Annotated in this window: 44 protein-coding genes; 27 read left to right on the forward strand and 17 right to left on the reverse strand. The window is 68.0% G+C overall.

What is annotated here, in order from left to right; all coding sequences use genetic code 11:
- From QMX81_RS07685 to QMX81_RS07695, 3 genes are all read right to left on the reverse strand, one after another.
- Nucleotides 1-310 (reverse strand): hypothetical protein (locus tag QMX81_RS07685; RefSeq protein WP_282260253.1); only part of this gene is annotated, 310 nt, incomplete at its 3' end.
- 2 nt (nucleotides 311-312) lie between these two features.
- Nucleotides 313-1,116, reverse strand: coding sequence for a DUF2092 domain-containing protein (locus QMX81_RS07690; protein WP_282260255.1), 804 nt, complete (start codon nucleotides 1,114-1,116; stop codon nucleotides 313-315).
- 155 nt (nucleotides 1,117-1,271) lie between these two features.
- Nucleotides 1,272-3,164, reverse strand: coding sequence for a DUF885 domain-containing protein (locus QMX81_RS07695; RefSeq protein WP_282260257.1), 1,893 nt, complete (start codon nucleotides 3,162-3,164; stop codon nucleotides 1,272-1,274).
- Nucleotides 3,165-3,585: 421 nt separating this feature from the next.
- On the opposite strand from QMX81_RS07695, the gene QMX81_RS07700 reads away from it, so the two are divergent.
- Entirely contained in the window at nucleotides 3,586-6,261 is a 2,676-nt protein-coding gene (locus tag QMX81_RS07700) for a TonB-dependent receptor (protein ID WP_282260259.1), read from the forward strand.
- A complete protein-coding gene (locus QMX81_RS07705; RefSeq protein WP_282260262.1) occupies nucleotides 6,258-7,451 on the forward strand; it encodes a histidinol-phosphate transaminase in 1,194 nt (397 codons plus the stop codon). The genes QMX81_RS07700 and QMX81_RS07705 overlap by 4 nt, the downstream gene beginning before the upstream one ends.
- 18 nt (nucleotides 7,452-7,469) lie before the next feature.
- Here QMX81_RS07705 and QMX81_RS07710 read toward each other — a convergent pair whose 3' ends face one another.
- Nucleotides 7,470-9,257: an FAD-binding protein gene (locus tag QMX81_RS07710; RefSeq protein WP_282260264.1), complete on the reverse strand. Its 1,788-nt coding sequence runs from the start codon at nucleotides 9,255-9,257 to the stop codon at nucleotides 7,470-7,472.
- Nucleotides 9,258-9,506: 249 nt separating this feature from the next.
- Here QMX81_RS07710 and QMX81_RS07715 point away from each other — a divergent pair, with 249 nt between their 5' ends.
- Both QMX81_RS07715 and QMX81_RS07720 read left to right on the forward strand, forming a co-directional pair.
- Nucleotides 9,507-14,291, forward strand: a complete 4,785-nt coding sequence (locus tag QMX81_RS07715; protein WP_282260266.1) for an ATP-dependent helicase — start codon at nucleotides 9,507-9,509, stop codon at nucleotides 14,289-14,291.
- Between the two features lie 103 nt (nucleotides 14,292-14,394).
- Nucleotides 14,395-15,966 carry an arylsulfatase gene (locus tag QMX81_RS07720; protein ID WP_282260268.1) on the forward strand — a complete coding sequence of 524 codons (1,572 nt, stop codon included), beginning with the start codon at nucleotides 14,395-14,397 and terminating at the stop codon, nucleotides 15,964-15,966.
- 73 nt (nucleotides 15,967-16,039) lie between these two features.
- On the opposite strand, the gene QMX81_RS07725 is transcribed toward QMX81_RS07720, so the two are convergent.
- Entirely contained in the window at nucleotides 16,040-17,197 is a 1,158-nt protein-coding gene (locus QMX81_RS07725) for an alkene reductase (RefSeq protein WP_282260270.1), read from the reverse strand.
- Nucleotides 17,198-17,344: 147 nt separating this feature from the next.
- Between QMX81_RS07725 and QMX81_RS07730 the strand changes: the two genes are divergently transcribed.
- The 6 genes from QMX81_RS07730 (at nucleotide 17,345) to QMX81_RS07755 (ending at nucleotide 23,539) form a co-directional block, all read left to right on the forward strand.
- Complete coding sequence (locus tag QMX81_RS07730) at nucleotides 17,345-18,274, forward strand: LysR family transcriptional regulator (protein WP_152151371.1); 930 nt, start codon at nucleotides 17,345-17,347, stop codon at nucleotides 18,272-18,274.
- A gap of 71 nt (nucleotides 18,275-18,345) precedes the next feature.
- Nucleotides 18,346-18,762 carry a DUF2231 domain-containing protein gene (locus QMX81_RS07735; protein ID WP_152151373.1) on the forward strand — a complete coding sequence of 139 codons (417 nt, stop codon included), beginning with the start codon at nucleotides 18,346-18,348 and terminating at the stop codon, nucleotides 18,760-18,762.
- Nucleotides 18,759-20,075 (forward strand): sorbosone dehydrogenase family protein, encoded by a 1,317-nt coding sequence (locus QMX81_RS07740; RefSeq protein WP_121036973.1) that lies wholly within the window; start codon nucleotides 18,759-18,761, stop codon nucleotides 20,073-20,075. Before QMX81_RS07735 ends, QMX81_RS07740 begins: the two co-directional genes overlap by 4 nt.
- A gap of 117 nt (nucleotides 20,076-20,192) precedes the next feature.
- Nucleotides 20,193-22,733: a heavy metal translocating P-type ATPase gene (locus QMX81_RS07745; RefSeq protein WP_282260276.1), complete on the forward strand. Its 2,541-nt coding sequence runs from the start codon at nucleotides 20,193-20,195 to the stop codon at nucleotides 22,731-22,733.
- The gene (gene cueR / locus QMX81_RS07750) at nucleotides 22,730-23,230 is read left to right on the forward strand and encodes a Cu(I)-responsive transcriptional regulator (protein ID WP_121036971.1); all 501 of its coding nucleotides are present in this window, start codon (nucleotides 22,730-22,732) and stop codon (nucleotides 23,228-23,230) included. The genes QMX81_RS07745 and cueR overlap by 4 nt, the downstream gene beginning before the upstream one ends.
- Nucleotides 23,231-23,344: 114 nt before the next feature.
- Nucleotides 23,345-23,539: a heavy-metal-associated domain-containing protein gene (locus QMX81_RS07755; RefSeq protein WP_070473916.1), complete on the forward strand. Its 195-nt coding sequence runs from the start codon at nucleotides 23,345-23,347 to the stop codon at nucleotides 23,537-23,539.
- A 114-nt stretch (nucleotides 23,540-23,653) separates the two neighbouring features.
- On the opposite strand, the gene QMX81_RS07760 is transcribed toward QMX81_RS07755, so the two are convergent.
- Together QMX81_RS07760 and QMX81_RS07765 are read right to left on the reverse strand one after the other, a co-directional pair.
- Nucleotides 23,654-24,346 (reverse strand): type 1 glutamine amidotransferase domain-containing protein, encoded by a 693-nt coding sequence (locus tag QMX81_RS07760; protein WP_282260284.1) that lies wholly within the window; start codon nucleotides 24,344-24,346, stop codon nucleotides 23,654-23,656.
- 95 nt (nucleotides 24,347-24,441) lie between these two features.
- Nucleotides 24,442-25,041, reverse strand: a complete 600-nt coding sequence (locus QMX81_RS07765) for a TetR/AcrR family transcriptional regulator (protein ID WP_282260286.1) — start codon at nucleotides 25,039-25,041, stop codon at nucleotides 24,442-24,444.
- 172 nt (nucleotides 25,042-25,213) lie between these two features.
- Between QMX81_RS07765 and QMX81_RS07770 the strand changes: the two genes are divergently transcribed.
- On the forward strand, nucleotides 25,214-25,483 hold the full coding sequence (locus tag QMX81_RS07770) for a hypothetical protein (RefSeq protein WP_282260288.1): 270 nt from the start codon (nucleotides 25,214-25,216) through the stop codon (nucleotides 25,481-25,483).
- 19 nt (nucleotides 25,484-25,502) lie between these two features.
- On the opposite strand, the gene QMX81_RS07775 is transcribed toward QMX81_RS07770, so the two are convergent.
- On the reverse strand, nucleotides 25,503-26,867 hold the full coding sequence (locus QMX81_RS07775; protein WP_282260290.1) for a PLP-dependent aminotransferase family protein: 1,365 nt from the start codon (nucleotides 26,865-26,867) through the stop codon (nucleotides 25,503-25,505).
- A gap of 190 nt (nucleotides 26,868-27,057) precedes the next feature.
- Between QMX81_RS07775 and cyoA the strand changes: the two genes are divergently transcribed.
- The 7 genes from cyoA to QMX81_RS07810 are packed head-to-tail and all read left to right on the forward strand — an operon-like array spanning nucleotide 27,058 to nucleotide 33,510.
- Nucleotides 27,058-28,032, forward strand: a complete 975-nt coding sequence (gene cyoA, locus QMX81_RS07780; RefSeq protein ID WP_121036966.1) for a ubiquinol oxidase subunit II — start codon at nucleotides 27,058-27,060, stop codon at nucleotides 28,030-28,032.
- A gap of 2 nt (nucleotides 28,033-28,034) precedes the next feature.
- Complete coding sequence (cyoB, locus tag QMX81_RS07785) at nucleotides 28,035-30,014, forward strand: cytochrome o ubiquinol oxidase subunit I (protein ID WP_282260294.1); 1,980 nt, start codon at nucleotides 28,035-28,037, stop codon at nucleotides 30,012-30,014.
- Complete coding sequence (gene cyoC / locus QMX81_RS07790) at nucleotides 30,011-30,649, forward strand: cytochrome o ubiquinol oxidase subunit III (protein WP_152151390.1); 639 nt, start codon at nucleotides 30,011-30,013, stop codon at nucleotides 30,647-30,649. Before cyoB ends, cyoC begins: the two co-directional genes overlap by 4 nt.
- Nucleotides 30,646-30,969, forward strand: coding sequence for a cytochrome o ubiquinol oxidase subunit IV (gene cyoD / locus QMX81_RS07795; RefSeq protein WP_121036963.1), 324 nt, complete (start codon nucleotides 30,646-30,648; stop codon nucleotides 30,967-30,969). The genes cyoC and cyoD overlap by 4 nt, the downstream gene beginning before the upstream one ends.
- Complete coding sequence (locus QMX81_RS07800; RefSeq protein WP_282260298.1) at nucleotides 30,966-31,448, forward strand: copper chaperone PCu(A)C; 483 nt, start codon at nucleotides 30,966-30,968, stop codon at nucleotides 31,446-31,448. Before cyoD ends, QMX81_RS07800 begins: the two co-directional genes overlap by 4 nt.
- On the forward strand, nucleotides 31,445-32,026 hold the full coding sequence (locus QMX81_RS07805; RefSeq protein ID WP_282260299.1) for an SCO family protein: 582 nt from the start codon (nucleotides 31,445-31,447) through the stop codon (nucleotides 32,024-32,026). The genes QMX81_RS07800 and QMX81_RS07805 overlap by 4 nt, the downstream gene beginning before the upstream one ends.
- Nucleotides 32,023-33,510, forward strand: a complete 1,488-nt coding sequence (locus QMX81_RS07810; RefSeq protein ID WP_282260301.1) for an MFS transporter — start codon at nucleotides 32,023-32,025, stop codon at nucleotides 33,508-33,510. Before QMX81_RS07805 ends, QMX81_RS07810 begins: the two co-directional genes overlap by 4 nt.
- Before the next feature lie 46 nt (nucleotides 33,511-33,556).
- Here QMX81_RS07810 and QMX81_RS07815 read toward each other — a convergent pair whose 3' ends face one another.
- Both QMX81_RS07815 and QMX81_RS07820 read right to left on the reverse strand, forming a co-directional pair.
- A complete protein-coding gene (locus tag QMX81_RS07815) occupies nucleotides 33,557-34,390 on the reverse strand; it encodes a class I SAM-dependent methyltransferase (protein ID WP_282260303.1) in 834 nt (277 codons plus the stop codon).
- A gap of 84 nt (nucleotides 34,391-34,474) precedes the next feature.
- Entirely contained in the window at nucleotides 34,475-35,821 is a 1,347-nt protein-coding gene (locus QMX81_RS07820; RefSeq protein ID WP_282260305.1) for an Nramp family divalent metal transporter, read from the reverse strand.
- Nucleotides 35,822-35,931: 110 nt separating this feature from the next.
- On the opposite strand from QMX81_RS07820, the gene QMX81_RS07825 reads away from it, so the two are divergent.
- Nucleotides 35,932-36,702 (forward strand): hypothetical protein, encoded by a 771-nt coding sequence (locus QMX81_RS07825; protein WP_282260307.1) that lies wholly within the window; start codon nucleotides 35,932-35,934, stop codon nucleotides 36,700-36,702.
- Nucleotides 36,703-36,754: 52 nt separating this feature from the next.
- Nucleotides 36,755-37,732 carry a zinc-binding dehydrogenase gene (locus tag QMX81_RS07830; RefSeq protein WP_282260310.1) on the forward strand — a complete coding sequence of 326 codons (978 nt, stop codon included), beginning with the start codon at nucleotides 36,755-36,757 and terminating at the stop codon, nucleotides 37,730-37,732.
- 15 nt (nucleotides 37,733-37,747) lie between these two features.
- Here the strand turns inward: QMX81_RS07830 and QMX81_RS07835 are convergent, their stop codons facing one another.
- On the reverse strand, nucleotides 37,748-38,641 hold the full coding sequence (locus QMX81_RS07835) for a LysR family transcriptional regulator (protein WP_152151451.1): 894 nt from the start codon (nucleotides 38,639-38,641) through the stop codon (nucleotides 37,748-37,750).
- A 202-nt stretch (nucleotides 38,642-38,843) separates the two neighbouring features.
- Between QMX81_RS07835 and QMX81_RS07840 the strand changes: the two genes are divergently transcribed.
- From QMX81_RS07840 to QMX81_RS07850, 3 genes are all read left to right on the forward strand, one after another.
- A complete protein-coding gene (locus QMX81_RS07840; protein WP_121036954.1) occupies nucleotides 38,844-39,308 on the forward strand; it encodes a cupin domain-containing protein in 465 nt (154 codons plus the stop codon).
- 78 nt (nucleotides 39,309-39,386) lie between these two features.
- Nucleotides 39,387-40,043, forward strand: a complete 657-nt coding sequence (locus QMX81_RS07845) for an SDR family oxidoreductase (RefSeq protein WP_282260314.1) — start codon at nucleotides 39,387-39,389, stop codon at nucleotides 40,041-40,043.
- A gap of 100 nt (nucleotides 40,044-40,143) precedes the next feature.
- On the forward strand, nucleotides 40,144-41,070 hold the full coding sequence (locus tag QMX81_RS07850; RefSeq protein ID WP_282260316.1) for a M14 family metallocarboxypeptidase: 927 nt from the start codon (nucleotides 40,144-40,146) through the stop codon (nucleotides 41,068-41,070).
- Here the strand turns inward: QMX81_RS07850 and QMX81_RS07855 are convergent.
- A complete protein-coding gene (locus tag QMX81_RS07855; RefSeq protein ID WP_282260318.1) occupies nucleotides 41,043-41,909 on the reverse strand; it encodes a LysR family transcriptional regulator in 867 nt (288 codons plus the stop codon). The two genes, QMX81_RS07850 and QMX81_RS07855, sit on opposite strands and share 28 nt — an antisense overlap.
- Nucleotides 41,910-42,042: 133 nt before the next feature.
- Between QMX81_RS07855 and QMX81_RS07860 the strand changes: the two genes are divergently transcribed.
- Entirely contained in the window at nucleotides 42,043-42,414 is a 372-nt protein-coding gene (locus QMX81_RS07860) for an SMR family transporter (protein WP_121041074.1), read from the forward strand.
- Entirely contained in the window at nucleotides 42,411-42,731 is a 321-nt protein-coding gene (locus QMX81_RS07865; protein ID WP_152151411.1) for a multidrug efflux SMR transporter, read from the forward strand. Before QMX81_RS07860 ends, QMX81_RS07865 begins: the two co-directional genes overlap by 4 nt.
- 6 nt (nucleotides 42,732-42,737) lie before the next feature.
- On the opposite strand, the gene QMX81_RS07870 is transcribed toward QMX81_RS07865, so the two are convergent.
- The gene (locus QMX81_RS07870) at nucleotides 42,738-43,562 is read right to left on the reverse strand and encodes an isocitrate lyase/phosphoenolpyruvate mutase family protein (protein ID WP_282260324.1); all 825 of its coding nucleotides are present in this window, start codon (nucleotides 43,560-43,562) and stop codon (nucleotides 42,738-42,740) included.
- Between the two features lie 99 nt (nucleotides 43,563-43,661).
- Nucleotides 43,662-45,839: a TonB-dependent siderophore receptor gene (locus QMX81_RS07875; RefSeq protein WP_282260326.1), complete on the reverse strand. Its 2,178-nt coding sequence runs from the start codon at nucleotides 45,837-45,839 to the stop codon at nucleotides 43,662-43,664.
- 175 nt (nucleotides 45,840-46,014) lie between these two features.
- Between QMX81_RS07875 and QMX81_RS07880 the strand changes: the two genes are divergently transcribed.
- Nucleotides 46,015-46,215 carry a hypothetical protein gene (locus QMX81_RS07880; RefSeq protein WP_152151417.1) on the forward strand — a complete coding sequence of 67 codons (201 nt, stop codon included), beginning with the start codon at nucleotides 46,015-46,017 and terminating at the stop codon, nucleotides 46,213-46,215.
- A 22-nt stretch (nucleotides 46,216-46,237) separates the two neighbouring features.
- Here the strand turns inward: QMX81_RS07880 and QMX81_RS07885 are convergent, their stop codons facing one another.
- The 3 genes from QMX81_RS07885 to QMX81_RS07895 form a co-directional block, all read right to left on the reverse strand.
- On the reverse strand, nucleotides 46,238-47,386 hold the full coding sequence (locus QMX81_RS07885) for an MFS transporter (RefSeq protein WP_282260329.1): 1,149 nt from the start codon (nucleotides 47,384-47,386) through the stop codon (nucleotides 46,238-46,240).
- An 11-nt stretch (nucleotides 47,387-47,397) separates the two neighbouring features.
- Nucleotides 47,398-48,177 (reverse strand): DeoR/GlpR family DNA-binding transcription regulator, encoded by a 780-nt coding sequence (locus QMX81_RS07890; RefSeq protein ID WP_282260332.1) that lies wholly within the window; start codon nucleotides 48,175-48,177, stop codon nucleotides 47,398-47,400.
- 177 nt (nucleotides 48,178-48,354) lie between these two features.
- Complete coding sequence (locus tag QMX81_RS07895) at nucleotides 48,355-49,263, reverse strand: LysR family transcriptional regulator (RefSeq protein ID WP_282260335.1); 909 nt, start codon at nucleotides 49,261-49,263, stop codon at nucleotides 48,355-48,357.
- A 103-nt stretch (nucleotides 49,264-49,366) separates the two neighbouring features.
- On the opposite strand from QMX81_RS07895, the gene QMX81_RS07900 reads away from it, so the two are divergent.
- Entirely contained in the window at nucleotides 49,367-50,128 is a 762-nt protein-coding gene (locus tag QMX81_RS07900; RefSeq protein ID WP_152151422.1) for an SDR family oxidoreductase, read from the forward strand.
- Nucleotides 50,129-50,245 lie beyond the last annotated feature (117 nt).

The following is a 50,245-nucleotide window of genomic DNA, read 5'->3' on the forward strand; positions in this document are numbered from 1 at the left end:
GCCGGGGGCGGGGCCGCGCCCCCGGCGCGGGGGGGGGCCCGGGCCCGGGGCCAGGATGCGGGCCCGGCGCCGGGCGCGGGCCCGGGCCGGGATGCGGGGCGGGGCCAGGCCCCGGCGGGTGCGGGGTGAATCCACCGCCGCCGTGGGGCATGCCACCCCCGCCGAAGCCGCCGGCATGGGCGATCGAGGGGTGGGCAAAGCCGCGCAGCCCGGGGCGCGCCCCGGCATCGGCAGGCAGCAGTGCGGCGCCGAGCATCAGTGTCATCAGGGCCGGGGCCAGCGCGGCGCGCAGGCAAGCGGAACGGTCCATGCTCAGTTCTCCCCGTCAGTGGTCTGTACGGCCAGCGCGACCGGTACGAACACGATCTTCGTCGCACCCTTGGGATCGAACGCCAGCTCTTTGGCGGTCACCGTGCGCCGCGTATCCCAGTTCAACGTAGCCTGGTAGGTGGGCAACGCGGGATCGCTGTGGCTGGTGATCGCCAGCTGGCGGGGCAGGTGGGTCGTGTCGGAAATCCAGACCTGCCAATCCACCCCGGGTTGCCGGAAGGCGTAGTGCTGGGTGGCCTCGCCCCCGATGCGGGCGCTGCCGATGCGCAGCGCGGACTGCAGCTGATCGGTCGGAAACGCCGGCGTGCCCCACAGGAACAGATCGGCCAGCGGCAACTCGATGCCATAGGTCGTCGCCGATTCGGTCAACAACGCCTGGCTGCTCTTGTTCAGGCCCTCCAGCGTGGCGTAGTACTTCAGCCGCGGCGAGTAGATCGTCAGCGCTTTGCCGTCGTAGAACAGCTGGCGGTGCTGGTCCTCGCTCTGTATCTCCACGAAGAAGTGGTCCGGCCCCAGCACCCGGTACGCCACGGTGCCGGGCAGGGCGATCTTCTGGCCGTCGTCGAGCACATACTCGGTGCTGGTGGTGGCGTTGAGGGTGAAGTGCGGCAGCGCGCGCAGGGCCGCGCCCATGCGCGTGAGCGCCTGTACGGCCTGGGGATCAACGCTTACGGCCTGGGCATCAACGCTGGCCGCTGCGGGCTGCGCCGCAAGCGGAGGAGGAAGCAGGAGCAGCGGTCCGGCCAGGACCAGCGCCAACAGCAGGCCCGATGAGGTGCGCGGCATGACAGTCTCCAGAGTGTCGTCGGTGGGGCGCGCGACGGGCCGACCCTGCTGACACTCTGCGCACCGCCCACGCGGCGGACAACCGGAGTTACACGGTAACGCGCTAGGTATTTATACGCAGGCACCGGCCAGCGGCCGGCGGCTGTGCAGGGGCATCATGGTGTCCGGGGGGAGGCCGGTCCGCCGGCGGCGATCCAGGCGTCCACGGCCTGGCTGACCACTGTCATGGGCATGGCCCCGTTGCCCAGGATCAGGTCGTGGAATGCACGGATGTCGAAGCGGTCGCCCAGCTCCCGGCGTGCCTGCTCGCGCAGTTCCAGCAGCCGCAGTTGGCCCATCTTGTAGGAGGCGGCCTGACCCGGCTGCACCAGGTAGCGGTAGACCTCGATACGCACATCCGCCGGGGTCATGCCGGTCTTGTCCTGCATGTAGGCGATGGCCTGCTCGGGCGTCCATCGTTTGCGATGCAGGCCGGTGTCTACCACCAGCCGCACCGAGCGGAACATCTCGGCCTGCAGGCGGCCCAGATCACCGGCGGGGTCGTCGCGGTACACACCGGTCTCGGCCATCAGCTGCTCGGCGTACAGCGCCCAGCCTTCGCTGAACGCACTCGGGTTGAGGCTGCGGCGCAGCATCGGCAGCTCGGTCAGGGTCTGGCCGATCGAGATCTGGAAATGATGCCCCGGCGCGCCCTCGTGATAGGTGAGGGTGGGAATGCTCCAACGCGTATTGGAGGTGATGTCGCCCAGGTTGATGAAGAACGTGCCCGGCCGCGAGCCGTCCATCGCCGGTGGGTAGTAGTAGCCGCCGGGCGAGGTGGCCTGCATGTGCGCAGGGACCGGCTGCACCAGCAGCTTCTGCGTCGGCAGGTGGCCGAAGTAGGTGGGCAGGATCGGATCGAGAGCGCGCAGGCGCTGTTCGATGTCGCCGATCAGCTGCCTGCGGCCAGCGTCGCTGTCCTCATACAGGTAGCGCGGGTCCTTGCGCAGCTGTTCGATGCGGGCGGCCACGCTGCCCTCGCGCAGGCCCAGCTGCTTCAGGCGGTCATCCATCGCCGTGTCCAGCCGCGCCACTTCGCGCAGGCCGATCTGGTGGATGGCATCGGCATCCAGATCGGTGCTGGTGTACCAGCGCAGGGCGGCATCGTAGTAGGCCTTGCCCTCGGGCAGTGCCCACACGCCGTTGTTGCCGGGATGGGTCGCCAACGTGGCCTGCACGTTGTCGAGCAGGCGTTGATAGCCCGGGTTCACCGCGTCCCGCACCGCGGCGGTGGCCTGCGCGATCAGTTCAGCACGACGGGCCGCCGGGATGGACGGCACCTTGTCCAGCTTGCGCTGCAACGACAGCACCCACAGGCTGTCCTGCGGCGCCGGTTTCAGCAGTACACGGTACTGGTTGGCCGCGCCTTCCAGCGCAACCGCCGGCGGCACCACGCCCTGTTGGGCCTGCATGTCGACGTTGGCGCGGACCTGGTCCAGCTTGGTGCCCATCGCGTGCAGCCGTTCAATATAGCGGCGGGCGCTGGTCTCGTCGGTCACCGCGTGCTGGTTGTCCATGAACTGTGGCAGGTTGACCGGCAGGCTGAACAACTGGTCGATCGCGTAGGTGCTGCCGCCGACCGGCAACCACGCCGCGGCCCATGGCACGGCCATCAGATCGATCTGGGTCTGGTAGAACCAGCGTGCCAGGCCGTCGCTCAGGCGTTGCTGTGGGTCCAGCGGCGCGCCTTTCCAGGCACGGATCTGCGCCAGGTTGTCGACAAGAAAGCGGCGGTTGACCTCGCGCCGGGCCAGCGAGACGTCGGTCAGCTGGCCGGACAGATCACCGCTGGCATCGTCGCTGATGCCGAGCATGGTGCGCAGTTCCGGATCGGCGTTGATCGCAGCCATCGTCTGCGCATCGAGCAGGGCGTTGAACGAGGCGGTGGCCGGTGTGCTCACCGTGGACGGCGCCTGCGCATGTGCATCGGCTCGCGGCAGCAGCAGTGCGCCTGCGATGGCCAGTGCGAGCAGGACAGGGACACGGCGGGCAGGCGAGGTCGTAATCACAGGGCGATCTCCGTTGGCGGCAGGCTGCGGGCAGGCTACGCCTGCACGGGTGCGGCTGCACCTGCGGATCGTCATGTCTGCGCAGGCGGGCAGATGCGGGCAGCGTGCAGGCACTGCCGGCCGCGCACGGTTGGCTATCTGGATATGCCCGGAAGTAAGGACATCGGTGCGGCGCCGTTGGCTGCGCCGAATGAAATCAGTGACTTGCCCCGCACTCGTTACCCACCTGCGCACCGGGGCGCGAATGCACGCGTCCGCACCGATTGACGCTCTGCAACAAGTTTGCAACATGTCCCGCAGGGTCACCTGGGGACGTGTCTTGCCTGCTTCGAATCTGCCACGGCGATGTCGCCGCTGACGTACCGCCTGCGCTGTTCCATCGTCTTCTTCGGGCGTGATGCCCGATCTCTTCGGAGTTGTCATGAATCCTCGCGCCACCGTGCTGCGACGTCGCCGTCTGTCCGTCGCCGTGCTTGCCAGCCTGTTCACCACCGTTCCGGTCCATGCTCAGACCGTGGCAAGTGCGCCGGCGGTCACCCAGCTCGACCAGCTCACCGTCCTCGGCAACCGCACCCAGGCCCGCACCGTGCTCGAATCGCCGGTGCCGATCGATGTGCTGAGCGCGCAGGACATCCGCAGCAGCGGCTACACCGATATCAGCCAGATCCTGCAGTCGCTGTTGCCCTCGTTCAATTTCCCGCACCCGACCACCCCGGATGGCAACACCCACATCCGCTCGGCGACGCTGCGCGGGCTGTCGCCGGACCAGACCCTGGTGCTGGTCAACGGCAAGCGGCGGCATGCCAGTGCGTGGGTCAACACCGGCGGCACGGTGGGCAAGGGCGCGGTCTCGACCGATCTCAATGCGATCCCGGTGAGTGCGATCGAGCGGATCGAAGTGCTGCGTGATGGCGCGTCTGCCCAATACGGTTCCGATGCGATTGCCGGGGTGATCAACATCGTGCTGCGCGAGGATGCGGGCGTTGAAGGGCGGGTCAGCCGCGGCACCACCCGCGACGGCGGTGGTGGCACCACGGCCGTCGCCCTGGACACCGGCGTGGCCTTTGCCGACGGCGGCGGCCTGCACCTGACCTGGGACTATCGTGACCGCAAGGCCGCCAACCGCGCCTTGCCCGATACCCGTCAGCAGTACTTCGGGATCGGCCGCAACGGTGCACCGGTGGCGCCGTCGGGCACCTTCGGCTCCGGTACCGGCCTGGCCCCGATCGGGGGCGCGGCGGCGGGTGCAGTGGCCGACCCACGCGAAGCCAGCATCGACCGCGATGCGCTGTGGCGCTTCGCCGACTCGGCCGACACCGTGGAAAAGACCGTGTTCGGCAACCTGCGCAAGCCGCTCGCCTGGGCGGAAGGATGGGAGGCGTATGCGTTCAGCGGCTACGGGGTAAGCGAGGGCAGTTCCAACGCCTCCCTGCGCCGCGCTGGCCAGGTCGAGAACGTGCGCGCGATCTACCCGGACGGGTTCCTGCCGTGGGTCGATACCCAGAGCACCAACGCCTCGCTCGGCGCAGGCATCAAAGGTCTGCTCGGCGACTGGCACTGGGACCTGAGCAGCGTCTACGGCCGCAACAAGCTGGTCTACCGCACCCGCAACACGCTCAACGCCACGCTGGGTGCGGCCAGCCCCACCGCGTTCTACAACGGTGCGCTGGAGGCCTCGCAGTGGACCACCAATCTGGATGCGAACAACAGCATCGAGCTGGGCTGGCACGCACCGCTGCGGCTGGCGATCGGGGCGGAGTTCCGCCGCGATACCTACGGCATTTCGCCCGGCGAGCTGAACTCCTACGTCTGGGGGCCGGCGCGGGTGCTTGATGGCCCCTCGGCCGGCGCGGTGCCGACGATCGGCTCGCAGGGCTTCGCGGGCATCCAGCCGGCGGACGCCGGCAACCATCACCGTCACAACGTCTCGGCCTACGCCGAAGCGGAAACCGATGTGACGGATCGCTTCCTGGTCTCGCTGGCCGGGCGCTGGGAGGACTACAGCGATTTCGGCAGTACCACCAACGGCAAGCTGGCCCTGCGCTACCAGCTCGACGGCGGGGTGGCGGTGCGCGCCTCGGTCAGTACCGGCTTCCATGCGCCGGCCTTGGCCCAGCAGTACTTCAGTTCGACCAGCAGCCGCACGCTGAACAACGCGGTGACCGGGGTGCCCGAGTACGTGCTGGTGCGCACCGCACCGGTGGATACGGTGGAAGCCCGTGCCCTGGGGGCGCGCTCGCTGGAGCCGGAGCAGGCGACGAATGTCACGGCGGGCCTCACCTGGGGCATCGGCGGGCTGAGCGCGTCGGTGGATGTGTACCGGATCGACATCGACGACCGGATCTTTCTTTCCAGCAACTTCGTCGATGCGGCCGGGTCCACCGCGATCCGTGACTACCTGGCCGCACTGGGCTCACCGGGCGTGACCAGCGTGCGCTACTTCAGTAACGCCGCCGATACCCGCACCACCGGCGTGGACGCTTCCGCGCGCTACCGTTGGGAGCTGGCGGACTATGGCAGGCTCACCGCGACCGTGGCGTACAACCGCAACAAGACCGAGCTGACCCATGTCGCCTCGACCCCGGCGCAGCTGACCGCGCTCGGCGTGCGCACGCCGTTGTTCGATGTCACCGAGCGCACCCGGGTGGAGAAAGGCCAGCCGCGCGACAACCTGACCCTCGCGCTGGGCTGGGATGTCGGCCGCTGGGGCCTCCACCTGGGCACGCACCGCTATGGCGAGATCGAAGGCGTGGCGGCGACCAACCAGAGCGCGGCCAATGTCGCCGCCTTTGCGCAGGGCTCGACCCGTTTCCGCACGCTGCCGACCGAAGCGGGTAGTGCTGGCAATGTCGATGTGATCCAGAAGCTGGAGGCGCGCTGGGTCACCGATCTGGACATTGCCTTCCGTGCGACCGAGACGGTGACGTTGGTGCTGGGCGCCAACAATCTGTTCAATACCTATCCCACCCGCAACATCGCCACCACCCCGCAGGTCTCCGGCGCGGATACCTTTGGCGTGTTCCCGTACAGCGAGCTGTCGCCGTTCGGTTGGAGTGGCACCTACTACTACGCACGCCTGGAGGCCCGTTTCCAATGACCCGTTCCACCACTGCAGGCCACCTGCCTGCCGATCCGCAGCGCCGCTACTGGCTGCGTGCCGGGCTGACCAGTGCCGCAGCGGTCGCGCTGGCGCCGGCCGCTGGATCCGCTGCACCGGCCGCTCCGGCAGGCGTGACGGCCGCCGGGAGCCCCACGGACCTGCTGCGGCTGGACCTCAATGAAAGCAGCTACGGCCCGTCACCTCGGGTCGGGCCCGCGGTACAGCGCGCGCTGGCGGAGGCACCGCGGTATGTCAGCGCCGCGCAGCTGCAGGCGTTGCAGAGCCAGATCGCGACGCTGGAAGGGGTCGCGTCCGAACAGGTCATCGTCGGTGAAGTGCTCGAAGCATTGGGCCAGCATCTTGCGCTGAGCCAGGGCGCGGGTGGGTTCATCTACAGCGTGCCCGGGTATGGCGCCCTGGTGGATGCGGCCAGGCCCTTTGGCGGCCGGGCGGTGGAAGTGCCGTTGAACGCGCGGCTGGAGAATGATCTGCCCGCATTGCTGGCGGCGATCGCGCCGGATACCCGCGCGCTGTTCGTGGTCAATCCGCACAACCCGTCCGGCACGCTGAGCCCCGGGGCCGAGTTCGATCGTTTCGTGAGCGCCGCGCAGGCGCGCACGCTGGTGATCGTCGACGAGGCGTACCTCGACTACCGCGAGGATGCTGCCACGTTGAGCGCGGTGCGCCTGCTGCGGCAGGGCCAGAACGTGGTGGTGTTCCGCACGCTGGGCAAGATCCATGCCCTGGCCGGGCTGCAGGTCGGGTATGCGCTGGTGCCTGCGGCGCTCGCCGGGGCACTGCGCCAGCGCGGCGTCGGCGGCGCGCACGCGCAGAACCAGTTGTCGTTGGCCGCTGCCTCGGCGGCACTCGCCGATCCCGCCCACGTGGCCCAGGTCCGGCGCAGCGTGGCGGCGGAGCGGCGGCACTGGCAGCAGGTGCTGAGCGGGCTGCGCCTGCGCTCGACCGAAGCGGCCGGCAATTTCGTGTTCGTCGATACCGGGCACCCCCATGCAGCCGTCGCCGCCGGGCTCCTGCAACAGGGCGTGCGCATCGCCCGTGTGTTCGCCCCGTATGACACCTGGGTGCGGATCACCGTCGGCACGCCGGCGGAGAACCGGCGTGCGCAGCAGGCATTGCGCAGCGTGCTCGCCCAGCTGGGCAAGGCCCAGGGTGGGGCGGCGGCGTAGACGCTGCCCGACGCGCCGTCAGCCGCCGATGCGCTCGAAGCCATCCGCGCTCCAGTCCTCACTGCCTACACCGTGATGGATCACGAACAGGCCCTGCGGATCGTAGCGGCGCTTGGCGGCCTGCAGCCGGGGGTAGTTCGGCCCCCAGAACGCCTGCTGCCAGTCCTTCTGGAAGTAGTCGCTCTCTGAAACATAGGCCGGGGCCGAGGGCGCCACCACGCTCAGGGCCTGGTAGGCGCGCGCCACGTTCAAGGCGCCCCGGCGTGCCCGGGGCTCATCCACCGTGCGCCCCAGGCCCGGATACACCGGCCCGCTGGCATTGCCGATGATCGCCAGCGCGAAGGCGTCCAGCACGGCCGGATGGGTGGCCGTGTCGCGGCTGGCGGCCAGCGCCGCCGCCGGCGCACCGAACAGGCCCTTGTTGCAGTGCAGGCCGACATCCATGTGATCGGCGGCCGCACAGATCGCGGCGGCCGCCTGCTCACGCTGCGCATCGTCCAACAGCCCCGACGGCAGCCACGCCGATGCGTAGCCATGCAGGAACCAGCCGACCTGGCCCTGGTCGCCCTTCCACAGCATGTGCCGTGAGGAGGCGCCGTCGCGGGTGTCCTCGGCGATGAGGGCAGGGGCGTGCCGGCGGAAGAAGTCCGCGTCCCAGAAGTCTCTGGCCGGCATCGCCAGTGCCTGCAAGGGTTCGGTGATCGTGTACACCGGTCGGGCGCGGACCCAGTCCAGGAACGGCGTCCAGGTCGCTTCGGCCGCGTCGCGCGACAGACCCTGGAACACCATCGAGATCGACAGCCGGCGCGTGTCCTTGAAGGTGAACTGCTCACCCCAGTGCGGGTTGCACAGCGTGTCGCGGTAGAAGCGGAGCATCTCCACCGCCAGTGCCTGCCAGCTGGCGTCGTCGCTGGCCTGGATCTGGCAGGAGACGCCGCCGAAGGTGTCGGGCAGGTCATGGGTCCGCAGCGTCATCCGGGTGACGATGCCGAAACTCGCCGCGCAGCCGCCCTTCAAGGCCCAGAACAGGTCCGGGTCGTTGTCGGCGTTGACGGTGCGGATCTGCCCGTCGGCGGTGACGATCTCGGCTTCGAGCAGGCTGGCCGCGGCCGTGCCATGCGCTTTGGAGAAACTGCCGAAGCCGCCGCCGGTGACCAGGCCGGTCACGCCCACCGAGGTACAGCCGCCGCCCTGGACATAGCGCCCACCGCGGGTGGTGACCGCATCGTAGGCATCGATCCACATCGCCCCGGCGCCTACGTTGACCGCCGGCTGCGGCGCCGTGCCCGCGCGGGCGTTGTGGGCGACGAAAGCATCGTGCAGCTCGACCTGGTTCATCGCGCGGGTCCAGACCAGCAGCGAATCCGGCGCGCAGGAGGTGCCGTGATAGCTGTGCCCGCCGCCTTTGACCACCAGCCGCAGGCGGTGGGTGCGGGCGAAGTTCACCGCCGCGGCCACATCGGCGCTGTTGGCGGCGGCCACCACCTTCGCGCTGGGCACTGACCGCCACGCGCCGAAGTAACCACTGGTCTGGGTGAGCGCGGGCGCATCGCCGAGGAAGAATGGATTCTGCAGCTGCTCCAGCGCGGCGGCGCGGGTGGCGGCGTCAGCGAGGAAGGGGGACTGCGGCACCGACAGCCGACCGCCGACGGCACGCGACAATCGGTCCCACTCGGCGGCAGCGGGCCACCCCGCAGCGCCCGGGCGGACCCTCGCACGCGTCGCTGCGAAGGCAGGGCCGGCCTTGAGCAGCATCGGCAGCAGCGGCAGGGTCAGCCCGGCCTTGAGGCAATCGCGTCGTTTCATGAGGGTCGTTCCTGCGGCAGCAGCGTGGTCGATGCCAGCGAGTGTGTTCCCGCAGAGGCCTGCCGGCCCTGGCCTGGGGCCGGATGTCGGTGATCAAGGGACGAGTGGCGGGGGCTCGGGGGCGGGCGGCGCCAGCCGCAGACACGTCGGTCCCGCGCCGATTGACGCATGCCCGACGCGGCTTACCCTAGGCTGGTTCCATTGCGCTCGCGGCCGTCGCTGGGCGAGTGCCCCACGACATCCGGATCCATGCCCACCTCGAACGACCCCGCCTCCGGCGCACTGGCCACCTTCACCCCGGCCACGCGCGATTGGTTCACGGCAGCCTTCGCTGCGCCCACGCCAGTGCAGGACCATGCCTGGGCGGCGATCAGCGCCGGCCAGCACACCCTGGTCATCGCGCCGACCGGCTCGGGCAAGACCCTGGCCGCGTTCCTGCACGCGATCGACCAGCTGTTCCGCAGCGGTGAGCAGCAGGGCGGTGGGCGGCCGGCGACGGCGACGCCGACGCCCACCAAGCGCGGCACCCGTGTGCTGTATCTCTCGCCGATCAAGGCGCTCGGCGCCGATGTCGAGCGCAACCTGCAGAGGCCCCTGCAGGGGGTGAGTGCCGAACGCGAGCGGCGCGGCGATCCGGCGGTCACCCTGTCCGTCGCGATCCGGACCGGCGACACCACCCCGGCGGAGCGGGCGCGGCTGCTGCGGCGTCCGCCCGACATCCTGATCACCACGCCCGAATCGCTGTTCCTGATGCTCACCTCGCAGGCGCGCGAGACGTTGCGCGAGGTGCATACCGTCATCATCGATGAAATCCATGCGGTGGCCGGCAGCAAGCGCGGCACCCATCTGGCGTTGAGTCTGGAACGGCTGGATGCGCTGCTGCAGGTGCCCGCGCAGCGCATCGGGCTCTCGGCCACGGTGCGCCCGGTGGAGGAGGTCGCGCGGTTCCTCGGCGGCGACCGTCCGGTCAGCGTGGTCCATCCACCGTCGCAGCGGGCGCTGGAGGTCCGGATCGTGGTGCCGGTCGAGGACATGGCCGACATTCCGCCGCATCCCGCGACCGCCGATGCACCCGCGTCCGCCGGCCGGGTCGGCTCGATCTGGCCGCATGTGGAGGCCAGCATCCTGGACCAGGTGCTGGCGCGACGTTCGACGATCGTGTTCGCCAACTCACGGGGCGTGGCCGAAAAGCTGACTGCCCGGTTGAATGAACTGCATGCCGACCGTGTCGCCCGTGGCCAGCTCCCGGCGCTTGCATCGATAGCGGCGGCTGCCCCCGAGCACTACGGGTCGTTCAACGGCGGCACCGCCGGGCGGGCCGCCGGAGCGGACGCGCTGATCGCCCGGTCGCACCATGGTTCGGTCTCCAAGGAACAGCGCCGCGAGATCGAACAGGCGCTCAAGGCCGGCGAGCTGCGCTGTGTCGTGGCCACCTCCAGCCTGGAGCTGGGCATCGACATGGGGCTGGTCGATCTGGTGATCCAGGTCGCCGCGCCGCCTTCGGTCGCCAGCGCGCTGCAGCGGGTGGGGCGGGCCAGCCATCAGGTCGGGGGCATCTCCACCGGCCTGGTCTACCCACGCACACGGCGCGACCTGATCGATGCGTCCGTGGCGGTGGAGCGCATGCTGGCCGGTGAGATCGAAGCGATCGATCCGCCGCGCAACCCGCTGGACGTACTGGCCCAGCAGACAGTGGCCGCGGCGGCGATGGAGACACTGGACGTGGACGCCTGGTATGCGCGCGTACGGCGTGCCGCGCCGTACCGTTCGCTGCCGCGCAGCGCGTTCGATGCCACCCTGGACATGCTGGCCGGGCGTTATCCCTCCGATGATTTCGCCGGCTTCCGCCCGCGGCTGGTCTGGAACCGCGAGACCGGTGCGCTGAGCGCGCGGCCGGGCGCGAAACAGCTGGCGGTCACCAGCGGTGGCACCATCCCGGACCGCGGCATGTTCGGTGTGGTACTTCCGGAAGGCGAGGAGCGTGCCGGGTCGCGCCGGGTCGGTGAGCTCGATGAGGAGATGGTCCACGAATCACGGGTCAACGATGTGATCACCTTGGGCGCCACCTCGTGGCGGATCGAGCAGATCACCCATGACCAGGTCGTGGTGACTCCCGCACCGGGGCGTTCGGCCCGCTTGCCGTTCTGGCGCGGCGAGGGCGTGGGCCGCCCGGCTGAACTGGGCGAGGCGGTGGGTGCCTTCATCGGTGCGCTGGATGCCGGTGTCGCCGAAGCGGGCATGCCGGCCGGGCTGCGGGAACGGCTGCAGGCCTGCGGATTGGCGGACAACGCGATCACCAACATCGCCGGCCTGCTGGCCGAACAGCGTGAGGCCACCGGCGTGCTGCCCACCGACCGCACGCTGGTGCTGGAGCGCTGCCGCGATGAGGCCGGTGACTGGCGGCTGATGCTGCATTCCCCCTATGGGCGGCGCGTACACGATCCCTGGGCGCTGGCGGTGGCCGCACGCATCCGCGAACGCTGGGGCGTGGATCCGGCGGTGGTCGCCAGCGACGACGGCATCATCGCGCGGCTGCCCGACGCGGAGGGGCGCCTGCCGGGCGCGGAGCTGTTCCTGTTCGAGCCCGAGCGGCTGCGCAGCGACGTGACACGCGCCGTGGGCGGCTCGGCCCTGTTCGCCGCGCGCTTCCGCGAATGTGCCGCACGCGCACTGTTATTGCCGCGGCGCACGCCGGGTCGTCGCTCGCCGCTGTGGCAGCAGCGCCTGCGCGCTGGTGAACTGCTGGCCATCGCGCAGGGCTATCCCGAGTTCCCGATCCTGATCGAGACCGCACGTGATTGCCTGCAGGACGTCTACGATCTCGATGCGCTGGGGGCGCTGATGCAACGGCTCACCGACGGCCGCGTGGCAATCGCCGATGTCACCACCGAGGTGCCGTCGCCGTTCGCGGCGAACCTGCTGTTCGGCTACGTCGCCGAGTTCATGTACGGCACCGATGTGCCACTGGCCGAGCGACGCGCGTCGGTGCTGTCACTGGACAGCGGCTTGCTGGGGGATCTGCTCGGCCAGGTCGATCTGGGCGAACTGCTGGATGCGGCCGTGGTGGAGCAGGTGGGCAGCGAGCTGCAGCGCCTGGCGCCCGACCGCCGTGCGCGCGGCAAGGAAGGGGCGGCCGATCTGCTGCGCGAACTGGGCCCGCTCACCGATGAGGCGATGGTGCTGCGGTGGGTCGATGACGATCCTGCCGGGCATCTGCATGATCTCGCTGCGGAGCGGCGTGCGATCCAGGTCCAGATCGCCGGCCGCCTGCACTGGGCGGCCATCGAAGATGCCGCGCGCCTGCGCGATGCGCTGGGGGTCACCCTCCCACGCGGCATCCCCGAGACCTTCCTGCAGGCCTCATCGGACCCGCTGGGCGAGCTGCTGGGCCGGTATGCGCGTACCCATGCGCCGTTCACCACGGCCGAGGTGGCGGCCGCGTTCGGAGTGGGCGTGGCCGTGGCCGATGCGGCACTCACGCAGCTGGAAACGCAGGGCAAGCTGCTCAAGGGTCGTTTCGGTGTGGCGCGTCGCGATGCCGAGGCCGTCGGCGCAGCCGCCGAGCCGGCGCCGCTGGCCCGTCACGAATGGGTGGGTGAGGCGGTGTTCCGTCGGCTGCGGGTGCGCTCGCTGCAGGCGGCACGCGAGGCGACCCGGCCGGTCACGCGCGACGCCTATGCCCTGTTGTTGCTGGAGCGGCATGGGCTGCTGGCCGATGCCGAACAGGCTGCACGTGGCATCACTCACCGCGGGCCGGGTGCGCTGGAGGGCATCGACGGCGTGCTGCGCGTGGTGGACCTGCTGGCTGGTGTGGCGCTGCCGGCCTCGGTGTGGGAACAGCAGATCCTGCCTGCGCGCGTGGTCGATTACGCGCCGGCGATGCTCGATGAGCTGCTCGCTACGGGCACCGTGGTGTGGGCCGGGCACGGGCGGCTTGGCGAGGAGGATGGCCTGGTCTCGCTGCACCTGCAGGAATTCGCGGCAGAAACGCTGCCCGCGCTTGCGGTGGCAACCGCGCTGTCGCCCCTGCAGGACGCGCTGCTGCAGGTGTTGGCCGACGGGGGGGCGTACTTCGCGCGCCAGCTGGCCACCGCGGTGGGCACGCACGGGGCGCGGGCCGGCAACCCGCCCATGGAGATCACCGCCGCGCAGCTGCACGATGCCTTGTGGGGCCTGGCCTGGTCGGGGCACCTGACCACGGATCTGTGGGCGCCGCTGCGCGGCATGGCCGGGGCCCGCGCGCCACGGCCGCGGGTCGCGCGCGCCTCCCGGCGCGGGCGACGCATCCGTGGCATCCCGATGCACGACACGCCCTTGGCCGACGGCGCGCCGGCCGTGATCGCCAGCTTTGCGGCCCCCGCGCTGGCCGGACGCTGGTCGCTGTTGCAGCGTGAGGCGATCAGTGACACGGCGCGCGCGGTGGCGCTGGCCGAGGGGCTGCTGGACCGGCACGGCATCGTGACCCGCGGCGCCGCGATGGCCGAAGGGATCGCCGGCGGCTTCCCGGCGCTGCAACAGGTGTATCGCGGCATGGAGGATGCGGGCCGGGTGCTGCGCGGGCGCTTCGTGGACGGGCTGGGCGGGGCCCAGTTCGCCGATCGCCTGATCGTGGATCGGCTGCGTGGCGTCGCCGAGGCCCTGCGGCCCGGTGCTGGCGAGGTGGCGATCGGGCTGTCCGCAGTGGACCCGGCCAACCCGTTCGGTACCGTGGTGCCCTGGCCGGTGCACGGCTCGGCGGTCCGGCCGGTGCGACGTGCCGGCGCCGTGGTGGTGATCGGCGGTGGGCGTCTGTTGATGTACCTGGCCCAGGGGGGGCGCCAGCTGCTGACGTTCTTCGATGCGGACGATGTGTCCCTGGCCGGCACGACGGCTGCCGCGGCGCAGGCGCTGGTCGGTGCACTGCGGCGGGGGCGGCGGATCTCGTTCACGGTGGAGCTGATCAACGATGCGCCGGCGCGGCGCGATGGGACGATGGACGCACTGCGGGCCGCCGGGTTCTCCAGCGCGCCCAAAGGCATCAGCTGGGAAGGATGAGCAGGGAGAGGCGAAGACTTACTGATGCGATCTAAGTAGAAACACGCTGGCCGCCATCGCGACCCACACCGACTATTGAGCACCACCGTCGTCGGAGAAGTGCATGGCCAGCTCATCCGCAAAGAACAAGCCCGGTTCATCCGCAAAGAAGCCCAACATCCTCGTCATCTGGGGAGACGACATCGGCATCTCCAACCTGAGCTGCTACTCGCGCGGGTTGATGGGCTACCAGACCCCGAACATCGACCGGCTGGCCAATGAGGGCATGCTGTTCACCGACTCGTACGGTGAGCAGTCCTGTACCGCCGGCCGGTCCTCCTTCATCACCGGGCAGAGCGTGCTGCGTACCGGTCTGTCGAAGGTGGGCATTCCGGGCGCGCCGGTCGGCATGAACGAGAAGATCGTCACCATTGCCGCGCTGCTGAAGAACGAGGGCTATACCACCGGGCAGTTCGGCAAGAACCACCTTGGCGATCTGAACCACATGCTGCCCACCAACCATGGGTTCGATGAGTTCTACGGCAACCTCTACCACCTCAATGCCGAAGAAGAGCCGGAGATGTACGACTACTTCCCCAAGGACGAGTTCGGGGATTTCATCGAGACCATCAAGCCGCGCGGGGTGATCCACAGTTTCGCCACCGACAAAGATGACAGCACCGACCAGAAGCGCTGGGGCAAGGTAGGCAAGCAGAAGATCGAGGATACCGGCCCGCTGGACCGCAAGCGCATGCTGACCTGCGATGACGACTTCGCCGAGCGCGCCAAGGGCTTCATCAAGAAGGCGAACGACGACGACACGCCGTTCTTCGTCTGGGTCAACTTCACCCACATGCACCTGTATACGCACACCAAGGAAGAGAGCAAGGGCCAGGCCGGGCGTTGGCAGTCGCCGTACCACGACACCATGGTCGACCACGACAAGAACGTGGGCTCGCTGCTCGATTACCTCGACGAACTGGGCATCGCCGAAGACACCCTGGTGGTGTACTCCACCGACAACGGGCCGCACCGCAATTCGTGGCCGGATGGCGGCATGACGCCGTTCCGCAGTGAGAAGGACACCAACTGGGAAGGCGCGTTCCGGATTCCGCTGGTGGTGCGTTACCCGGGCAGGATCAAGCCGGGCTCGGTGTCCAACGAGATCGTCCAGCACCATGACTGGCTGCCGACCTTCCTGGAACTGGCGGGCAACAAGGGCGTGGTCAACGACCTCAAGAAAGGGGTCAAGGCGATCGGGCGCACCTACAAGAACCACATCGACGGCGTCAGCCTGCTGCCGTATCTCACCGGCAAGGAGGAAAAGTCGCCGCGCAAGCTGTTCGTCTACATCTCCGATGATGGCGACATGCTCGGCATCCGCTACGACAACTGGAAGGTGACGTTCATCGAGCAGCGCTGCAAGGGCACCATGCAGCTGTGGGGCGAACCGTTCACGGTCATGCGCATTCCCAAGATCTACAACCTGCGCACCGATCCGTACGAGTTCGCGGATGTGACCTCCAATACCTATTGGGACTGGTACATCAACCACGTCTACATCGTGTACGGGGCGATCGCGCTGCTCACGAAATTCAACGAGACGTTCGTGGACTTCCCCAAGATCCAGAAGCCGAACACGTTCACGGCCGACCAGGCCGTGGAGAAGCTGCAGGAAGCAGTGACGGGCAAGTAGCGGCTGCGGCCATCGCGTGGAAGGATCGACGAACGGGGGGGCGGAATGTCCCCCCATTCGCGTGCCCGTTCCGTCAGGCGGCCTCGGAGGCTGCCTGTTCGTGGGTCGGGGCGTACGCCGGGTAATCGACGTAGCCGGCCGCGCCGCCGCCATAGAACGTTTCGCGATCGGCAGGGGCCAACGGCCAGCCATGCTGCAGGCGTGCCACCAGGTCCGGGTTGCTGATGAAGGCAGTGCCGAAGGCCGCCAGGTCGATCAGGCCCGCATCGATCAGCTGCTCGGCGCGCTCGCGGGTCATGCCGCCGGCGAGGATGAGTGCGGTCCCGGGCAGATGCGGCTTGAGCGTGCGCAGCAGGCCACTGAAGCCCGAATCGCCGGCACCATCGACCGACTTCTGGCCGACCTTGAAACCGGACTGGTCCATCAGGTGCACATACGCCAGGCCGCGCTGCCCGATGGCCTGGATCAGGGCGGTGTAGGTCGCGTCGATCTCCGGGTACAGCGGCATGTCGAACAGCTGGCCATAGGGCGACAGACGGATCGCGGTGCGCGACGCGCCGATGCGGGCGACCACCGCGTCGATCACCTCCAGCGTGAAGCGCAGGCGGTTGTCGAGCGTCTGCGGACCATACGCGTCGGTCCGATCATTCACGAGCGGGTTGATGAACTGCTCATGCAGGTAGCCGTTGGCGCCGTGGATCTCCACGCCGTCGAAGCCGGCCTCGATGGCATTGGCGGCCGCCTGTGCGAAGTCGGCCACGATGCGCGGGATCTCATCGGTCTGAAGCTGGCGAGGCGCCGGTGAGGCGACCAGCGCGGGCGTGCCGGTGTCGTCATAGCCGAACGCCTGCGCGCCGACCGGCAGCTTCGAACTGGCGCTGACCGGACGCGCAGCGTCGGCCTGGATGGTCGGGTGGGAGACGCGACCGACATGCCAGAGCTGGGCGAACATGCGGCTGCCCAGGGCATGGACCGAATCGGTGGTCAGGCGCCAGCCGGCGATCTGCTCGGCCGTGAAGATGCCGGGATTGAACAGATAGCCTTGGCCCTCGCGGGAAATGGGGGTGCCCTCGCTTACGATCAGGCCGGCGGTGGCACGCTGGGCGTAGTACAGCGCCGTTCGTTCATCGGCGGCATCCTGCGGGGCGCGTGCACGGGTCAGCGGGGCCATGACCACGCGGTTGCGCAGCGGGATGCCCGCGAGGTCGAACGTATTGAAAAGGGAGCTCATGGGGGTTCCTGAGGGTGCGAGGGGGAGGGGCGTGGCGGGTCCGCCATGCGTTCCCCTCATCGTATGGGCGTGCGATATCGGCCACAATGCGGTCATTCGGCAAATGACTATTGCTGAAACAGCAATCAGGTTCCCAAGGCGCCCACCATGCAGCTCAAAGCCCTCCGCTATTTCCTCACCGTCGCCGCCACCGGCAGCTTCCTGGCCACGGCGCGCCAGTACCGGGTGCCAGCCTCATCGGTGTCGCGCTTCATCGCGGCGCTTGAACAGGACGTGGGGCACCAGCTGTTCTACCGGAGCACCCGGGCGGTGCGGTTGACCGAGGCGGGCGAGCAGTTCCACCAGCAGGTGCGCGACGCCGTGGATCTGCTCGATGACGCGGTCGGGCAGCTGGAAGGCCGCGACGCCGCGCTGCGCGGCCTGATCCGCATCAACGCCCCCGAGTCGCTGGGGCGGCTGCACATCGCGCACATCGTCAACACGTTGCAGGCGCGGTATCCCGAGCTGATCGTCGAGCTGACCCTGACCGACACGCTGATCGATCCCGTCCAGGAAGGCGTGGATATCATCATCCGGGTCGGGCTGCTGATGGATTCGGGCCTGATCGGCAAGGTCATCGCGCCCCACCGCAACATCCTCGCCGCCAGCCCGGCCTACCTTGCCGCGCATGGCACGCCGGTGGTGCCGGAGGATCTGCTGCAGCATCAATGCCTGGTCTACAAAGGGCAGCTCGGCATCCAGAAGTGGTATTTCCGTTCCTCGCCGGAGGTACCGTTCAAAGCGGTGAACGTGACCGGCCCCCTGCGCAGCAACAATGCCGAAGCGCTGCTGGCGGCAGCCATTGCAGGGCGTGGCGTGGTGCTGTTCCCCACCTGGCTGTTCAACGCGGAAATGCTGCGTGGCGGCAGCATGGTCACGCTGCTCGGCGACTGGGAGTTTTCCCCGCAATCCGAACGGGTGTATCTGCAGCTGCTCTCGCCGGAAAACAGACTGCGCTCACGCAAGGTCCGCGAAGTGTCGGCCTTCCTCACCGAGGCGATCGGATCGCCGCCGTACTGGGATCGTGCTGATCCGTGAGCCATGGGCACCCCCATCACACCGGGGGTGGCAGGATCGGAAGAGATTCGCCCCCTCACCAGGAGACCACCATGGCTTCGACCGTTGTCCTGACCCGATCATGGGTCATCCATCCGTTCCACGCCGCTGTACTGGGCGGCGTGCTGCCGCTGTTCCTTGGCGCACTGCTGGCGGACTACGCATACTGGAGTTCGTACGAGATCCAGTGGGCCAACTTTGCGTCCTGGCTGCTGATCGGTGCGATGGTGATGACCACGCTGGCCCTGCTGTGCGGGATCGTTGGTCTGGTCCGTGGCAGTCGCAACCTCGCTTACGTGGTGATTCTGGCGGTGATATGGGGCGTGGGCTTCATCAACTGCCTGCACCATGCGCGCGACGCTTGGGCAGTGATGCCGGCGGGGCTGGTGCTCTCGGTGATCCTGACGGTGCTGGCGCTGGTCGCCACCTGGGTGGGCCTGTCCAGCCTGCGCGTGGGAGGTGTGCGATGAGCCGCCAGACGACGTTCCGCCTTCTTTCGGTGTCCGCGCTTGCGGTCGCACTCGCTGCCTGCAGCGGCAAGGCGCCCGAGCTGGAGCAGTATGGCGGCAACCCGGAGATGCCCAAGCCGCATCGCGGGTTGATGCCGGACATGACCATCGCCAAGCCGGCGCAGTGGGGCGACATGTTGCCGACGGTGCCGAAGGGCTACCGCATCTCGGCGATCGCCACCGATCTGGGCATTCCGCGGCAGACCCTGGTGCTGCCCAACGGCGATATTCTGGTCGCTGAAGGTCGTGGCGGCAGTGCGCCTGCCCTGAAGCCGAAGGATGTCATTGCCGGCAAGATCAAGGCCAAGGGCAACACGTCAGTCAAGAGCGGCAACCGCCTGACCCTGCTGCGCGACGCTGATGGCGACGGCACCTACGAACTGAAAACAGTCTTTGCCGACAAGCTCAACGCGCCGTATGGCCTGGCGATGATCGGCAATGCGATCTACGTGGCCAACCAGGATGCGGTGGTGCGCTTTGACTACCAGGAAGGCCAGACCAAGGCGAGCGGCGCACCGGTGAAGCTGACCGATCTGCCCGCGGCGATCAACCATCACTGGACCAAGGCGATGACCGCCAGTGCCGATGGCCGCTATCTGTACGTGGGTATCGGCTCCAACAGCAACATCACCGAACGCGGCATGGCGGTGGAGATCGATCGCGCGCGGATCTGGCAGATCGATGTGGCCACCGGCGCGCACAAGGATTACGCCACCGGTATCCGCAATCCCACCGCGCTGGCGATCCAGCCGGGCACCGGCACGCTGTGGGCGGTGGTCAACGAGCGCGATGAGATCGGCCCGAACCTGGTGCCCGATTACCTCACCTCGGTGAAGGAGGGCGGCTTCTATGGCTGGCCTTACAGCTACTGGGGCAAGAATGTGGATCGCCGGGTGATGCCGCAGAACCCGGAGAAGGTCGCCTCGGCGATCGCCCCGGATTACGCACTGGGCTCGCATGTGGCCGCACTGGGCGTGGCCTTCTCGTCCGAGGTGATGGGTACGCAGTTTGCCGATGGCGTGTTTGTGGGCGAGCACGGCAGCTGGAATCGCAATCCGCCGGTCGGCTACAAAGTCGTCTTCGTGCCCTTCAGCAATGGCCGTCCGGCCGGCGAGCCGATCGATTTCGTGAGCGGTTTCTTCGGCGAGGACGGCAAGACGCGCGGCCGCCCGGTAGGTGTCACGGTCGACCCGCGTGGTGCACTGATCGTTGCCGATGACCTCTCCAACACGATCTGGCGGGTCACCCACGACGGGACGCCCGCCCAGCCATAATCCTTAACGGGGACGGAGGGGATTAATAATTACCTCCGTCCCCGTTAAGAGGGGGCTTGACCTTCCCATGATGGGAATCTTTAGGGTGGCAGGTAACCTCACCCCAAGGACTGCCCCATGTCTTCTGTTGCTTCCCGGTCCGGCGCGCCGCTCAGCCGCCTGAGCCTGCCCATCGAGGGCATGACCTGCGCCTCCTGCGTGGGCCGGGTGGAGCGCGCGCTGACCGCCGTCCCCGGCGTGCAGACGGCGTCGGTCAACCTGGCCACCGAGCGGGCCGATCTCAGCTTCATCGGGGCGCCCGATCCTCAGGCGGCGGTCCGTGCCATCGAACGCGCCGGCTACACCGTGCGCGAAGCCACCACCGAACTGAGCATCGAAGGGATGACCTGCGCGTCCTGCGTTGGTCGCGTGGAGCGCGGCCTTGCGCAGCTGCCGGGCGTGATCGCGGCCAGCGTCAACCTGGCGACCGAACGGGCGCAGGTGCGTCATCTGGCCGGTACGGTCTCCGTCGCCGATCTGCTGGCTGCCGTGGAAAACGCCGGCTACACCGCGCGCGTTGCAGGCGTGAGCACGGCTGCGGCCGGTGATCAGGAGGAAGAACGCCGCGAAGGTGACGCCCGCGCGCTGCGCCGCTCCCTGTTGCTGGCGGCGCTGCTGACCCTGCCGGTGTTCATCCTGGAAATGGGCTCGCACCTTGTCCCGGCCATGCACCACTGGGTGATGCATACCGTTGGCCTGCAGACCAGCTGGTACCTGCAGTTCGCGCTGGCCACGCTGGTGCTGTTCGGGCCGGGCCTGCGCTTCTTCCGCAAAGGCGTGCCGGCACTGCTGCGCGGCGCCCCGGACATGAACTCGCTGGTCTCGCTCGGCACCGCGGCGGCCTATGGCTACTCGGTGGTCGCCACCTTCGCCCCGGGCGTGCTGCCGCCGGGCACCGCCAACGTTTACTTTGAAGCGGCGGTCGTCATCGTGACCCTGATCCTGCTCGGGCGAACGCTCGAGGCGCGGGCGAAGGGCCGTACCTCGCAGGCGATCAAGCGCCTGGTCGGGCTGCAGGCGCGGACTGCACGCGTGCAACGTGGCGGTGAGAACGTCGAGGTGCCGCTGGACGAGGTCACGCTCGGCGATGTCGTACTGGTCCGCCCGGGCGAGAAGGTGCCGGTGGACGGCGCGGTGGTGGAGGGGGCGTCCTATGTGGATGAGAGCATGATCACCGGCGAGCCGGTACCGGTGGCCAAGGCCGTGGGCGCCGAAGTTGTGGGCGGTACGCTCAACACCACCGGTGCCTTCAGTTTCCGTGTCACCCAGGTGGGCGGGGATACCGTGCTGGCCCAGATCATCCGTCTGGTCGAGCAGGCACAGGGCTCCAAGCTGCCGATCCAGGCGCTGGTCGACCGGGTCACCATGTGGTTCGTGCCGGCGGTGATGGCTGCAGCCGCGCTGACCTTCCTGGTGTGGCTGGTGTTCGGTCCGGCACCGGCGCTGACCTTTGCGCTGGTCAATGCGGTGGCGGTGCTGATCATTGCCTGCCCTTGTGCGATGGGCCTGGCCACGCCGACCTCGATCATGGTCGGCACCGGCCGCGCGGCGGAGCTGGGCGTGCTGTTCCGCAAGGGCGAGGCGCTGCAGGCACTGCGCGATGTGAGTGTGATCGCGCTGGACAAGACCGGTACGCTGACCAAGGGCCGTCCGGAACTGACCGACCTGGAGCCGGCCGATGGTTTCCAGGCCGATGAGGTGCTGGCGCTGGTCGCTGCGGTGGAAACCCGCTCGGAGCATCCCATCGCCGAGGCCATCGTGGCTGCCGCCAAAACGCGTGGGCTGGCACTGGCGCCCCTCGAGCGCTTCGAGGCGGTGCCCGGCTTCGGTGTGTCCGCGCAGGTCGGTGGCCGCACCGTGGCCGTCGGCGCGGACCGCTACATGACCCGGCTGGGTCTGGATGTGACCGCCTTCCGGCCCACCGCGCAGCGGCTCGGCGAGCAGGGCAGGAGCCCGCTGTATGCCACCATCGATGGGCGTCTGGCGGCGGTGATCGCCGTGGCCGACCCGATCAAGGAAAGCACCCCCGCGGCGATCCAGGCCCTGCACGCGCTGGGCCTGAAGGTGGCGATGATCACCGGTGACAACGCGGCCACGGCGGCGGCCATCGCGCGCCAGCTGGGCATCGATGAAGTGGCCGCCGAGGTGCTGCCCGATGGCAAGGTCGCCGCGCTCAAGCGTTTCCGTGCGGGTGGCGCCAAGGTGGCCTTCGTCGGTGACGGGATCAATGACGCACCGGCGCTGGCCGAGGCCGATGTCGGCCTGGCCATCGGTACCGGCACCGATGTGGCGATCGAGGCGGCCGACGTGGTGCTGATGTCCGGCGACCTGCGCGGCGTGCCCAACGCGATCGCCCTGAGCCAGGCGACGATCCGCAACATCAAGCAGAACCTGTTCTGGGCCTTCGCCTACAACGCGGTGCTGATCCCGGTGGCCGCTGGCCTGCTGTACCCGTTCAACGGCACGCTGCTCTCGCCGATCTTCGCCGCGGCGGCGATGGCATTGTCCAGTGTGTTCGTGCTCGGCAATGCGCTGCGGCTCAAGCGCTTCCATGCACCGATGCAGGCCGATACGCTGGGCACCGGCGTGGTGGAAAGTGAGATGAGGACCGGACGATGAATATCGGTGAAGCCGCGACGTTTTCGGGCGTGTCGGCAAAGATGATCCGCTATTACGAGCAGATCGGCCTGATCCCGCCGCCGGCGCGCTCGGAGGCGGGCTACCGGCACTACAGCCCGCAGGACGCACACAGCCTGCGCTTCATCCGCCGCGCGCGCGATCTCGGTTTTTCAGTCGAACAGATCGGCGAACTGCTGGTGCTGTGGCAGGACCGCGAGCGTGCCAGTGCCGACGTCAAGGCGGTGGCGCTGTCGCACGTGGGTGGGCTGAAGGCGAAGATCGCTGAGCTGCAGGCGATGGTGCAGACGCTGGAGCATCTGGCCGCGCACTGCCACGGCAATGACCGGCCGGATTGCCCGATCATCGCCGGCCTGGCCCAGCCCGTTTCCGCGCCGGCGGAGACCGCATCAGCCGGCAAGCCTCGCAAAACGCCGTTGTTCGGTGCGGATACGCCGGTGTCCTCGCGCGGGCGCGCGGCCCGCACGCCACAGTCCTGATCGACCCGGTGGCGTTCATGCCCTGCACAAAGGGCGCGGACGCGTTAAGGCCTTGACCTTGCCACGTTGTCATCCCCGACAGTGGGCTGACACCCACCACGGCGAGGTCGCCCGATGCATCGTTTCACCCTTCCCACCATGACCTGCGGCGGCTGCGCCCGCTCCGTCACCAAGGCCCTGCAGGGCGTTGATCCACACGCACGCATCGAGACCGATCCGCCCGCGCGCGAAGTACGCGTGGAGAGCGACCGCGAGCGGGCCGCCTTCCTGGCCGCGCTGGCCGATGCTGGATTCCCTGCCACGCCATGAGTTGGCGGTCCCACGCCATCCCGGAGGACAACGCATGTGCATGAAACATCTTCTGCCGCTGCTGCCGTCCCTGGCGGCGTGGGGCACCGTGAAATCCGATGCCGTCGCGGCGGCTCAGGCCTTGGTGGCGGACGCGAGTCGCTTCACCAGCACCTCAGCCGCTTCGGCCGACGAGGCCGGGTTCTGGCCGGTGATCAGCAAGCCATCGCTGACCACATACGAGCCCCAGTCCGGCCCCTTGGAGTAGGAACCGCCTGCCGCCTTGAGCATGTCCTCGACCAGGAACGGCACCACCTCGGTCAGGCCGACGGCATCTTCTTCGGTGTTGGTGAAGCCGGTGACCTTCTTGCCCTGCACCAGCGGGGCACCCTCGGCAGTCGTGACGTGACGCAGCACGCCCGGCGCATGGCAGACCAGCGCGACCGGCTTGCCGGCGGCGATGAAGGCTTCGATCAGCGCGATGGAGTGGGTGTCTTCGGCGAGGTCCCACAGCGGGCCGTGGCCGCCGGGATAGAACACGGTATCGAACTCGGCCTGCGAAACGCTGTCCAGCCGCACGGTGTTGGCCAGCTGCGCGTTGGCATCCGCGTCTGCTTCGAAACGGCGGGTGGCGTCGGTCTTGAAGTCCGGTTCGTTGCTTTTGGGATCCAGCGGCGGCCGCCCACCCTTGGGCGAGGCCAGCACGATCTCGGCGCCCGCATCCTTGAAGGTGTAGTAGGGCGCGGCCAGCTCTTCCAGCCAGAAGCCGGTCTTCTTGCCGGTGGCGCCGAGTTCGTCGTGCGAGGTCAGAACGATGAGGACTTTCATGGATGATGCTCCTGTGGGTGCTTGATTAGACTGGTCGTCTAGTGATGGGGCCGAGAAAAACACGCCGATGCCGGCGTGCGTGAGACAGGCTTTTGTCAGGGGGCGGTATGCAGAAGGCGGGCGGTCAACGCCACGGCGTCGTCGAACGGGCTGGTGGTGCGGGCGATCTTGACCATGATGCTGGTCCCCAGCCACAGCTGATACAGGCTTCGGGCGACCGCCTCGGGTGGCTCCCGGGTCGCCACCGATCCGTCGGCCAGACCCGCTGCAATCGCACGCGCCAGCCGATCGGTGATCCCCGTGGTGCCCCGCCGGAGTGCGGCCCGCATGGGTTCGGAAAGGTCCGCCACTTCGGCACCGAGCTTGACGGCCAGGCACTTGCCCTGGCAGTCCTCGAAGGACTGGCTGTCCTGCCAGGCGCGGAAGTACACCGCCAGTTGCTCGGCCTTGGTCTGGCCCGGCTGGCGGAAGATGCGGTCCATATCGGCGAGATAGGCGCTGAAGTAGTCCTCCAGCAATGCCTCGCCGAAGGCTTCCTTCGAGGCGAAGTAGTGGTAGAACGAGCCCTTGGGAACCCCTGCCGCGGAAAGGACCTCGTTGAGGCCGACGGCGGAGAAACCTTTGGCGCCCATGATCCGCTGGCCGGTGGCCAAGATCGTGTCACGGACAGGGGAGGCGGTGGTGGGCGAGTTCATGGACGCCACTGTACGTGTGATTAGACCGGTCGTCTAGTGCCTGCTTGCGTGGTCTACGGGAAGCCGGCCAGCGGCCGGCACTCCCTCGTTCGCGGCGGCGATCGCAGACTCGGAACGGCCGGATCAGGGTATATTCCCCGGCCCCATTTTCATTGCCAGATAGCGCCCCGCCATGAGCACGCCCCTCAAGCACTACAAACACCCCGCAGAATCCGAGATCGGCAACGGCACGATCTACCTCGAGGCGCAGGGCGATGTGATCGTGCGGCAGGTGGAGAGCTACCGCAGTGTGCTGGTCTGGGCCGACAAAGCCGGGCAGGCCGATGAGCGCTTCCCGCTGTCCGATCAGCCGCTGTCCTGGCTGGATCTGGATTCGGATGACGCCATCACCGCCAGCCAGTTTGAAGCCGTCTGGAAGCAGGCCAAAGCCGTTTCCGGCTGAGCGTGCCGAAAGACTGGCGTCACACCGTCCAGCCGGGGCTTTCCGCCGCCACATGCATCAGCTGATCCAGCTGGCGCAGCGCCCGGTGCAGTTCCTGCCGGTTGGCGGCGGCACCCAATGAGATCCGCACCGCATCGTTGATCGCCACCCCTTCGGGCGTGAACGCCGATGACGGTGCGATGCCCAGCCCCTGCAGGCGCGCGGCGTGGGTGAGGCTGGCATCGGTCCAGTGCGCGGGAAGACGGCACCAGGCGTGCACGCCCGCGCAATGCTGCAGGAACCGCGGCGACAGCGCCGACCGCGCCAGATAGCGTCGTTCGGCCGCTTCGTCCTGCACCAGTGTCAGCATGGCCTGGGCGGAGCCGTCCAGGATCAGCTGCGTCACCAGGGCGTTCATCAGTGGCGGTGCCATCAGGTTCACCGCGCGCAGCGCATCCAGCATCGGCTGCCGGTCCATGCCTTCGGGAAGGCGCACGAAACCGGTGTGCAGGCCTGGACTGAGGCACTTGGAGAGCGTGGAGATGTAGCAGGCGTGCCGTGGTGCCAGCAGCGCGAGCGGGGCAGGGGCGTCCTCCAGCAGCAGCCAGTAGGGGTCGTCTTCGATCAGCTGCAGGTGCTGCGCGCGGATCACCTCCGCCAACGCTTCGCGGCGTGCCTGCGGCATCGTGTGGGCGGTGGGGTTCTGCGCGGTCGGGTTGAGATAGACCACGCGCGCACCCCGTTCTTTCGCGGTACGGGCCAGCGCATCCGGGCGCATCCCGTGCTCGTCGCACTCGACCACCTGAAGGTGCCGCTGCAGCACCCGCGCGGCATGCAGCAGCCCGGGATAGACCAGCGGCTCGCACAGAATCGTGTCACCGGCGTCGGTCAGCGCCAGCAACAGGGCGGACAGCGCAGCCTGCGCGCCTTCCGTGACGATCAAGGTGTCGGCATCCAGCTTGCCGAGGATCGGCTTGAGCCACTGTTGTGCAGCCCGATGATCCGCCCGGCTTCCGCCGCCCACGTGATAGGTCATCAGGTTGCCGACGTCGCTGCGGGTCAGCACCGATGACAGGCCACGCTGCAGCATGTCCGCGACCTGGCCGCCGCCGGGGCTGGGCGGCAGGTTCATGCTCAGGTCCACCAGCTGGGCAAGTTCCACCTGCGGCGGCGCGACGAACGACCCCAGCGGGCCACGCGCATCGATCAGCCCGCGCTTGCGTGCCTCGGTGAAAGCACGGGTGATGGTGGTGAGGTCCACCTTCAGCTCGGTGGCCAGCGCACGCTGTGCAGGCAGGCGCTGGCCGGGACGTAACGCACCGGACCACACCGCACGTTCCAGCGCCTGCACGATGCGCAGGTACACCGGCCCGTGGCCATCGGCGATGAGGGGGCTCCATTCCATGCGCGCATGGTACGCGCGCCGGGGCGAGCGGCTGCGACAGTGTGTCGCATCATGTATGGATCATGTCGTTGCCTAACGTACGCGGCTGCGGCGGGCACCCCCCATGCATATCGGTCATGCAGGGGGGTGTTCGCCACTTTTCATGATCCGGGCCGCCCGGCCCGGCACTGCGTTGGAAGGGCCGTCACGCATGAACCCCGCTACACACTCCGCTCGCCGCGCCACGCTGGCCGGTCGAGCCCGCGCCGGACGCTGGTTCGGCCTGGCAGCGCTGCTGCCGCTGCTCACAGGCTGCAAGAACCTGGAGCTGTTCAATCCCATGGGCAGCATCGCCGAGCAGGAAATGCAGCTGATCCTGGTCTGCACCGGCCTGATGCTGCTGGTGGTGATCCCGGTGATCATCCTCACGCTGTACTTCGCGTGGCACTACCGCGAGTCGAACAAGAAGGCCACCTACGCACCCAACTGGTCGCACTCCACCGCGATCGAAGTGGTGGTGTGGACGATTCCGTGCCTGATCGTGGTCGTTCTGGGTGTATTGATCTGGAAGAGCACCCACGCGCTGGATCCCTACCGCCCGATCGAATCGGACACGCCCGCGCTGCGCGTGGAAGTGGTCTCGCTCAACTGGAAGTGGTTGTTCATCTATCCGGACCACAACGTGGCCACGGTCAATGAGCTCGTGATGCCGGTCGATACGCCGGTCGCCTTCAAGCTGACCTCCGAGTCGATGATGAATGCCTTCTTCGTGCCGCAGCTGGGCAGCATGGTCTACACCATGCCGGCGATGCAGACCCGCCTGCACCTGATCGGGCACACGCCGGGCACCTATGCCGGGATGTCATCGGCCTACAGCGGCTCGGGTTTCTCGGACATGAAGTTCGATGCGCGGGTGGTGACGGCGGCGGACTTCGACCAGTGGCTGGCGCAGTCGCGCGGCACCGCCGTCCATCTGAACCAGGCCCGCCTGGCCGAGCTGGAGAAGCCGACCCACGGCGCGCCGATGCAGCGCTTCGCCAGCGTGGATACCGGCCTGTTCGACAGCATCCTGCGCCGCTATGGCGGCATGCCCGACGACGAAATCTGCCTGCCCGGCGAAGAACCCGGCGCGACATCCCAACTCGTAAGCCTGGCCGCGTCTGCCAGCCGTACCGCGGAGAACTGATTGTGCTTGGAAAGTTGAACCTCGAAGCGATTCCCTACCACGACCCGATCATCATGTCGGCGCTGGTGGGCTCGCTGCTGCTGGGCGTGGCGATCGTCGCGGCCATCACGTACTACAAGAAGTGGGGCTACCTCTGGACCGAGTGGATCACCTCGGTGGACCACAAGAAAATCGGCGTGATGTACATCATCCTGGCCCTGGTCATGCTGGTGCGTGGCTTCGCCGATGCGCTGATGATGCGTGCCCAGCAGGCCATCGCCGCCAATGACAGCGCCGGCTACCTGCCGCCGGAACACTACGACCAGATCTTCACCGCGCACGGCGTGATCATGATCTTCTTCGTGGCCACGCCGCTCATCGTGGGCCTGATGAACATCGTGGTGCCGCTGCAGATCGGCGCGCGCGACGTGGCATTCCCGTTCGTCAACTCGCTCAGCTTCTGGCTGTCGGCGGTGGGCGCGGTGCTGGTGATGCTGTCGATGTTCGTCGGCGATTTCGCCGCGACCGGCTGGGTGGCGTATCCGCCGCTGTCCGGCATCGAGTACAGCCCCACGGTGGGCGTGGACTACTACATCTGGTCATTGCAGGTCTCCGGCATCGGCACCACGCTGACCGGCCTGAACTTCATCGTCACCATCCTCAAGATGCGTGCGCCGGGCATGGACCTGATGAAGATGCCGGTGTTCACCTGGACCGCATTGATCACCAACATCCTGATCGTGGCGATCTTCCCGGTGCTGACCGCGACCCTGGCGCTGCTGACCATGGATCGCTATTTCGGGATGCATTTCTTCACCAATGACGCCGGCGGCAACGCCATGATGTACGTCAACCTGATCTGGATCTGGGGCCACCCGGAAGTCTACGTGCTGATCCTGCCGTGCTTCGGCGCGTTCTCGGAGATCATCGCTACGTTCTCGGGCAAGCCGCTGTTCGGCTACCGCTCGATGGTCTATGCCACCTCGTCGATCGGCATCCTGTCGTTCTTTGTGTGGCTGCACCACTTTTTCACCATGGGCTCGGGTGCGAACGTCAATGCCTTCTTCGGCATCATGACCTCCATCATCTCGATCCCCACCGGGGTGAAGCTGTTCAACTGGCTGTTCACCATGTACCGCGGCAGGATCCGTTACCACTCCTCGACGATGTGGACCATCGGCTTCATGGTCACCTTCGCGCTGGGTGGCATGACCGGCGTGATGCTGGCGATCCCGGGTGCGGATTTCGTGCTGCACAACAGCCTGTTCCTGATCGCGCACTTCCATAACGTGATCATCGGCGGCGTGGTGTTCGGCTGCCTGGCCGGCATCAGCTTCTGGTTCCCGAAGGCCTTTGGCTTCACCCTCAACGAGCGCTGGGGCAAGATTTCGTTCTGGTGCTGGCTGGTCGGCTTCTATCTGGCCTTCATGCCGCTGTACGTGCTGGGCTTCAAGGGCATGACCCGCCGCATGAACCACTACGGGGTGGAGGGTTACCAGCCGTGGCTGATCGTGGCCGCCATCGGTGCGCTGGTGATCGCCGCCGGTATCGCCGCGATGTTCATCCAGTTCTATGTCAGCGTGCGTGACCGCAAGGCCAACATGGACCTCACCGGCGACCCGTGGAATGCGCGCAGCTTGGAGTGGGCCACGTCCTCGCCACCGCCGTTCTACAACTTCGCCAAGCTCCCGGCGATCACCTCGCTGGAGCAGCATTGGGACGACAAGCAGCACGGCCGGGCCTGGCAACGCCAGGACACCTACGAGGACATCCACATGCCGCGCAATACCGCGTCGGGTGTGGTGATCTCGGTGTTCAGCCTGGTGCTGTGCTTCGCCCTGGTCTGGCACATGTGGGCGCTGGCCGGCATCGGCCTGATCGGTGTGATCGCGACCTTCGTGCTGCGCTCGTATGACCGTGATGTGGACTATTACGTGCCCGCCGCCGAGGTGAAGCGCATCGAAGAGGCGCACTTCACGCAGATGGAAGGAGCCAAGGCATGAGCGGCGATACCCTGACCGCTGCCACGCAGCACGGGCAGCTCGCGGCCGGTCATCACGACCACGCCCACGAGCACCACGACGACGGCAACAAGACCGTCGTCGGGTTCTGGATGTACCTGATGGGCGACTGCCTGATCTTCGCGGTGCTGTTCGCCACCTTCGGCGTGCTGCTCAACGGAACGGCCGATGGCCCCAGCGGCAAGGACCTGTTCAAGCTCGGCTTCGTGCTCTCCGAAACGGTGGTGCTGCTGCTGAGCAGCTTCACCTTCGGTTTGGCGATGCTCGGCATGCAGGCCGGCAAACGCAACCAGGTGGTGGGCTGGCTGGCCGTGACCGGCGTGCTCGGCGCGGTCTTCATCGGCATGGAGCTGTATGAGTTCGCCGAGCTGATCCATGAAGGCGCCACCCCGGATGTGAGTGCCTACCTCTCGGCGTACTTCACGCTGGTGGCCACCCACGGCCTGCACGTCACCTTCGGCCTGCTGTGGCTGGCGATCATGATCCACCAGGTGCTGACGTTCGGCCTGGACGGCATCGTGCGGCGCCGCCTGGCCTGCCTGAGCCTGTTCTGGCACTTCCTGGATCTGATCTGGATCTGTGTGTTCACCTTCGTCTACCTGAGGGAGTTTGTATGAGCGGCCACGCCACTCTGAAGGGCTACATCCTCGGCCTGCTGCTGTGCCTGGTGCTCACCGGCGCCTCGTTCGGCGTGGTCATGACCGATCTGGTGCCGCAGCCGCTGCGGCTGACCGCCATCGTGGTGCTGTGCGTGGTGCAGCTGGTCGCCCAGCTGGTGCTGTTCCTGCATATCGGGGCAGGGCGCAGCCAGCGCGAGAACACCGGCATCTTCCTGTGCACCGCGTTCCTGATCGCCATCGTGGTGGCCGGTTCGCTGTGGGTGATGCACAACGCCAACCTCAACATGATGCCGATGCAGATGTCGGCCGCGCCATGAGCTGGTCACGCTCGGGTGTCCTGGCTGCCGGGCTGCTGTTGACGTGTTCCGTGATGCCGGTGGTGGCTGCGGCCGCGCAGGCCCACACCGCGGCAACGGTGTCGGTCAGCGATGCGTGGGTGCGCCTGCCACCGCCGGCGGCGAATGTAGCCGCCGGGTACGTGCAGCTGCATAACGGCGGCGGTGAGGACCGGCTGCTGTCAGCCGCGTCCCCGGCGTTTGCCGAGGTGCAGATCCATGCCATGCGCATGGACGGGGAAGTGATGCGCATGGAAGCGCTGCCCGATGGCCTGGCCTTGCCGGAGGGCCAGACCGTCGCGCTGCAGCCCGGGGGATACCACCTGATGCTGCTGAAGCCGAAGCGGCCGGTGTCGGCCGGCCAGACGGTGCGGGTGACGCTGCAGTTTGCCCGCAGCGCAGCGCAGGTGGTGGAGTTCAGTGTGCGCGATGGCCTGGTGACGCACGGAGCGGTGAAGTGACCCGCTGGGCAGCCACGGGCCTGCTCACGCTGGCGCTGCTGGGCGGCTGCGCCGACGGCCAGGCGCCGGTGATGGGCCAGGCGGCACTGGGGGCGGTCAAGTTTGAGAGCAGCGACGGGCGCACGCTCGCCATTCGCGATCTGCAGGGCAAGCCGACCCTGCTGTTCTTCGGCTTCACCCATTGCCCCGAAGTGTGCCCGCTGAGCCTGGTCAAGGCGGTTCAGATCAAGCAGCTGCTGGGCCCGGCGGCAGCGCAGCTGCAGGTGGCCTTCGTCACCGTCGATCCGCAGCGCGATACGCCTGCGCACCTGCGCGAGTATCTGGCGGCCTTCGATACCACGTTCCTGGGCCTGGCCGCTGACGAACCCGGTACCCGCGCCATCGCCGAAAGCCTGGGCGTGAGCTACCGGCGCGTGGGTGAGGGCTACATGGCCACCTTCGAGCACACCGCCTCGTGGTTCCTGCTCGGCGCTGACGGGCAGCTGCAGGATGTCTACGGCTATGCAATGAACGAACGGGACATCGTCGAGAAGCTGCGCGTGCGGCTGGCGGTGGCGGGAGGGATCGCGCGGCCATGAGCCGGGCCGGCGCGGACCGCGCGGACTTCGTCCTGCTGCTCGGCTCGGCTGGCTGTGCGCTCACCGTGCTCGATACCAACGTGGTCGGCGTGGTCCTGCCGACCATCGCCCGCGATCTGTCCGCCTCGTTCGCAGACATCGAATGGGTGGTCAGTGCCTATGTGCTGTGCTTCGCCTCGCTGCTGCTGCCCGCCGGCACCCTGGCCGACCGGATCGGGCGTCGACGCCTGTTCCTGATCGGCCTGAGCCTGTTCGCGCTGACCTCGGTCGCGTGCGGTATCGCCGGCACCGCCATGGCCTTGTACCTGGCCCGGGCCGGGCAGGGCGCTGCCGCAGCCTTCATGCTGGCGCCAGCGCTGTCGCTGATCGGCCATGCGCACCAGACCCCGACATCACGCGCGCGCGCGTGGGCGATCTGGGGCGCGATCATGGGCCTGACCATGGTGCTCGCACCACTGATCGGCGGCGCCATCGCCACCTGGTTTGGCTGGCGCTGGGCCTTCCATATCAACCTTCCGCTGTGCCTGCTGCTGGCGAGCCTGAGCTGGGCCTTCGTGCCCGAGTCGCGCGATCCGGTCAGCCGCCGCATCGATGTGCCGGGCGTGCTGCTGTTCGCCGGCAGCATGCTGTCCTGGACCTGGGCGCTGATCCGTGGCCCCGTGGAGGGCTGGGGCAGTGGCGCGGTGCTGCCGTGGCTGCTGGCCGGCACCGCGTTGGGCGCGGGCTTCATCGTGGTCGAGCAGCGCCGTGCCCAGCCCATGCTGGATCTGCGCCTGTTCCGTGCGCCTGCACTGGTGGGCGCGGTGCTGGCGATGTTCGCCTACGCCGCCTGCGTGCAGGTGATGGCTTCGTTGCTGCCGTTGTTGCTGCAGAACGCCCGCGGTGACAGCGTGCTGCAGGCCGGCATGCACATGCTGCCGTTCGCGCTGGCGATGCTGCTGCTCCCGTTCGCGGGGCGCCGGCTGGGGACGCGGTGGGCGCCCGGTCGGATCCTGGCGCTGGGCCTGGGCGTTGCCGTGATCGGCAACCTGGGTATCGCGGTGGCGCTGTGGCAACACAGCGATTCCGGCCTGCTGCTGGCGATGGCCGTGCTCGGCAGTGGCGGTGGCCTGCTCAACGGCGAAACACAGAAGGCCATCATGAGCGTGATCCCGCCGGACCGCGCCGGCATGGCCTCCGGCATCAGCACCACCGCGCGCTTCTCCGGCATCCTGATCGGGTTCGCCACGCTGGGCGCGGTGTTGTCCAGCCACGTACGCGACGCCGCCCGCGGGGCGCTGAGCGAGGCAGGGCAGACAGGGTCGCCGGCGCTGATCGAGCGCGTGGTGGTCGGCGAGCTGTCCGTGTCCGGGGCGGCACACGACACCCTGACACTGCTGGCGCGCCAGGCGTATGCCGATGGCGCGGCGTATGCATTCGTGACCGCGGCGGCGATGGCGCTGGTAGCGATGCTGCTGACCAGCACGCTGATGGCCAGGCGCTAGACAGTCCGAAGGTGGCGTCCGCGCAGGGCGTGGATCCGGCCGGCGGTCACCACGCGCGGGCGCGCACGTCCCAGCAGGCGGCAGTGAACGTCACTGAATCGCCGTCGACGAACGGCTCGAACGCACGCAGCACCGCGTCGATCACCTGCGTTCGGACGTCCGCGACAAGGTCGCCGTTTCGCAGCGCGCTCCCGACCGGTCCCAGCAGCGAAACGTACGTTGCCAGATCCGCGCGTTCGATGCGGCACACCACATCCAGCGGCAGCAGCTCGATATCCTCCCAGCCGCTGTCCCTCAGGATCTGCTCGACCCGGGCCTGGTCGGCAAACGCAAACTGACCCGGTGCCCCGGGCTGGCGAGGTGGCAAGCTCAGCCAGGGTGCCGCGGCGCGCTCGGCGGTGGTCATGAACGCGTTCTCGTCCGGACCGCGCCAGGCCAGCGCCTGCAGCACGCCGCCGCGTTTGGCGGCGCGCTGCAACTGACCGAAGGCCTGCACCGGGTCATCGAAGAACATCACGCCAAAGCGCGACACGATCCGGTCCAGACTCCCGGGTGCGAACGCATGCTGCTGCGCATCGGCGACGATGAAGTCCACTGCCAGCCCGGCGCGCTGCGCGCGTTCACGCGCCAAGGCGATCATCGGGGCCGAGATGTCGACCCCGGTGACGTGTGCCTCCGGACCCAGCCGCCCGGCAATGGCCAGCGCCACCGCGCCGGTCCCGCAGCCCACATCCAGCACCTGGGCATCGGTACCCGGCGCGATGGCATCGAGCAGGTGAGTGGCCAGCGGCGTGAACATCTGATCGAGAATGCGCTGCGCCTCCACCCAGGCCTCACCGGCCGGGCCATTCCATAACGCGTGCTGCGAGGTGTCGGTCATTACAGGGCTCGATCTGGCGTTGCCAGTGGAATAAGGAGGCTGCACTGTGCCACCTCAACCAACGTTGAGGTCAAGTGCCACCGCTCAGCCCCGCCACACATCCACCAACAGCTTCACGTTCAACACGATGATCATGCCGCCGATCAGCCAGGACAGGACGATCAGCCAGCGTGGCGCCACCAGCGCCCCCATCTTGGCCTTGTCCGAGACGAACCGCACCAGCGGCACCACCGCGAACGGCAGCTGCATCGAGAGCAGTACCTGGCTCAGCACCAGCAATCGCGCGGTGCCTTGCTCCCCATAGATCGCGGTGACCACCACCACCGGCACGATCGCGATGCCGCGGGTGATCAAGCGCCGTGCCCACGGGGCGATCCGCAGGCGCAGGAAACCCTCCATCACGATCTGGCCGGCCAGCGTCGCCGTCACGGTGGAGTTGATGCCCGAGGCGAGCAGGGCGACCGCGAACAGGGTCGAGGCCAGCCCGACGCCGAGCATCGGCGCCAGCAGCTCATACGCCTGCTCGATCTCCTGCACGTCGGTACGGCCCTGCGCATGGAACACGGCGGCGGCCAGGATCAGGATCGAGGCATTGATGAACAGCGCGAGCATCAACGCGATGGTGCTGTCCGTCACCGCCCATCGCAGCGCACTGCGGCGTCCGGCATCGGTGCGCGGATAAGCGCGGGTCTGCACGATGGAGGAGTGCAGGTACAGATTGTGCGGCATCACGGTGGCACCGATGATGCCGATCGCCAGGTACAGCGCCTTGGGGTCGGTCACCACCTGCGCGTGCGGAATGAACCCGGCGAGCACCGCCTGCAGCGGCGGCGCAGCGATGACCATCTGGATCGCAAAGCAACCGAAAATCACCAGCAGCAGCGCGATCACGAACGCCTCCAGGGCGCGGAAGCCGCGGTTCATCAGCAGCAGCACCAGCACCACGTCTACCGCCGTGATGATCGCGCCGGCCAGCAGCGGGATGCTGAACAGCAGCTTCAAGGCGATCGCGGTGCCGATCACCTCGGCCAGGTCGCAGGCGATGATCGCGATCTCGCACAGCAGCCACAGGCCGAGGTTCACCGGGCGTGAGTAGTGGTCCCGGCAGGCCTGCGCCAGATCACGCCCGGTCGCGATGCCCAGGCGTGCCGACAGCCCCTGCAGCACGATCGCCATCAGGTTGGAGAGCAGGATCACCGAGAGCAGCAGATAGCCGAACTGCGCACCGCCCGCGATATCGGTGGCCCAGTTGCCGGGGTCCATGTAGCCGACCGAAATCATGTAGCCCGGGCCGAGGAAGGCCAGCAGGCGGAACCACCAATGTCCACCCGTAGGCACCGCGACGCTGGCGTTCATCTCGCCCAGGCTGGGCGTATGCCCGGCCGACGACGGCCAGGCGGGGGAGCTCTCGGGGCGGCGTTGACTGTCCACGGCCGCAATATAGCAGAGGCTATGTTAGTAAGGCTTTGCAATCTGAGGCATCCCAACGCCTTAACCCTGAACCGCGTATCGTCACCGCTCTTTTCAGCTGGAGTGGGTGCATGCGTTGGATCGTGTTGTTGGCCGCATTGGCCATGCCCGTGGTGGCGTGGTTCTCACAGACCGGCATGTTCGGCCCGACCAACGGTGCAGTCTCCGACCAGTACCCCACGTTGCTGGTCGCTGCCGGGTACGCCTTCGCGATCTGGGGCCTGATCTTCCTGTGGGATGTGCTGTTCGGGTTCTGGCAGCTGCGCCTGCGCAAGCCGGACATCACCGGCGTGCGCCCGTGGGCCGCGGCGGGCTTCGCGCTGACCGCCGTCTGGATGCCGGTGTTCTCCAACCAGTGGTTCCTGCCGGCGCTGGCCATCATCTGGGCCGCCTTGCTCTGCCTGATCGTGGCCGCCTACCGCGCCTCGCCGATCACCGCCCCGGGCGGGCAGCGTGCCTGGGCGGCGTACCCGCTGGGCCTGCACGCCGGCTGGCTGTCGTTGGCGGCCTACCTCAATACCGCCCAGGTGATCGTCGCCTACGGCTGGCTGCCGACGGACAACATGCTCGGCTGGAGCCTGGTGCTGCTGGTCCTGGCCACGCTGCTGGTGCTGGTGGTCAACCAGCTGCTTCGCGGGCATTTCGCCTATCCAGCCGCCGTCATCTGGGCGCTGGCCGGCATGTACGTCAAACAGTCCGGCTGGGACCTGCCGGGCGCGGCCAACATCGCCACCCTGGCGCTGGTGCTGATCATCATCGTGGTGATCCAGACGGTCTGGCTGCGCGTACGCGCATACCGCCAGCCGCGCGCGATCGCCGCCGCCCACCGTCATCGCCGTTGATTCTTTCTGCAGGAGACACCCCCATGAACATCGTGATGAAGGAGCGCTGCTGATGCGCGCTGCCGTCCACACCGCCTTTGGCGATCCGACCCAGGTCCTGCACGGCGGCGATGTGCCGCAGCCGACCCCCGCGGCCGGTGAGGTGCGGATCCGTACCGTCCTGGCGCCCATCCACAACCACGACCTGTGGACCGTGCGTGGCCAGTACGGCTACAAGCCCGAGCTGCCTGCGGTCGGCGGCAGCGAAGGCACCGGTGTGATCGAGGCGCTGGGCGAGGGCGTCGAGGGCCTGAAGATCGGCCAGCGGGTCAGCGCCGCCTCGGTGCATGGCACCTGGGCCGAATACTTCATCGCGCCGGCGCGCATGGTCATCCCCATGCCGGACAGCATCGATGACAACACGGCCGCGCAGCTCATCGCCATGCCGCTCAGTGCCCTGATGCTGCTGGAATTCCTGCAGGTGAAGGAAGGCCAGTGGATCCTCCAGAACGCGGCCAATGGCGCGGTCGGCAAGGCCTTGGCGATGCTGGCCAAGGCGCGTGGGGTGCACTGCATCAACCTGGTGCGGCGCGATGCCGGCGTGGCAGAAATGGCTGAGCTCGGCATCGACCACACCATCTCCACCGCGCAGTCGGACTGGATGGCCCACGTGCAGGCCAAGGTCGGCAAGGCCTCGATCGCCGCCGCCGTGGATTCGGTTGGCGGACGCGCCAGCAGCGAGCTGATGACGCTGCTGGGCGATGGCGGCACGCTGGTCTCGTTCGGCTCCATGACCGGGGAGCCGATGCAGCTCAGTTCGGGCGATGTGATCTTCAAGCAGGCGACGGTGAAGGGGTTCTGGGGCAGCAAGGTCAGCCAGGCGATGGCGCCGGAGGACAAGCGTCGCCTCGTTGGCGAACTGCTGCAGCTGGCCGCGCGCGGTGGATTGAGCCTGCCGGTGGACGGCGTGTTCGGTCTGGACGAGGTGGCCGCTGCCGCCAAGGCCAGCCTGGAGCCGGGCCGCAACGGCAAGGTGCTGCTGCGTCCCTGATGTACACGGTCGGTTCTACCGGCCTGCGCGCAACGCCTCGATCACGACCTTCATGGCGCTCGAGGATTGCCGGCGGCTGGGATAGTAGGCGTAGTACCCGTCGAACGGGTCGCACCAGTCCTCCATGACACGCCGCAAGGTGCCGGCGGCGATGTCATCGCGCACCATGTCCTCGGGCAGATAGGCCAGGCCCGCACCAACGAGTGCGGCACGATGGATCGCGCTGCTGCCGTTGAAGGTCCACTGACCATCCACGCGCACGTTCACTTCCTCGCCGTCCTTCTCCAGATCCCACACCATCAGCCCGCCGTGGGTGGGCAGGCGCAGCCCGATGCAGTTGTGCGCGGCCAGGTCGGCCGGCAGCTGCGGCGCGGCATGCGTGGCGAAGTAGGCCGGGCTGGCCACGATCGCCATGCGCAGCGGCGGGCTGATCGGCACGGCAATCATGTCCTTGGCCACGCGGCCTCCCAGGCGGATGCCGATGTCGTAGCGCTGGGCGACGATGTCGGCCAGGCCATAGTCGATGGTCAGTTCCACATGCAGGTCGGGGTAGGCGGGCAGCACGGCGGACAGCCGGGGCCACACAAGCGTGTTGGCGGCATGCTCGGCCGTGGTGATGCGGATCGTGCCAGCGGGCCGGTCACGGTACTCGCTGATCGCGGCGACCTCGGCCTCGATCTCCTGCATGCGCGGTGCGACGGTCTCGTACAGCCGCTCGCCGGCCTCGGTCATCGAGACGCTGCGCGTGGTGCGGGTCAGCAGGCGCACCCCGAGGCGCTCTTCCAGCCCGCGCACCGTGTGGCTGAGTGCGGACTGCGAGACACCCAACTGCGCGGCCGCACGGGTGAAGCTGCGCTCGCGCGCGACGGTGACGAACACCTGCAGATCGTTGAAGTTCTCGCGGGCCATGAGGCGGGGCCAAGAGCGCATGGCAGTCATGCGCGCCCATGATGAGGGCGGCGGACTGATGAACTCAAGCGGCTTTGTTTCGTGATTGATGAGCTGCGGTCATGGCTGCATGCCGATCGGGGCGGCTAGTGCCCGCGCGGGGGCAGGCCTACAGTGACCCTCCCGGCGGCGCGAACCGCCGCTCCCCACAGGAGATCGCTCCATGGACCTGTTCACCGCAGCACTGTCGCTTTCCATGGTGGCCACCGTACCCGCCGAGACCGCGCCCATCCGCATCACCAGTGCCGGTACCGCCCCTTCGGCGGCCGGCCCGGCGGACTACTTCACCGGCCGTGTGCGCATCGATGCACCGTTCCAGACCGATGCGCCTGCGCGCGTCGGCGGGGCCACGGTCACCTTCGAGCCCGGCGCACGCACCGCGTGGCATACCCATCCACTGGGTCAGACCCTGATCGTCACCGCAGGGGTGGGCAGCGTGCAGGAATGGGGCAAACCCGTGCGGGAGATCCGCCCGGGCGACATCGTCTGGATCCCGCCGGGCGTCAAGCATTGGCATGGCGCGAAAGCGGCCACCGCAATGACCCATATCGCGATCGCCGAAGCAGTCGATGGCTCACCGGTGACGTGGATGGAGCAGGTCAGCGACGCGCAGTACAGCGGCAACTGAACCACGCCCCGCGATGGGGACGGCCGGGTCACATCCACCTGCGTACCCTCACAGGCGGATTGAAACAGGAGAACCGTCTTGAGCACTGTCTTCATCGTTGGCGCGGCCGGCAAGGTCGGCCGTCATCTGGTCAAGCAGTTGGCCGACAAGCAGCATCACGTACGTGCGCTGCATCGACGCGCCGAGCAGGCCGCTGAACTGAGCGACCTGGGTGCAACGCCGGTCACCGGTGATCTCACCGCCACCGACGTGGACACGCTGGCCGGCCAGATGCGCGGCAGTGACGTGGTTGTTTTCACGGCCGGTGCCGGTGGCGCAGGGGTGGAAGTGACCAACGCCATCGACGGCCGTGGTCTTGAACTGGCGGTGGATGCCGCCCGGCAGGCGGGCGTGCGCCGCTTCCTGCTGGTCTCGGCATTCCCGGAAGCCGGCCGCAACAAGGGCATGGGTGAGGGCTTCGAGAATTACATGACGGTCAAGAAGCGCGCCGATGTGTATCTGGCCGCGACCGATCTGGACTGGGTGATCCTGCGCCCGGGCACCTTGAAAGATGCAGCAGGCACGGGCCGCGTCACGGCCGGCCCGGCGATCGCCTATGGCGATATCCCGCGCGCGGATGTGGCTGCCGCGTTGGTGGCGCTGGTGGAACATCCGAAGCTGCGGCACACGATCATCGAGTTGACCGACGGCGATCAGCCGGTCGATGAGGCGATCGCGCAGCTTGGCCGAGGGTAAGCGGTAAGCGGTAAGCGGTAAGCGGGAGGTGGGAGGTGGGAGTCCGGGTGGGCGGCAATGGTAAAATCACCTTTCCACCCGCAACACAGACGAGCACGCCATGACCAATGCCCCCTTCTATCCCATCGGCACCCCCGGCCAGCCCTGGGGCGCAGCGGAGAAGGCGCAGTGGCGTGCCCGCCAGGTGCCGCAACGGCGTTATGCCGATGATGTCCTGCCAGCGGTCGACGCGCTGCGCGATGCGTTCGATGTGAGCCAGTACGGCACGCTGGATTACGCGCCGGACCAGTACCCGCTGTTCGCGGTGCGCAGCCGCGACTGGAATCCGGCGTTGCCGACGATGCTGGTCACCGGCGGCATCCATGGCTACGAAACCAGCGGCGTGCAGGGCGCACTGCAGTTCCTGCAGACCCGCGCAGCGGAGTATGCCGGGCGCGCCAATCTGCTGGTGGTGCCCTGCGTCAGCCCGTGGGGTTACGAGCGCATCCAGCGCTGGAACGCCGATGCGATCGATCCGAACCGCTCGTTCATGGCCAACAGCCCGGCGGCCGAGTCCGCGGCGCTGATGGCCCTCGTCGCGCCGCTGCGCGGCAGCATCGCGATGCATATCGACCTGCACGAAACGACCGACACGGATGAAACCGAGTTCCGCCCGGCCCTGGCCGCACGCGACGGCAAGCCGTTCGAGCCGGGGCTGATTCCCGATGGTTTCTATCTTGTCGATGACAGCGAGAACCCGCAGCCTGCGTTCCAGACCGCGGTCAATGCGGCGGTGGAGCGGGTGACCCACATCGCGCCGGCCGACGAGAAGGGCGAGATCATCGGTTCCCCGGTGGTCGCCCCCGGGGTGATCGAGTACCCGCTGGAAAAGCTGGGCCTGTGCGCCAGCGTCAGCGGCGCGAGCTACACCACCACGACCGAGGTGTATCCGGACAGCCCGCGCGCCACCCCGCAGCAGTGCAATGACGCCCAGGTGGCGGCGATCTGCGCGGCGATCGATTACGCGTTGGCTGCCCCCAGAAACTGATCCAGCAACCACAGCGCCGCTGGCCCCAGCGGCGCGCCTTTGTGCCATACCGCATCCATGGAGACCAGCCGCGGCCAGCCGGGCAGGGGCAGCTCCACCAGCATGCCCCTGCCGTACCGCGCCACCAGCGCACGCGGTAGTTCGGCCCATCCGAAGCCATCCTCGGCCATCTCCAGCACCATCAAATAGTCCGAGGCCGACCACGTGCGCCCGCGCGCGTGGCCTTCGCGTGCCTTATCGCCGCTCAGGCAGATCTGGCGGTGGCTGGCCAGGTGGGATTCTTCCGGCGCGTGCAGTGCGGCCAGCGGATGACCGGCGGCAACAAACACCGCCATCTCTGCGCGCAGGGGCAGGGCGCGCACCGCCAGTTCGGACGGGTAGGCCGGCTGATGCGGCATCAGCCCGAGATGGGCACGCCCACGCTGCACCACATCGAGCACGTCACTGCCTTCAGCATCCAGCCACTCCAGTTCGATATCTGGAAAACGCTGCTCGAACCGGCGCAGCAGATGCTGGTCCGGATTGAGCTGATAGATGTCTGAAAACACCAGGCTCAGGCGTGGCTCTACCTCATCCGCCAAGCGGATGCTGAGCTGCTCCAGACGGTCGGCGGCAGCGAGGATTTCCTGCGCATGGCCGAGCACCTTGCGGCCGTCCTCGGTCAGCACCGGGTAGCGGCCGCTGCGGTCGAACAGCGTGAGGCCCAGGTCGGCCTCGAGCGTGGCGATCGCAGTGCTGATGGTCGACTGGGTCTTTTTCAGGCGCCGCGCGGCGGCGGAGAACGTGCCAAGGGCCGCCGCTTCCACGAAGGCGTGCAGGGATTCGGGGCCGTAGCGCATGGATGTATCGCCTTTATCGATGGATTCCATCTTTGGCCTGATGGAAACGGCGATGATAATGGGCGCGTCGCTCCGGTGTCATCACACAGATCACCCGGTCAACAGCGACGTAGGTGCATCCAAGGAGCTTTCCATGCACACACAGGTGCATCCACAACCGCGTGCCCGTGGCGGTCTGATCGCCTGGGCCTGCCTGACCGTGGCGATCGTCGCTGAAGTGGTCGGCACCTCATTCATGGCCGATGCCGCCCGTCATGGCGGCTATCTGGGCTATGTCGTGATGGCCGTCGCCCTGGCCATTTCGTATTACTTCCTGGCGCTGTCCGTGCGTGGCATTGCGGTCGGCGTGGCCTACGCCGTGTGGGAAGGCCTGGGCCTGACGCTGCTGACAGTGGTCGGCATTGTCGTGTTCAAGGACAGTCTGTCCGTGCAGCAGATGATCGGGCTGGTGATGGCGGCGGTCGGCATCGTCTGCGTCACCCTCGGCGAGGCGCACACGCCATGAACCTCACTGCCTTCCTTTTCGTGCTGTGCTCGGCACTGATCGATATCGCGGCCAACATGATGGTGGCCAAGTCCGATGGCTTCCGTAAGCCCGCCTGGGGTTTGGCCGCGATCGTGCTGGTCTGGATCGCCTTCGCGCTGCTCGGCCAGGCGGTCAAAACCATGGATCTGGCCACGGCCTATGCGATGTGGGGTGCCATCGGCGTGATCGGCACGGCCCTCTGCGGGCGCGCGCTGTTCGGCAACCGCCTGCGCCCGATCGGCTGGGTGGGGATCGCGCTGGTCACCGGTGCGGTGGTGGTGCTGTCCAGTCACTGAGCCCGATCAACGGAACAACTGGTTCAGCACTGCCCCGGAGGCCGCATCGGCGAACCCGTCGAAGCGGCCCTCGTCCATCAGCAGCTGCGAGGCCCGCATCATCCCGCCCCAGGCGGTGCGCGCCATCGCACCTCCGACACTGACCCGGCGCACGCCCATACCGGCGATGTCCTGCAGGGTGAACGGCAGCGCGCTGCCAACCAGCAGGTTGACCGGTCGCGGCGCCACCGCGGCCACCACCGCTTCGATCTGCTCGCGGGTGGTGATGCCCGGCGCATACAGGCAATCCGCACCGGCTTCTGCATAGGCACGCAGACGGGTGATCGCATCGTCCAGGTCGGGGCGGCCGACGAAGAAGTTCTCGGCGCGGCCGATCAGCAGCACGTCCTGGCCAGACGCGTCGATCGCACGGCGCGCGGCACGGACCCGTGCTACCGCGTCGTCCAGCGTGCGCAACGGATGCGCGGGATCCGGGCTGGCGTCCTCGATGGAGATGCCGGCCACGCCGGTGGCGATGGCGCGGGTGACGTTGCCGCCCACCGCGTCCAGCGTGCCGAAGCCATCGCCGAAATCGGCGTTCAACGGCAGCGGGGTCGCAGCGGCGAGGGAATGGAGATGGGCGAGTGTTTCATCCAGCGTCAGCGATCCATCGGCCTGGGCCTGGCTCCACGCATAGCCGGAACTGGTCGACGCCAGCGCCTGGAAGCCGAGACTGTGCAGGTAACGTGCGCTGCCCGCATCCCACGGATTGGGCAGCACGAAGCAGCCCGTGTCATGCAGTGCACGGAAGGCCGCGCGGCGCGGGCGGGGATCGAAGGACAGGGCCGTCATGGTACGCATCCGTTAAGCAGTCACCCGATGGTAACGCCAGCGGCCGCCGCGCCCTTGTTGCGCTGCGCGACCACGTGGGCCGCGCAATGTGCAGGCACCTCAGAACGCGATCGTGCCCTGCAGGTACAGCGTGCGCGGCTGGCCGACGAACTTGCCGCCGTTGTTGTCGGTGGAGCGCGTGTAGTAACGGCGGTCGGACAGGTTCTTGACCCCGATCGCCAGCTTCAGATCGTGCAGCTCCGGCCCGAAGTCGTAGCCGGCGCGCACGGCCACGGTGGCGTAGCCGGGGATGTCGCCGAGGCGGCCGGTCGGGTCTTCCTCGGTCACATAGGTGGCGCCCGGGTTCGGGGTGCCCGGCGAGCGCTGGCCGGACTGGGCGAACACATCGGCGTTGAAGGTCCAGCGGTCGATCGCATAACGCGCGCCGAACGAGCCCACATTCCGTGAGTACAACGGCAGGTCCTTGCCGGCGAACGCACCGGCGCGGGCGGTGGCCTCGGTCCAGGTGTAGGTCATCGAGAGCTGGAGGCCGGCCAGTGCGTCGTTGAACTGGCCCATCTCGTAGCGCAGCGCCGATTCCGCGCCGCGGTGACGGGTCGCGCCCAGGTCGGTCCACATGCCTTCGCCGACGATCGAGCGGGCCAGCTGCAGTTCCTTGTCGAAGTCGACGTTGAACAGGGTGAACTCACCGCTCAGGCCGTTGCCGGTGTAGTGCGTGCCCAGCTCATAGGTGGTCGCGGACTCCGGGTGCAGGCCTTCGGTGGTCGAGGCCAGCTGGCTGTACTGCTGCGGGCCGAATGACTTGCCGCCATTGGCGAACAGCGACCAGTGATCGGTCAGGCGGTACAGCACCGACAGCGTCGGCAGGGTCTCGCGCGAGTCGATGCTTGGGGTCAGCACGCTGGTGACCGCGCCACTGGTGGCCACGTTGGTGACGGTGTTGAAGGTGCGGATGTCTTCCACGCGCACGCCCGGGGTGATGGTCCAGTTGCCGATGTCGATGCGGTCATCGATGTAGAACGCGTTGGCGGTCGTGCCGCCGCGGCTGGTCTGGTAGGGCAGCAGCGGCAGATCGACGCCGGCCACCGCAGCGTTCGGGCGGTAGTAGCTGGTGCGCGAGGCCACCTCGCTGCTGGCCTCCTTCAGGTAGCGGTAGCCCACGCTCACTTCCTGCACCACGGTGCCGGTAGTGAACAGGCGCGAATAGCGGGGCTCCACGCCCAGGTAGTGGTAGCTGCGCGGGGCAGCGGTGAGCCGGCGCTGGCCGTTGCTGGCACCGCTACCGTCCTGCTCGATGTAGCTGCCGCGGAAGGAATCCACGTAGTAACCCAGCACCTCGAGGTTGTTGCTGCCATCGCTGTAGCTGTACTTCAGCGAGCCATCGCTGCGGCGCCCGTTGAACACGTCATAGGGCCGGGTGGACTGGAACGGATCGGCCGCGTACTCGGCGGTGGTCAGGCCTCCGGGCATGCGCCCGCTGCCTTCGAAGTGATGCAACGACATCGCCAGGTCGCCCGCGTTGCCCAGCGCATAGGACGCCTTGAGCAGGACATCGTCGATGTCGGTCTTGTCGTTGCTGCTGCGCCAGCCGTCGCCATGGGTGCCGGAGTACAGCAGCGCCGCGCCGAGGCCACCGTCGGTGGTTCCGCCCAGGAACAGGCTGGGGACGGTCTTCAGGTTGCCACCCTGGCCGTACATCTCCGACGCGAAGCCCAGCGAGCCGGCGAAGTCCTTCGGAATCGCGCGCGTCACGAAGTTGATGATGCCGCCCACGTTCTGTGGCCCGTAGCGGACCGAGCCGGCGCCGCGCACCACGTCCACCGATTCCAGATTGCCCAGCGCGACCGGGGCCAGCGACAGCTGCGGCTGGCCATAGGGCGCGTAGGACATCGGCACGCCGTCCATCAGCACGTAGGAGCGCGGCGACAGGCGCGAGGTCAGGCCGCGCACGCCCACATTGAGCGACACATCGCTGCCGCCGGTGCCGTTGCTTTCCTGCACCTGCACGCCCGGGATCTGGCGCAGCACGTCACGCACGCTGGTCGAGCCACTCTCGGCGATGCGCTGCGCTTCGACGATGCTGCGCGCACCCGGGTGGTCGAGCAGCTTGGCTTCGGTGGGGTTGTCCAGCCAGTTGCCGGTGACCTTGACCGTGTCCAGGTCCGTGGCGGTGGACGGGGTGACCTGGGCTGCTGCCAAGTGCGGCGCGCTGGCCATCGCCAAACCGATGGCGGCCGCGATCGCGGCGAGAGAGGGGCGTGCGGGAAGGGGGTGCATGCGTACGGCGGTCCGGAGCGGGCAGGGGGCAGGTCGCGCGTGCGCGCCTGGGAAAAAGCCGGCGGATCGTACAGCAAATGGGAATCATGTGCGTTATCGCGGCCGGGGCATTGCCCGGGCCCGCGCCACATGCAACGCTGGCGCAGCGCCCGCAGCCCGGGCCAAGGAGGCAGGCATGCTCGAGGTGATCGATCTGCTGTTGGCGCCGCTGTTCAGGGTCAGCCCCATCCGTTATCTGCGTGACCCGGCCTACCGCCAGCGCCTGCGCCGCGAACAGGGCAAGGCCGCGCGCTGGCGCATGATCTTCCTGATGGTGCTGGTACTGAGCGCGATCATGCTGCTGGCGCTGGTGATCCTCGCGCGTTACGGGCGCTAGCGTCTGAGCGGCGTGGGCAGCCTCAGGCGCGCACCCACCGCGCGCACAGCCCCACCAGCACCAGTGTCACCGCCACCGCGCTGAACGCGAACACCAGGCTGCTGGCCTGCGCGACGAAGCCGATCAATGCCGGGCCGGCCAACACACCGGCATAGCCGAGCGTGGTGATCGCCGGGATGGCCAGGCTCTCTGGCATGACCTTCTGGTTGCCGGCCATCGAGAACAGCGCCGGAACGATGTTGGCGCAGCCCAGGCCGACCAGCGCATAGCCGCACAGTGCCAGTGGCATCCAGGTGGCGAACGTTGCCAGGGCGAAGCCGGATGCCGCCACCAGGCTGCCGATCAGGATCGAACGATGGCGGCCGAGCTTGGCCACCACGCCATCGCCGACCAGCCGGGTGATCGTCATCGCGATGGCAAAGGCCAGATAACCGAGGCCGGCGCGGGAGGGATCTACGTGCTGCACTTCATGCAGGAACACCGCGCTCCAGTCCAGCACCGAGCCTTCGGCCAGGAACGCCACGAAACACAGCACGCCGATCGCCAGCACCACGCCGTGCGGCACCGCGAACATCGGCGCATCGCTGGGTGCCTTGTCGGTCCGCCAGTACGGCAGCGAGATGGCCAGCAGCGCGGCCATCACCGCCGAGGCCAGCAGGCACACCAGCCACGGCGGCAGGTGAAGCGCCAGCAGGGCGGTCATCGCACCGGCGCCGACCGCACCGCCGATGCTGTAGAAGGCATGGAAGCCGGACATCATCGGCCGGCCGCTGTCGCGCTCCACCATGATCGCCTGCATGTTCATCACGCAGTCGCAGGCGCCCACGCCGGCACCGAACACGAACAGCACCAGGCCCAGGGTCACTGGCGAGGGCGCGATGGCCAGCAGGGGCAGGGTGGCGATCACCATCACCAGCGTGGCGATCATGACGGCGCGGCAGCCGTGGCGTGCGGCGAGCATGCCCGCGATCGGCATCGCCAGCAGCGAACCGGCGCCCAGGCACAGCAGCACCAGGCCGAGTGAGCCTTCATCCAGACCGGTGCGGTTCTTGGCGAACGGGACCAGCGGCGCCCAGGCGGCGGTGGCGAAGCCGGGCAGGAAGAAGGCGGCGCGGGTGGCGTGCTGCTGGCCGCGGGCGAGGAGGGACGAGGGCGCGGAAAGTGTCGACATGGGTCCGGACCTCAGTGCTGCGCGGCGCGCTGGAGAGCAACGCCACGACGCTCGAACGCGGCGACCTGTGCAGGCGGCGCGTCGGCCTCGACGACCAGCAGATCGATCTGGTCCACATCACCGATCCGGTGCGAGGCCTGCGCACCCAGCTTGTCGTTCGTGGCCACCACCACGCAGCGGCTGCTCGCGGCGAGCAGGGCGCGCTTGAGCGTTGCTTCCTCGCCATCCACCGCCCAGATGCCAGCGTCGGCATCCACCGCGCAGGTGCCGACAAAGCACACGTCCACGCGCAGTGCGGCGACCGCTTCCAGCGCCTGCGCGCCCACGGTCGCGCCGATGCGCGGGTCCACGCGGCCGCCGACCAGGCTGACCTCGATGCCCGGACGCGCCATCAAGGCCAGCGCGATATCCGGGGCGTTGGTCACCACGCGCACGCCCTGATCCGCGGGCAGGCAACTGGCAATCACGCTGTTGGTCGAACCGGCGTCGAGAAACACCAGCTCACCGGGCAGCACCTGCGCGGCGGCGATCCGGGCCAACGCGAGCTTGCGGTCATGGTTCTTTTCGTGGCGCTCGGCCAGCGCCGGAAACGCCGGGGCCGCCGGCAGTGCGCCGCCATGCACCTTGCGGCACAGACCCTGCGCGGCCAGCTCACGCAGGTCACGGCGGATCGAATCCTCCGAGACCTGCAGTTCGACGGCCAGCTGGGCCGACATCACGCGGCCGTGTTCGCGCAGCAGGCGAAGGATGGTCTGTTGGCGCTCGCCCGGCAGGGCGTCCTGGGTAGTCATGGGTAACCTCGGTTCAGGGCGGAGGCGCGGCGGCGGCTTGCCTGAACATGCACGAACGTGCACGTATGCGCCTGTATCTGGATCGAACCTTAGCACGAAACGACGATTCGCGTGCGCATGTGTGCGGAAATGTGCGAGAAGGTGCGGTTTCATTCAGATCGGGCGCGCATCGCGCTCTCACGCCTGCGGCAGCAGCTCCGGCCGGATCACCGTGGCCGCCCATTCCATGAACGCCGCGACCCGGCGCGGCAGATGGCGGCGCTGGGCGTACAGAAGGGAGACCGGCATCGGCTCGGCCAGACAGTCCGGCAGGATCTCCACCAGCGTGCCGTCCGCCAGCGCGCGCCGGACGCCCAGCCGGGGCACCTGGATGATCCCCAGTCCGGCCAGCGCCGCAGCGGTATACCCGTCGCCACTGTTGACCGTCACCGCGCCGCGCATCGGCAGGCTGCGATAGCCCTCGCCATCGTGGTACTCGAAGCCGGGCGAGCGCTGGCCCAGAGTGCCCACGTAGTGCACCAGCGCATGGCCGGCCAGATCATCCAGCGTGACCGGTATACCGCGCGCGGCCAGGTACGCGGGACTGGCGCAGTTGACGATCGGCAGCCGTCCCAGCGGGCGGGCCACCAGCGTGTTGTCATCCAGCGGGCCGACCCGCAGCACACAGTCGAACCCCTCGCGGATCAGATCGACCCGGCGGTCGGTACCGCTCAGCTCGATCTCCACCCCCGGATGCTGCGCGAGGAAGCCCGGCAGCTGTGGGATCACCAACTGCCGGGCCAGCCCACTGGACATGTCCACCCGCAGGCGGCCCTTCAACTGGCTGGTATCGACCCGGAACATGCCCTGCAGGTCGTCCATGTCATGCAGCAGATCGTGGGCGCGGGTCTGGAACTGGGCACCATCAGCGGTGAGCTGCACCCGGCGCGTGGTCCGGTGCAGCAGCTGTACGCCGACCTCCGCCTCCAGACGTTGCACCGCCAGCGATACGCTGGCCTTGGGCAGGCCGAGGCTGTCGGCCGCGCCGGTGAACGAGCCCAGTTCGGCGACCCGCAGGAAGCAGCGCAGTTGATCGAGGCGATCCATTGATTGTTCGTGATGTATGGACAGTCAAATCAGCATCCGCCGATTTATGCAGCCCTGCAACACCAATACGCTGGCCTCCCATTCCCCAGGCAGGTGCATTGACATGAGCAAGACAACCCGAGTCGTTCTGATCACCGGCGGCAGCCGTGGCCTCGGCCGCAACGCCGCCCTCGCACTGGCGGCCGATGGCGCCGACATCATCCTCACCTACCGCAGCCAGGCCGAGGCCGCTCAGGAGGCGGTCGCCCGCATCAACGCGTTGGGGCGCCGTGCCGCCGCGATTCCGTTGGACATGGCCGACAGCGCCGGCTTCGGTGCCTTCGCCGGCCAGGTTCGCAGCGTGCTGGAGGGCTGGGGCGAGTCCCATCTGCAGGGGCTGCTCAACAACGCCGGCGAAGGCCTGCACGCGATGATCGCCGACACCACGGTCGACCAGTTCGATGCACTGGTCGCCGTGCATCTGAAGGGGCCCTACTTCCTGACCCAGGCGGTGCTGCCGCTGATCGCCGACGGCGGTCGCATCCTCAACGTGTCCAGCGGGCTGGCGCGGTTCTCGCTGCCGGGCAGTTCGGCCTACGCGATGATGAAAGGCGGCATCGAAGTGTTTACCCGTTACCTGGCCAAGGAGCTGGGCGCACGTGGCATCAGTGCCAACACGCTGGCCCCGGGCGCGATCGAGACCGACTTCGGCGGCGGCCGCGTGCGCGACGATGCGCAGGTCAACGCGATGGTGTCCTCGGTGACCGCGATGGGCCGTCCTGGCAAGCCCGATGACATCGGCCCGGTGGCGGTGGCGCTGCTGTCGCCGCAGACGGCATGGATCAATGCGCAGCGGGTGGAGGCGTCGGGCGGCATGTTCGTCTGAGGGCGCATCACCAGGATGACGCGCAATGGCCGTGCCGGCAGCGGTGGGCCGGAAGAAGGCGCGCGCCCCGACGGCGCGCGCTGGGATGGATGGGGATGGGGATGGGGATGGGTTTCA

The sequence above is a fragment of the Stenotrophomonas sp. PS02301 genome, assembly GCF_029959485.1.
Classification (GTDB): domain Bacteria; phylum Pseudomonadota; class Gammaproteobacteria; order Xanthomonadales; family Xanthomonadaceae; genus Stenotrophomonas; species Stenotrophomonas maltophilia_Z.

Bases quoted from the DNA above. Each gene is read 5' to 3' on its own strand.
- QMX81_RS07690 (WP_282260255.1), bottom strand. From the start codon at position 1,116: ATGCCGCGCACCTCATCGGGCCTGCTGTTGGCGCTGGTCCTGGCCGGA.
- QMX81_RS07700 (WP_282260259.1), top strand. From the start codon at position 3,586: ATGAATCCTCGCGCCACCGTGCTGCGACGTCGCCGTCTGTCCGTCGCC.
- QMX81_RS07705 (WP_282260262.1), top strand. From the start codon at position 6,258: ATGACCCGTTCCACCACTGCAGGCCACCTGCCTGCCGATCCGCAGCGC.
- QMX81_RS07710 (WP_282260264.1), bottom strand. From the start codon at position 9,257: ATGAAACGACGCGATTGCCTCAAGGCCGGGCTGACCCTGCCGCTGCTG.
- QMX81_RS07715 (WP_282260266.1), top strand. From the start codon at position 9,507: ATGCCCACCTCGAACGACCCCGCCTCCGGCGCACTGGCCACCTTCACC.
- QMX81_RS07720 (WP_282260268.1), top strand. From the start codon at position 14,395: ATGGCCAGCTCATCCGCAAAGAACAAGCCCGGTTCATCCGCAAAGAAG.
- QMX81_RS07725 (WP_282260270.1), bottom strand. From the start codon at position 17,197: ATGAGCTCCCTTTTCAATACGTTCGACCTCGCGGGCATCCCGCTGCGC.
- QMX81_RS07730 (WP_152151371.1), top strand. From the start codon at position 17,345: ATGCAGCTCAAAGCCCTCCGCTATTTCCTCACCGTCGCCGCCACCGGC.
- QMX81_RS07735 (WP_152151373.1), top strand. From the start codon at position 18,346: ATGGCTTCGACCGTTGTCCTGACCCGATCATGGGTCATCCATCCGTTC.
- QMX81_RS07740 (WP_121036973.1), top strand. From the start codon at position 18,759: ATGAGCCGCCAGACGACGTTCCGCCTTCTTTCGGTGTCCGCGCTTGCG.
- QMX81_RS07745 (WP_282260276.1), top strand. From the start codon at position 20,193: ATGTCTTCTGTTGCTTCCCGGTCCGGCGCGCCGCTCAGCCGCCTGAGC.
- cueR (WP_121036971.1), top strand. From the start codon at position 22,730: ATGAATATCGGTGAAGCCGCGACGTTTTCGGGCGTGTCGGCAAAGATG.
- QMX81_RS07755 (WP_070473916.1), top strand. From the start codon at position 23,345: ATGCATCGTTTCACCCTTCCCACCATGACCTGCGGCGGCTGCGCCCGC.
- QMX81_RS07760 (WP_282260284.1), bottom strand. From the start codon at position 24,346: ATGAAAGTCCTCATCGTTCTGACCTCGCACGACGAACTCGGCGCCACC.
- QMX81_RS07765 (WP_282260286.1), bottom strand. From the start codon at position 25,041: ATGAACTCGCCCACCACCGCCTCCCCTGTCCGTGACACGATCTTGGCC.
- QMX81_RS07770 (WP_282260288.1), top strand. From the start codon at position 25,214: ATGAGCACGCCCCTCAAGCACTACAAACACCCCGCAGAATCCGAGATC.
- QMX81_RS07775 (WP_282260290.1), bottom strand. From the start codon at position 26,867: ATGGAATGGAGCCCCCTCATCGCCGATGGCCACGGGCCGGTGTACCTG.
- cyoA (WP_121036966.1), top strand. From the start codon at position 27,058: ATGAACCCCGCTACACACTCCGCTCGCCGCGCCACGCTGGCCGGTCGA.
- cyoC (WP_152151390.1), top strand. From the start codon at position 30,011: ATGAGCGGCGATACCCTGACCGCTGCCACGCAGCACGGGCAGCTCGCG.
- cyoD (WP_121036963.1), top strand. From the start codon at position 30,646: ATGAGCGGCCACGCCACTCTGAAGGGCTACATCCTCGGCCTGCTGCTG.
- QMX81_RS07800 (WP_282260298.1), top strand. From the start codon at position 30,966: ATGAGCTGGTCACGCTCGGGTGTCCTGGCTGCCGGGCTGCTGTTGACG.
- QMX81_RS07810 (WP_282260301.1), top strand. From the start codon at position 32,023: ATGAGCCGGGCCGGCGCGGACCGCGCGGACTTCGTCCTGCTGCTCGGC.
- QMX81_RS07815 (WP_282260303.1), bottom strand. From the start codon at position 34,390: ATGACCGACACCTCGCAGCACGCGTTATGGAATGGCCCGGCCGGTGAG.
- QMX81_RS07825 (WP_282260307.1), top strand. From the start codon at position 35,932: ATGCGTTGGATCGTGTTGTTGGCCGCATTGGCCATGCCCGTGGTGGCG.
- QMX81_RS07830 (WP_282260310.1), top strand. From the start codon at position 36,755: ATGCGCGCTGCCGTCCACACCGCCTTTGGCGATCCGACCCAGGTCCTG.
- QMX81_RS07835 (WP_152151451.1), bottom strand. From the start codon at position 38,641: ATGGCCCGCGAGAACTTCAACGATCTGCAGGTGTTCGTCACCGTCGCG.
- QMX81_RS07840 (WP_121036954.1), top strand. From the start codon at position 38,844: ATGGACCTGTTCACCGCAGCACTGTCGCTTTCCATGGTGGCCACCGTA.
- QMX81_RS07850 (WP_282260316.1), top strand. From the start codon at position 40,144: ATGACCAATGCCCCCTTCTATCCCATCGGCACCCCCGGCCAGCCCTGG.
- QMX81_RS07855 (WP_282260318.1), bottom strand. From the start codon at position 41,909: ATGCGCTACGGCCCCGAATCCCTGCACGCCTTCGTGGAAGCGGCGGCC.
- QMX81_RS07860 (WP_121041074.1), top strand. From the start codon at position 42,043: ATGCACACACAGGTGCATCCACAACCGCGTGCCCGTGGCGGTCTGATC.
- QMX81_RS07865 (WP_152151411.1), top strand. From the start codon at position 42,411: ATGAACCTCACTGCCTTCCTTTTCGTGCTGTGCTCGGCACTGATCGAT.
- QMX81_RS07870 (WP_282260324.1), bottom strand. From the start codon at position 43,562: ATGACGGCCCTGTCCTTCGATCCCCGCCCGCGCCGCGCGGCCTTCCGT.
- QMX81_RS07875 (WP_282260326.1), bottom strand. From the start codon at position 45,839: ATGCACCCCCTTCCCGCACGCCCCTCTCTCGCCGCGATCGCGGCCGCC.
- QMX81_RS07880 (WP_152151417.1), top strand. From the start codon at position 46,015: ATGCTCGAGGTGATCGATCTGCTGTTGGCGCCGCTGTTCAGGGTCAGC.
- QMX81_RS07885 (WP_282260329.1), bottom strand. From the start codon at position 47,386: ATGTCGACACTTTCCGCGCCCTCGTCCCTCCTCGCCCGCGGCCAGCAG.
- QMX81_RS07890 (WP_282260332.1), bottom strand. From the start codon at position 48,177: ATGACTACCCAGGACGCCCTGCCGGGCGAGCGCCAACAGACCATCCTT.
- QMX81_RS07895 (WP_282260335.1), bottom strand. From the start codon at position 49,263: ATGGATCGCCTCGATCAACTGCGCTGCTTCCTGCGGGTCGCCGAACTG.
- QMX81_RS07900 (WP_152151422.1), top strand. From the start codon at position 49,367: ATGAGCAAGACAACCCGAGTCGTTCTGATCACCGGCGGCAGCCGTGGC.